The 53500-nt window shown below is 73.5% G+C and carries 60 protein-coding genes and 4 tRNA genes (2 of these 64 only partly in view); 14 read left to right on the forward strand and 50 right to left on the reverse strand.

Annotated features, from left to right (window positions below):
• The 10 genes from ACZDWJ_RS09480 to rplJ all read right to left on the reverse strand — a co-directional run.
• Nucleotides 1-231: the beginning of an MCE family protein gene (locus ACZDWJ_RS09480; RefSeq protein WP_463520706.1), read on the reverse strand. 1233 nt of this gene lie to the left of the window's left edge; 231 of the gene's 1464 nt are visible here — the first part of the coding sequence; its start codon is at nt 229-231; the stop codon falls past the left edge of the window.
• Nucleotides 228-1379, reverse strand: coding sequence for an MCE family protein (locus tag ACZDWJ_RS09485; protein WP_463520707.1), 1152 nt, complete (start codon nt 1377-1379; stop codon nt 228-230). The genes ACZDWJ_RS09480 and ACZDWJ_RS09485 overlap by 4 nt, the downstream gene beginning before the upstream one ends.
• The gene (locus ACZDWJ_RS09490) at nt 1376-2356 is read right to left on the reverse strand and encodes an MCE family protein (RefSeq protein WP_463520708.1); all 981 of its coding nucleotides are present in this window, start codon (nt 2354-2356) and stop codon (nt 1376-1378) included. Before ACZDWJ_RS09490 ends, ACZDWJ_RS09485 begins: the two co-directional genes overlap by 4 nt.
• Complete coding sequence (locus ACZDWJ_RS09495; protein WP_463520709.1) at nt 2353-3396, reverse strand: MCE family protein; 1044 nt, start codon at nt 3394-3396, stop codon at nt 2353-2355. Before ACZDWJ_RS09495 ends, ACZDWJ_RS09490 begins: the two co-directional genes overlap by 4 nt.
• A complete protein-coding gene (locus tag ACZDWJ_RS09500; RefSeq protein ID WP_463520710.1) occupies nt 3393-4688 on the reverse strand; it encodes an MCE family protein in 1296 nt (431 codons plus the stop codon). The genes ACZDWJ_RS09495 and ACZDWJ_RS09500 overlap by 4 nt, the downstream gene beginning before the upstream one ends.
• A gap of 4 nt (nt 4689-4692) precedes the next feature.
• Nucleotides 4693-5520 carry an MlaE family ABC transporter permease gene (locus ACZDWJ_RS09505; RefSeq protein ID WP_463520711.1) on the reverse strand — a complete coding sequence of 276 codons (828 nt, stop codon included), beginning with the start codon at nt 5518-5520 and terminating at the stop codon, nt 4693-4695.
• Nucleotides 5521-5523: 3 nt separating this feature from the next.
• On the reverse strand, nt 5524-6309 hold the full coding sequence (locus tag ACZDWJ_RS09510) for an MlaE family ABC transporter permease (protein ID WP_463520712.1): 786 nt from the start codon (nt 6307-6309) through the stop codon (nt 5524-5526).
• A gap of 10 nt (nt 6310-6319) precedes the next feature.
• Nucleotides 6320-7273, reverse strand: coding sequence for an ABC transporter ATP-binding protein (locus ACZDWJ_RS09515; RefSeq protein ID WP_463520713.1), 954 nt, complete (start codon nt 7271-7273; stop codon nt 6320-6322).
• A 292-nt stretch (nt 7274-7565) separates the two neighbouring features.
• Entirely contained in the window at nt 7566-7955 is a 390-nt protein-coding gene (gene rplL / locus ACZDWJ_RS09520) for a 50S ribosomal protein L7/L12 (RefSeq protein WP_463520714.1), read from the reverse strand.
• Nucleotides 7956-8045: 90 nt separating this feature from the next.
• Complete coding sequence (rplJ, locus tag ACZDWJ_RS09525; protein WP_463520715.1) at nt 8046-8723, reverse strand: 50S ribosomal protein L10; 678 nt, start codon at nt 8721-8723, stop codon at nt 8046-8048.
• 306 nt (nt 8724-9029) lie between these two features.
• Between rplJ and ACZDWJ_RS09530 the strand changes: the two genes are divergently transcribed.
• Nucleotides 9030-10313: an aspartate aminotransferase type Ic gene (locus tag ACZDWJ_RS09530; RefSeq protein WP_463520716.1), complete on the forward strand. Its 1284-nt coding sequence runs from the start codon at nt 9030-9032 to the stop codon at nt 10311-10313.
• Between the two features lie 168 nt (nt 10314-10481).
• Here the strand turns inward: ACZDWJ_RS09530 and rplA are convergent, their stop codons facing one another.
• The 5 genes from rplA to ACZDWJ_RS09555 all read right to left on the reverse strand — a co-directional run bounded on the left by rplA (nt 10482) and on the right by ACZDWJ_RS09555 (nt 13164).
• Complete coding sequence (gene rplA / locus ACZDWJ_RS09535) at nt 10482-11204, reverse strand: 50S ribosomal protein L1 (protein ID WP_463520717.1); 723 nt, start codon at nt 11202-11204, stop codon at nt 10482-10484.
• Nucleotides 11205-11266: 62 nt separating this feature from the next.
• A complete protein-coding gene (gene rplK, locus ACZDWJ_RS09540; protein WP_463520718.1) occupies nt 11267-11695 on the reverse strand; it encodes a 50S ribosomal protein L11 in 429 nt (142 codons plus the stop codon).
• 158 nt (nt 11696-11853) lie between these two features.
• Nucleotides 11854-12669, reverse strand: coding sequence for a transcription termination/antitermination protein NusG (gene nusG, locus ACZDWJ_RS09545; protein ID WP_463520719.1), 816 nt, complete (start codon nt 12667-12669; stop codon nt 11854-11856).
• A gap of 70 nt (nt 12670-12739) precedes the next feature.
• Nucleotides 12740-13000 (reverse strand): preprotein translocase subunit SecE, encoded by a 261-nt coding sequence (gene secE / locus ACZDWJ_RS09550; RefSeq protein ID WP_463520720.1) that lies wholly within the window; start codon nt 12998-13000, stop codon nt 12740-12742.
• 91 nt (nt 13001-13091) lie between these two features.
• Nucleotides 13092-13164, reverse strand: a tRNA-Trp gene (locus ACZDWJ_RS09555).
• Nucleotides 13165-13283: 119 nt separating this feature from the next.
• Between ACZDWJ_RS09555 and ACZDWJ_RS09560 the strand changes: the two genes are divergently transcribed.
• Both ACZDWJ_RS09560 and ACZDWJ_RS09565 read left to right on the forward strand, forming a co-directional pair.
• Nucleotides 13284-14324: an adenosine deaminase gene (locus tag ACZDWJ_RS09560; protein WP_463520721.1), complete on the forward strand. Its 1041-nt coding sequence runs from the start codon at nt 13284-13286 to the stop codon at nt 14322-14324.
• Complete coding sequence (locus ACZDWJ_RS09565; protein ID WP_463520722.1) at nt 14321-14773, forward strand: DUF4190 domain-containing protein; 453 nt, start codon at nt 14321-14323, stop codon at nt 14771-14773. Before ACZDWJ_RS09560 ends, ACZDWJ_RS09565 begins: the two co-directional genes overlap by 4 nt.
• Nucleotides 14774-14804: 31 nt before the next feature.
• On the opposite strand, the gene ACZDWJ_RS09570 is transcribed toward ACZDWJ_RS09565, so the two are convergent.
• The 12 genes from ACZDWJ_RS09570 to ACZDWJ_RS09625 all read right to left on the reverse strand — a co-directional run bounded on the left by ACZDWJ_RS09570 (nt 14805) and on the right by ACZDWJ_RS09625 (nt 24696).
• Complete coding sequence (locus ACZDWJ_RS09570) at nt 14805-15851, reverse strand: UDP-N-acetylmuramate dehydrogenase (RefSeq protein ID WP_463520723.1); 1047 nt, start codon at nt 15849-15851, stop codon at nt 14805-14807.
• Nucleotides 15844-16251, reverse strand: a complete 408-nt coding sequence (locus ACZDWJ_RS09575) for a MaoC/PaaZ C-terminal domain-containing protein (protein WP_463520724.1) — start codon at nt 16249-16251, stop codon at nt 15844-15846. The genes ACZDWJ_RS09570 and ACZDWJ_RS09575 overlap by 8 nt, the downstream gene beginning before the upstream one ends.
• On the reverse strand, nt 16248-16652 hold the full coding sequence (locus tag ACZDWJ_RS09580) for an FAS1-like dehydratase domain-containing protein (RefSeq protein ID WP_463520725.1): 405 nt from the start codon (nt 16650-16652) through the stop codon (nt 16248-16250). Before ACZDWJ_RS09580 ends, ACZDWJ_RS09575 begins: the two co-directional genes overlap by 4 nt.
• A gap of 111 nt (nt 16653-16763) precedes the next feature.
• Nucleotides 16764-16934 carry a 50S ribosomal protein L33 gene (gene rpmG, locus ACZDWJ_RS09585; protein WP_185252483.1) on the reverse strand — a complete coding sequence of 57 codons (171 nt, stop codon included), beginning with the start codon at nt 16932-16934 and terminating at the stop codon, nt 16764-16766.
• Nucleotides 16935-16989: 55 nt separating this feature from the next.
• A tRNA-Met gene (locus ACZDWJ_RS09590) sits at nt 16990-17066 on the reverse strand.
• A 29-nt stretch (nt 17067-17095) separates the two neighbouring features.
• Nucleotides 17096-17168, reverse strand: a tRNA-Thr gene (locus ACZDWJ_RS09595).
• Nucleotides 17169-17251: 83 nt separating this feature from the next.
• A complete protein-coding gene (locus ACZDWJ_RS09600) occupies nt 17252-18667 on the reverse strand; it encodes an amidase (protein WP_463520726.1) in 1416 nt (471 codons plus the stop codon).
• A gap of 29 nt (nt 18668-18696) precedes the next feature.
• Nucleotides 18697-19413, reverse strand: coding sequence for an LrgB family protein (locus ACZDWJ_RS09605; RefSeq protein WP_463520727.1), 717 nt, complete (start codon nt 19411-19413; stop codon nt 18697-18699).
• Nucleotides 19410-19856, reverse strand: a complete 447-nt coding sequence (locus ACZDWJ_RS09610; protein WP_463520728.1) for a CidA/LrgA family protein — start codon at nt 19854-19856, stop codon at nt 19410-19412. The genes ACZDWJ_RS09605 and ACZDWJ_RS09610 overlap by 4 nt, the downstream gene beginning before the upstream one ends.
• Before the next feature lie 180 nt (nt 19857-20036).
• The gene (locus ACZDWJ_RS09615) at nt 20037-21020 is read right to left on the reverse strand and encodes a pirin family protein (RefSeq protein WP_463520729.1); all 984 of its coding nucleotides are present in this window, start codon (nt 21018-21020) and stop codon (nt 20037-20039) included.
• Nucleotides 21021-21042: 22 nt separating this feature from the next.
• Nucleotides 21043-23436 (reverse strand): FdhF/YdeP family oxidoreductase, encoded by a 2394-nt coding sequence (locus tag ACZDWJ_RS09620; protein WP_463520730.1) that lies wholly within the window; start codon nt 23434-23436, stop codon nt 21043-21045.
• Between the two features lie 72 nt (nt 23437-23508).
• Nucleotides 23509-24696, reverse strand: coding sequence for a homogentisate 1,2-dioxygenase (locus tag ACZDWJ_RS09625; protein ID WP_463520731.1), 1188 nt, complete (start codon nt 24694-24696; stop codon nt 23509-23511).
• A 61-nt stretch (nt 24697-24757) separates the two neighbouring features.
• Here ACZDWJ_RS09625 and ACZDWJ_RS09630 point away from each other — a divergent pair, with 61 nt between their 5' ends.
• The 3 genes from ACZDWJ_RS09630 to ACZDWJ_RS09640 all read left to right on the forward strand — a co-directional run bounded on the left by ACZDWJ_RS09630 (nt 24758) and on the right by ACZDWJ_RS09640 (nt 28261).
• The gene (locus ACZDWJ_RS09630) at nt 24758-25999 is read left to right on the forward strand and encodes a fumarylacetoacetate hydrolase family protein (protein WP_463520732.1); all 1242 of its coding nucleotides are present in this window, start codon (nt 24758-24760) and stop codon (nt 25997-25999) included.
• A 122-nt stretch (nt 26000-26121) separates the two neighbouring features.
• Entirely contained in the window at nt 26122-26934 is an 813-nt protein-coding gene (locus ACZDWJ_RS09635; protein ID WP_463520733.1) for a hypothetical protein, read from the forward strand.
• Between the two features lie 163 nt (nt 26935-27097).
• Complete coding sequence (locus ACZDWJ_RS09640; protein ID WP_463520734.1) at nt 27098-28261, forward strand: glycosyltransferase; 1164 nt, start codon at nt 27098-27100, stop codon at nt 28259-28261.
• 31 nt (nt 28262-28292) lie between these two features.
• Here the strand turns inward: ACZDWJ_RS09640 and mptB are convergent, their stop codons facing one another.
• Nucleotides 28293-29780, reverse strand: coding sequence for a polyprenol phosphomannose-dependent alpha 1,6 mannosyltransferase MptB (gene mptB, locus ACZDWJ_RS09645; RefSeq protein ID WP_463520735.1), 1488 nt, complete (start codon nt 29778-29780; stop codon nt 28293-28295).
• Nucleotides 29781-29892: 112 nt separating this feature from the next.
• Between mptB and ACZDWJ_RS09650 the strand changes: the two genes are divergently transcribed.
• A complete protein-coding gene (locus ACZDWJ_RS09650) occupies nt 29893-30363 on the forward strand; it encodes a nitroreductase family deazaflavin-dependent oxidoreductase (protein ID WP_463520736.1) in 471 nt (156 codons plus the stop codon).
• Here the strand turns inward: ACZDWJ_RS09650 and ACZDWJ_RS09655 are convergent.
• From ACZDWJ_RS09655 to ACZDWJ_RS09695, 9 genes are all read right to left on the reverse strand, one after another.
• Complete coding sequence (locus ACZDWJ_RS09655; RefSeq protein ID WP_463520737.1) at nt 30300-31253, reverse strand: hypothetical protein; 954 nt, start codon at nt 31251-31253, stop codon at nt 30300-30302. The two genes, ACZDWJ_RS09650 and ACZDWJ_RS09655, sit on opposite strands and share 64 nt — an antisense overlap.
• A 200-nt stretch (nt 31254-31453) precedes the next feature.
• Nucleotides 31454-31936, reverse strand: coding sequence for a hypothetical protein (locus tag ACZDWJ_RS09660; protein ID WP_463520738.1), 483 nt, complete (start codon nt 31934-31936; stop codon nt 31454-31456).
• Nucleotides 31937-31973: 37 nt separating this feature from the next.
• Nucleotides 31974-33080: an FAD-dependent oxidoreductase gene (locus ACZDWJ_RS09665; RefSeq protein WP_463520739.1), complete on the reverse strand. Its 1107-nt coding sequence runs from the start codon at nt 33078-33080 to the stop codon at nt 31974-31976.
• Nucleotides 33077-34000 (reverse strand): DUF1295 domain-containing protein, encoded by a 924-nt coding sequence (locus ACZDWJ_RS09670; protein WP_463520740.1) that lies wholly within the window; start codon nt 33998-34000, stop codon nt 33077-33079. The genes ACZDWJ_RS09665 and ACZDWJ_RS09670 overlap by 4 nt, the downstream gene beginning before the upstream one ends.
• Before the next feature lie 9 nt (nt 34001-34009).
• On the reverse strand, nt 34010-35005 hold the full coding sequence (locus ACZDWJ_RS09675; protein WP_463520741.1) for a TIGR03557 family F420-dependent LLM class oxidoreductase: 996 nt from the start codon (nt 35003-35005) through the stop codon (nt 34010-34012).
• 62 nt (nt 35006-35067) lie between these two features.
• The gene (locus ACZDWJ_RS09680) at nt 35068-35271 is read right to left on the reverse strand and encodes a hypervirulence associated TUDOR domain-containing protein (protein ID WP_463520742.1); all 204 of its coding nucleotides are present in this window, start codon (nt 35269-35271) and stop codon (nt 35068-35070) included.
• A gap of 101 nt (nt 35272-35372) precedes the next feature.
• The gene (locus ACZDWJ_RS09685) at nt 35373-35564 is read right to left on the reverse strand and encodes a hypothetical protein (protein ID WP_463520743.1); all 192 of its coding nucleotides are present in this window, start codon (nt 35562-35564) and stop codon (nt 35373-35375) included.
• Between the two features lie 27 nt (nt 35565-35591).
• Nucleotides 35592-36446 (reverse strand): SDR family oxidoreductase, encoded by an 855-nt coding sequence (locus ACZDWJ_RS09690; RefSeq protein ID WP_463520744.1) that lies wholly within the window; start codon nt 36444-36446, stop codon nt 35592-35594.
• 21 nt (nt 36447-36467) lie between these two features.
• Nucleotides 36468-37253 (reverse strand): sigma-70 family RNA polymerase sigma factor, encoded by a 786-nt coding sequence (locus ACZDWJ_RS09695; RefSeq protein WP_463520745.1) that lies wholly within the window; start codon nt 37251-37253, stop codon nt 36468-36470.
• Between the two features lie 363 nt (nt 37254-37616).
• On the opposite strand from ACZDWJ_RS09695, the gene ACZDWJ_RS09700 reads away from it, so the two are divergent.
• The 4 genes from ACZDWJ_RS09700 to ACZDWJ_RS09715 all read left to right on the forward strand — a co-directional run bounded on the left by ACZDWJ_RS09700 (nt 37617) and on the right by ACZDWJ_RS09715 (nt 40466).
• Entirely contained in the window at nt 37617-38321 is a 705-nt protein-coding gene (locus tag ACZDWJ_RS09700; protein ID WP_463520746.1) for a GAF and ANTAR domain-containing protein, read from the forward strand.
• Entirely contained in the window at nt 38318-39115 is a 798-nt protein-coding gene (locus tag ACZDWJ_RS09705; RefSeq protein ID WP_463520747.1) for a PAS domain S-box protein, read from the forward strand. The genes ACZDWJ_RS09700 and ACZDWJ_RS09705 overlap by 4 nt, the downstream gene beginning before the upstream one ends.
• A 92-nt stretch (nt 39116-39207) precedes the next feature.
• Nucleotides 39208-40215: an iron-containing redox enzyme family protein gene (locus ACZDWJ_RS09710; protein ID WP_463520748.1), complete on the forward strand. Its 1008-nt coding sequence runs from the start codon at nt 39208-39210 to the stop codon at nt 40213-40215.
• The gene (locus ACZDWJ_RS09715; RefSeq protein WP_463520749.1) at nt 40212-40466 is read left to right on the forward strand and encodes a CDGSH iron-sulfur domain-containing protein; all 255 of its coding nucleotides are present in this window, start codon (nt 40212-40214) and stop codon (nt 40464-40466) included. Before ACZDWJ_RS09710 ends, ACZDWJ_RS09715 begins: the two co-directional genes overlap by 4 nt.
• On the opposite strand, the gene ACZDWJ_RS09720 is transcribed toward ACZDWJ_RS09715, so the two are convergent.
• Together ACZDWJ_RS09720 and ACZDWJ_RS09725 are read right to left on the reverse strand one after the other, a co-directional pair.
• Nucleotides 40418-41071 carry an RsmD family RNA methyltransferase gene (locus ACZDWJ_RS09720; protein ID WP_463520750.1) on the reverse strand — a complete coding sequence of 218 codons (654 nt, stop codon included), beginning with the start codon at nt 41069-41071 and terminating at the stop codon, nt 40418-40420. The two genes, ACZDWJ_RS09715 and ACZDWJ_RS09720, sit on opposite strands and share 49 nt — an antisense overlap.
• Nucleotides 41068-41598 (reverse strand): SRPBCC family protein, encoded by a 531-nt coding sequence (locus ACZDWJ_RS09725; protein ID WP_463520751.1) that lies wholly within the window; start codon nt 41596-41598, stop codon nt 41068-41070. The genes ACZDWJ_RS09720 and ACZDWJ_RS09725 overlap by 4 nt, the downstream gene beginning before the upstream one ends.
• A gap of 121 nt (nt 41599-41719) precedes the next feature.
• On the opposite strand from ACZDWJ_RS09725, the gene ACZDWJ_RS09730 reads away from it, so the two are divergent.
• Entirely contained in the window at nt 41720-42568 is an 849-nt protein-coding gene (locus tag ACZDWJ_RS09730; protein ID WP_463520752.1) for an alcohol dehydrogenase catalytic domain-containing protein, read from the forward strand.
• On the forward strand, nt 42565-42900 hold the full coding sequence (locus ACZDWJ_RS09735) for a hypothetical protein (protein ID WP_463520753.1): 336 nt from the start codon (nt 42565-42567) through the stop codon (nt 42898-42900). The genes ACZDWJ_RS09730 and ACZDWJ_RS09735 overlap by 4 nt, the downstream gene beginning before the upstream one ends.
• A 162-nt stretch (nt 42901-43062) precedes the next feature.
• Here ACZDWJ_RS09735 and ACZDWJ_RS09740 read toward each other — a convergent pair whose 3' ends face one another.
• The 7 genes from ACZDWJ_RS09740 to ACZDWJ_RS09770 all read right to left on the reverse strand — a co-directional run bounded on the left by ACZDWJ_RS09740 (nt 43063) and on the right by ACZDWJ_RS09770 (nt 48896).
• A complete protein-coding gene (locus tag ACZDWJ_RS09740) occupies nt 43063-43560 on the reverse strand; it encodes a hypothetical protein (protein WP_463520754.1) in 498 nt (165 codons plus the stop codon).
• On the reverse strand, nt 43553-44083 hold the full coding sequence (locus ACZDWJ_RS09745; RefSeq protein WP_463520755.1) for a hypothetical protein: 531 nt from the start codon (nt 44081-44083) through the stop codon (nt 43553-43555). Before ACZDWJ_RS09745 ends, ACZDWJ_RS09740 begins: the two co-directional genes overlap by 8 nt.
• Nucleotides 44073-45734, reverse strand: a complete 1662-nt coding sequence (locus tag ACZDWJ_RS09750; protein ID WP_463520756.1) for a hypothetical protein — start codon at nt 45732-45734, stop codon at nt 44073-44075. The genes ACZDWJ_RS09745 and ACZDWJ_RS09750 overlap by 11 nt, the downstream gene beginning before the upstream one ends.
• A complete protein-coding gene (locus ACZDWJ_RS09755; RefSeq protein WP_463520757.1) occupies nt 45731-46039 on the reverse strand; it encodes a hypothetical protein in 309 nt (102 codons plus the stop codon). The genes ACZDWJ_RS09750 and ACZDWJ_RS09755 overlap by 4 nt, the downstream gene beginning before the upstream one ends.
• An 84-nt stretch (nt 46040-46123) precedes the next feature.
• On the reverse strand, nt 46124-46948 hold the full coding sequence (locus ACZDWJ_RS09760; protein WP_463520758.1) for an SDR family oxidoreductase: 825 nt from the start codon (nt 46946-46948) through the stop codon (nt 46124-46126).
• An 81-nt stretch (nt 46949-47029) separates the two neighbouring features.
• The gene (locus ACZDWJ_RS09765) at nt 47030-48010 is read right to left on the reverse strand and encodes an NAD(P)H-dependent flavin oxidoreductase (RefSeq protein WP_463520759.1); all 981 of its coding nucleotides are present in this window, start codon (nt 48008-48010) and stop codon (nt 47030-47032) included.
• Between the two features lie 805 nt (nt 48011-48815).
• Nucleotides 48816-48896: transfer RNA gene (locus ACZDWJ_RS09770), tRNA-Tyr, on the reverse strand.
• Nucleotides 48897-48994: 98 nt separating this feature from the next.
• Here ACZDWJ_RS09770 and ACZDWJ_RS09775 point away from each other — a divergent pair.
• Nucleotides 48995-49486, forward strand: a complete 492-nt coding sequence (locus ACZDWJ_RS09775) for a YajQ family cyclic di-GMP-binding protein (RefSeq protein ID WP_463520760.1) — start codon at nt 48995-48997, stop codon at nt 49484-49486.
• A gap of 123 nt (nt 49487-49609) precedes the next feature.
• Here the strand turns inward: ACZDWJ_RS09775 and ACZDWJ_RS09780 are convergent, their stop codons facing one another.
• The 4 genes from ACZDWJ_RS09780 to cysT form a co-directional block, all read right to left on the reverse strand.
• Nucleotides 49610-50776, reverse strand: a complete 1167-nt coding sequence (locus tag ACZDWJ_RS09780) for a geranylgeranyl reductase family protein (protein ID WP_463520761.1) — start codon at nt 50774-50776, stop codon at nt 49610-49612.
• Between the two features lie 67 nt (nt 50777-50843).
• Complete coding sequence (locus ACZDWJ_RS09785; protein ID WP_463520762.1) at nt 50844-51818, reverse strand: sulfate/molybdate ABC transporter ATP-binding protein; 975 nt, start codon at nt 51816-51818, stop codon at nt 50844-50846.
• A complete protein-coding gene (locus tag ACZDWJ_RS09790) occupies nt 51815-52624 on the reverse strand; it encodes a sulfate ABC transporter permease (RefSeq protein ID WP_463520763.1) in 810 nt (269 codons plus the stop codon). The genes ACZDWJ_RS09785 and ACZDWJ_RS09790 overlap by 4 nt, the downstream gene beginning before the upstream one ends.
• 4 nt (nt 52625-52628) lie before the next feature.
• Nucleotides 52629-53500: the 3' portion of a sulfate ABC transporter permease subunit CysT gene (gene cysT, locus ACZDWJ_RS09795; protein ID WP_463520764.1), read on the reverse strand. 19 nt of this gene lie beyond the right edge of the window; the window shows 872 of its 891 coding nt (coding positions 20-891); its start codon lies beyond the right edge, outside the window — the gene reads right to left on this strand; its stop codon occupies nt 52629-52631.

Consider the following 53500-nt stretch of genomic DNA (forward strand, 5'->3'; position numbering starts at 1 on the left):
GCCGACGGTGACGTCGTCGACCTTCACCGTCGACTTGGGCACCAGGTCGAGGACGTCGCGGAACTCCGCGGTGACCGTGATGGGGTCCGAGCCGGTGTTCGCGCCACCGGGCAGCGGCATCTCGTAGACGTCGAACTGGCAGCTGCTGAGCAGCACCGAGCCGAGCGCGACGACCGCGCCCAGGCGCACGGCGCGACGCAGGCGACCGGGACGGGCGGTGCGGCGGATCATCGGGCCACCTCCACGAGGCCGCCGAGGGAGGGATCGAAGCGATCCCGGCCGTCGGGCACGGTCTGGCCCTTGAGGGCGGCGACGGCGCCGGGCCGCGGCAGGATCCCCTTGAGCAGGTTGCACAGGCTCGCGGGGGCGCCCGCGTCCTCGAGGTAGGTGCACAGGAACAGCGCCGGGTTCTGGGTCAGCTGCTTGCCGAGCAGGCCGACGTTGGCGTTGGTGTCGAGGGTGCCGGCCTGCGGGTTGTAGGTCAGCGCCAGGTTGTTCAGCGCCAGCGGGCCGGCCTTGAGGGACTCGTCGAGCTGGTCGCGACGCTTGACCAGCACCTTGGCGACGCGGTTGAGGCCCTTGATGTCGCGGCCGAGGACGTCGCGGTTGGTCTTCACGAAGTCCGAGACGTCGGTGAGCGCGATGCCGAGGTTGCGCAGCGACGCCGCGAGCTCCTCGCGCTCGCCGGAGAGCTGGGTGCTGACGTCGGCCAGCGACTGGCTGAAGCGGCGCACCGTGGTGTCGTTGTCGGCGAGGGTCTTCACGAACTGGCCCAGCGCCTTGGTGGAGCCGAAGAGCTCCTCCTTGTTGGCGTCGAGGGTCGCGGAGAGCTTGGAGAAGTTCCCGATGGTCTGGTTGAACCGCTCGCCCTGGCCACCGAAGTTCTTGGCGGTGGTCTTGAGCAGGTCGCTCAGCGCGCCGGTGGAGTTGGCGCCCTTCGGGCCCAGGGCGACGGTGAGGTCGTCGAGGCTGGAGTAGATCTGGTCGAGCTCCAGCGGCACCGCGGTGCGGTCCTCGCCGAGGACCTTGCCGCTGGCCAGCACGGCGCCGCCGGTGTAGACGGGCGTGAGCTGGATGTAGCGGTCGCCGACGATCGACGGCGCGATGATCACGGCCTTGGCGTCCGCGGGCACCTTGAGGGAGTCGCGGTAGGTCATCTCGACCTCGACCTTGGTGCCGGCCGGGGTCACCTTCGTGACCTTGCCGACCGGCACGCCCAGCACGCGGACGTCGCTGCCGACGTAGACCGAGACGGTGCGCGGGAACTCGGCGGTGAGCTTCTTGTCTCCGTCGCCGCGCACCATCACGATCGCGGCGGTGACGAGGAGGACGACGAGGACGACGGGCACCGCGGCCCGGCGCAGGACCGAGGCGTTCATCCGACGCCACCTCCGTTTCCGAGGTTCGGGATCGGCAGCAGGTTCTGGATGTAGGTGTCGAACCAGGGGCCGCCGCCGAGGGTGCTGGCGAAGACCCGGTAGAAGGGCGCCAGCAGGCGCAGCGACTCGTCGAGGTTGTCCTCGTTCTTGTTCAGCACCGCCAGCACGCGCTCCACGTTCTGCAGGGCCGGCTTGAGGTCCGCGCGGGTGTCGCGCACCAGCCCGCTGAGCTGGCGCGAGACCTGCGAGGTCGAGACGAGCAGGTTGTGGACGGCGTCGCGGCGAGCCACCAGCGCGCGGAAGAGGACGTCGGCGTCCTTCATCAGCGACACGATGTCCTGGTCGCGGGCGTCCAGGGTGGTGCTGACCCGCTGGAGGTTCTTCAGCAGCGAGTTGATCTGGGTGTTCTTCGCCGCGATGTTCGCCGAGAGCGCCGAGACGCCCTGGAGCGCGGAGCGGAACTCCTCGGGGGTGTTGCGGGTGAGATCGGCCAGCGTGGTCAGCGACTTCGCGAGCTGGTCGGTGTCGATCCGCGACGCGGTGTCGGCGAGGCCGGAGAAGGCGTCGACGACGTCGTAGGGCGAGCTCGTGCGGGCCACCGGGATGCGGGAGCCGTCGTCGAGGCTGCCGGAGCCCGCCGGCGCGAGGTCGACGTACATCGAGCCCAGCAGCGTCGCGACCTTGATGTCGGCGCGCGTGGCGTCGCCGAGGCGGGTCTTGGTGTCGATGCGCAGGGCCACCTTGACGTGACCGCCGTCGAGGTCGATGGAGTCGACCTTGCCGACGCGGACGCCGGCGATGCGGACGGGGTCGTTGGCCTTGAGGCCGCCGGCCTCGGCGAACTCGGCGTAGACGGTGTCGCCGCCGCCGATCAGCGGGAGGTCCTGGGCGCGGAACGCGGCGAGGAACAGGCCGATCAGGACGGCGATGCTCACCGCCCCGACCACCACGGGGTTGCGCTCTCGGAAGGGCTTCATCGCAGCGAGCACCGATCCTGCTTGGACTGATAGTTGACCGGGATGCGGCCGAGGACGGGAAGCACCACCGCCGGCACCTGGCACAGGTAGAAGTTGAACCAGGCGCCGTACGTGGCCGTGCGGCCCACCTTGTTGAGCTTCTGGGGCAGCACCTGCAGCGCGCGGTCGATCTCGCCCTTGTTGCGGTCGAGGTTCGCGCTGAAGCGACGCAGCTGCTTGATGTCCTCGGTGAACGGGCTGCGGATGCCCTTGACGAGGTCGGCGGTCTGCACGGCCAGTGCGGAGATCTGGTCGAGGGAGTCCAGGATCGGCTTGCGGTCGGCCTTGAGGCCGGCCACCAGCGTCCGGAAGTTCACGATCAGGCGGCTGAGCTGGGTGTTGCGGTCGCCGAGGTTGGCGAGCACGTCGTCGAGGTTGGTGATGAGCGCCTTGATGACCTGGTCGCGGTCGGCGAGGGTGTTGGTGACCGACGCCGTGCTGCGCAGGAGGTCCTCGAGCGTGCCGCCCTCGCCCTGGAAGACCTGGACGACCTCGTAGGAGAGCTTGTTGATGTCGTCGGGCGAGAGCGCCTGGAACAGCGGCTTGAAGCCGTTGAACAGCATCGTCAGGTCGAGCGCGGGGCGGGTCTTGTCGACGCCGATCGTGGAGTCGGGCTTGAGCCGGGTGGCGTCGTCGCCCTCCTGGGTCAGCGAGATGTAGCGCTGGCCGACGAGGTTGCGGTAGCGGATCGTCGCGTGCGTGGCGCCGGTGAGCTCGGCGGAGTCCTGCACCGAGAAGGTGACCAGCGCGCGGTCGCCGTCGTCGGCCACCGCGACGTCCTTGACGGTGCCGACCTTGACGCCGGCGATGCGGACGTCGTCGCCCTTGTTGACGCCGGCGGCGTCGGAGAACACCGCGCGGTACTGGCTGGACCGCTGGAAGGTGAAGTTGCCGATCACGATCACCAGCAGGCTGGTGGCCAGGGCGGTGACGAGCATGAAGATGCCGAGCCGGACGAGGTCGCCGGTGGTCTTCTTGTCGAGGAGGCTGCGGGCGCTCATCCGAGGCTCACCTTCGCTCCCCGGGCGAGGGGGCCCACCAGCAGCGGGCCGAGGTCGGGCACGTCGGCGTCGGAGACCCCGAGGCCGGGGGCGAGCAGGCTGCGGAGCAGGGCGTTCTCCTGGGGGCTGGCGATGTAGCCGTCGCCGATCGAGCCGTCACGGAAGTAGTAGCTGGGCGCGACGCGGCTGGTGCCCTTGCCGGTGGGGCGGTTGACGCCGTCGGCGAAGTTGGGCTGCGCGCGGACCGGGTTCTTCTGGTTCCACGGCGGGTTCGGCAGGTGCAGGCAGTTCGGACCGCGGTTCTCGCCGAAGACCGGGGTGTCCCCGGCGTCGTAGGCGCGCGGCTGGTTCGGCAGGGTCTCCAGGACGATGTGCAGCATGTAGTCGCGGAAGGCCTGGGCCAAGGGGCGACCGGCGTTGTAGATGCCCTGGGAGAGGCAGGCGAACTCCGGGGAGTAGCGCGAGAGCACCTCGAACTGACGCTGCCCGATCTTGCCGAGCTGGATCAGGTTGTCGCCGTTGACGTCGAGGAACCCGCGGGTGGTGTTGGAGAACGCGGTGACGTCGGTGAAGAGCTTGCTGAGCTTCTGCTCGCGACCCTCCAGCGTCGTGGTGGTCTTCACGGTGTCGCGCAGGATCTGGCCGACCTGCGGCAGCACCTGGGCGTAGGTGTCGGAGACCTGCGAGGTCAGGCGCAGGTCGTCGACGAGCTTCGGGATCTGCGGGTTGAGCCGCTTGAGGTAGGAGTCGACGGTCTCGAGGTTCTTGCCGATGAGCTCGCCGCGGCCCTCGAGCGCCGTGGCCAGCGCGTTGAGGGTCATGTTGAGCTGGGCCGGCTTCACCGTCGTGAGCAGCGGGTAGAGGTCGGAGAGCACCTGCTCGACCTCGGTGGAGACCTGCGTGCGCTCGATGACCGCGCCGGTGCTGATCGGCTTGGCGGTGTCGCCCTCCGGCACGACGAGGGAGACGTACTTCTCGCCGAAGAGGGTCTTGGGCACGATCGAGCCGGTGACGTTGCTCGGGATGAGGTGCCGGTCGTTCGGGTAGATGCCGAGCGTCACCGTGGCGCCGTCGCCGTCGGTGGTCGCGTCGAGCACCTCGCCGACGATGACGCCGCGGATCTTGACGTCCGCGCGCGAGGGCAGCTGCAGGCCGATCGTCGAGGTCTTGAGGGTGACCTCGTCGTAGCTGCTGAACTGCTTGGTGAAGATCGCGTAGGTCAGCCACACCAGCGCCAGCAGGAGCGCCAGGAAGCCGATGCCGAGGACCTTGAAGCCGCCGAGGAGTCGCATGCCCTCACCCCGCCAATCGCACGGTGGTCGTGGTTCCCCAGATGGCCATCGAGAGGAACAGGTCGATCACGTTGATGGCCACGATGCTCGTGCGCACCGCGCGACCCACGGCCACGCCCACGCCGGCCGGGCCGCCGGAGGCGTTGTAGCCGTGGTAGCAGTGGATGAGGATGACGGTGACCGCGAAGACGAGCACCTTGCCGAAGGACCACAGGACGTCCGCTGGTGGCAGGAACAGCCCGAAGTAGTGGTCGTAGGTGCCTGATGACTGCCCGTAGAACTGGGTGACCACCAGGGCGCTCGCGGTGTAGGAGGCGAGCAGGCCGACGACGTAGAGCGGGATGATCGCGATCAGGCCGCCGATGACGCGGGTGGCCACGAGGAACGGCATCGAGGGGATCGCCATCACCTCGAGGGCGTCGACCTCCTCGGAGATGCGCATGGCGCCGAGCTGGGCGGTGAAGCCGCAGCCGACGGTGGCGGCCAGCGCGATGCCCGCGACCAGCGGCGCGATCTCACGGGTGTTGAAGTAGGCCGAGACGAAGCCGGTGAGCGCGGCGGTGCCGAGCTGGTTGAGCGCGGCGTAGCCCGAGAGGCCCACCTGGGCGCCGGTGAAGAAGGTCATGCCGATGATGACGCCGACCGTGCCGCCGATGACCGCGAGCGCGCCCGAGCCGAGGGTGACCTCGGCCAGGATGCGCAGGATCTCCTTGGGGTAGCGCGCCACCGAGCGGGGCAGCGCCTTGAGGACGCTGAGGTAGAAGGCGACCTGCTCCCCGAGGTTGTCGAGGAAGCCCAGGGGTCGCTGGTAGATGCCGCGGATGCTCGCCATGTCCTAGCCCGTCTTCGGCGGCACGATCTGGAGATAGATCGTGGAGAGGATGAAGTTGACGACGAAGAGGAGGAGGAAGGTGATGACGACGGACTCGTTGACCGCGTCGCCGACGCCCTTCGGGCCGCCTCCGGCGTTCATGCCCTTGTAGGAGGCCACGACGCCGGCGATGAGGCCGAAGATCAGGGCCTTGAGCAGGCCGATCCACAGGTCGGGCAGCTGGGCCAGGGCCGTGAAGCTGGCGAGGTAGGCGCCGGGAGTGCCGTCCTGCAGGATCACGTTGAAGACGTAGCCGCCCGCGACGCCGACGACGCTGACCATGCCGTTGAGGAAGACCGCGACGAGCATGCAGCCGAGCACGCGCGGCACCACGAGGCGCTGGATGGGGTCGATGCCCAGCACCATCATCGCGTCGAGCTCCTCGCGGATCTTGCGCGCGCCGAGGTCGGCGGCGATCGCCGAGCCGCCGGCGCCGGCGATGAGGAGCGCGGTGCCGATGGGCGCCGCCTGCTGGATGACCGCGAGCACCGAGGCGGAGCCGGTGAAGGACTGCGCGCCGAACTGCTTGATGAGGCCGCCGACCTGCAGCGCGATGACCGCGCCGAAGGGGATGGCGACCAGCGCCGTCGGGATGATCGTCACCGAGGCGATGAACCAGGCCTGCTGGATGAACTCCCGCAGCTGGAAGGGGCGGCGGAACAGCCCGCGGCCGACGTCGAGACCGAAGGCGAACAGCTTGCCTGCGGTGCCGATCGGCGCGAGGACGCGCGCGGAGGTCAGAGAGGACACGTGGTGGGCCTCAGGAGCCGATGGTCATGGTCATGTTCTCCTCGAACGAGCCCGGAGGCGGGGTGATGCCGTTGAGGCGGCACCACTCCCCCGGCGGACGCTGGGAGCGGCGGGCGATGCCGTTGGACGGCTCGAGCTGCATCGGGATGGGCGGCAGGGGCGGCAGCTCCTGGCCGGCCTCGGCGGCGAGCTCGTCGGCGTCCTTCTCCTCGGACATGCCGATGGGGCCGACGCGCTGGGCGTTGAGGAACTGACGCACCACCGGCTCCTCGCTCGAGAGGAGCATCTCGCGGGGGCCGAACATCGCCAGGTGGCGGTGGTAGAGCAGCCCGATGTTGTCCGGCACCGTGCGGGCGGTGTTGATGTCGTGGGTGACGATCAGGAACGTCGCGTCGATCTGGGCGTTGAGGTCGACGATCAGCTGGTTGAGGAACGCGGTGCGGACGGGGTCCAGACCCGAGTCGGGCTCGTCGAAGAGCACGATCTCGGGGTCGAGCACCAGGGCGCGCGCCAGGCCGGCGCGCTTGCGCATGCCGCCGGAGATCTCGCCGGGCAGCTTGTCCTCCGCGCCGAGGAGGCCGACGAGGTCCATCTTCTCCATGACGATCCGGCGGACCTCGGACTCGGACTTCTTGGTGTGCTCGCGCAGCGGGAAGGCGACGTTGTCGTAGAGGTTCATCGAGCCGAACATCGCGCCGTCCTGGAAGAGGACGCCGAAGAGCTTGCGGATCTCGTAGAGCTCCTTCTCGCTGCACGAGGCGATGTCGGTGCCCTCGATGATGATCGAGCCGCGGTCGGGCTTGAGGAGGCCGATGAGGGTCTTCAGGAGCACGGACTTGCCCGTGCCGGACGGGCCGAGCATCACGCAGATCTCGCCGGCGGGCACCGTCAGCGTGACGTCGCCCCAGATCAGCTGCTTGCCGAAGCTCTTGGTCAGACCATCGACCTTGATCTCCACGCCCACGGCAGGTACCCCTCAGTTCCAGTCGCCGCGCAGCCCGATGACGCGCGTGAATCGCGCGCGGGTGCACTGGTCAGTAACAACGCTCGGTCGACCGCGAGGTTACGCAGGTTTGTAGTCTCCGTCACTCGGACTCCGGGAAACGAGACATACCTGTGCCCTCCCCCGCGCGGGGGAAGGCACGGACCGGGCCGACGGACGGGCTCCGGGAACGCCACAGGGGCGGCCCGTCCGTGGACGGACCGCCCCTGTGAGCGGTGTGGGCGCGCTGCGCCCGGGGGTCGTCAGACCAGGGTCACTTGAGGGTGACCGAGGCGCCGGCGGCCTCGAGGGCCTCCTTGGCCTTCTCGGCGACGTCCTTGGCGACCTTCTCGAGGATCGGCTTCGGGGCACCCTCGACGAGGTCCTTGGCCTCCTTCAGACCGAGGGAGGTCAGGGCGCGCACCTCCTTGATGACGTTGATCTTCTTGTCACCAGCGGCGTCGAGGATGACGTCGAACTCGTCCTGCTCGGCGGCGGCCTCGCCACCAGCGGCACCACCGGCGGCCGGCGCGGCGGCGACGGCGACGGGGGCGGCGGCGGTGACGCCGAAGGTCTCCTCGAACTGCTTCACGAACTCGGAGAGCTCGATGAGGGTCATCTCCTTGAACGCGTCGAGGAGCTCGTCGGTGCTGAGCTTCGCCATGATGGCGGTTCCTTCCATTCGGTGGCCTGACACCGCGAGGATCGCGGTGGGCCGGGTTTCAGGTGGTGTGGACCGTGGCTGACCGGAGGGTCAGGCCTCGGTGGTGTCGCCCTCGTCGGAGGTCGCGGCCTCGGCGGCCGGGGCCTCGTCGGCGGGGGCCTCGGCGGGCTGCTCGTCGGCAGCAGCCGGGGCCTCCTCGGCGGCGACCGGCTCGGCCGAAGCCGCACCAGCACCACCTGCGAGGATCGAGGGGTCCTCCTGCGCCTTCGCCTCCAGGGCGCCGGCGAGCCGGGCAGCCTGGGCGAGCGGGGCGTTGAGGAGGTAGACGGCCTGGGAGAGCGAGGCGAGCATCGCGCCCGCCAGCTTGCCCAGCAGCACCTCGCGCGACTCCAGATCGGCCAGCTTGGCGATCGCGGAGGCGTCGAGGATGTCGCCGTCAAGAACGCCACCCTTGATGACCAGGGTGGGGTTCGCCTTGGCAAAGTCACGCAGACCCTTGGCCGCCTCGACGACGTCGCCCTTGATGAAGGCGATCGCGGTCGGGCCGGTCAGCAGGTCGTCGAAGCCGGAGATGCCCACCTCGTTGGCGGCGATCTTGGCCAGCGTGTTCTTGACCACGGCGTAGTTGGCGTTCTCACCGAGCGAGCGACGCAGCTCCTGGAGCTGCTTCACGGTGAGACCGCGGTACTCGGTCAGCACGGCACCGGTCGCGTCGTTGAAGGACTCAACGATCTCCGCGACGGCTGCCTGCCTGTCTGCCCGCGCCATGGGTCTCCTTCCGGAACTGGAGAGACCACCCGCGTCAGCCCCGAGAACGACGAACGCCCTGAGCGCAGGCTCAGGGCGTGGGGTCCACCTCGCGGTGGGCTTCAGGCTCTGCTCCCTGCGCAGGTCGTCCGCAGTGCTGCGGAGCCTTCGGTCACCCAGCTGACGCTGAGCGACGACCGGCGGTCTCTGGTAACGAGGAGAACACTACGGGCGGGCCGCGATCGCCACCAAATCGGTGCGCCCCTCCCCCGCCGGAGCGTGGGCAGGGGCCTGCCCGACGCACGCCCGGATGGCAGGATCGTGGCCATGACCTCGCGCGTGCCGCTCCGCACCCTGTCCGCCGACGACCTCGCCGCGTTCCTCGCCGAGAAGCAGACGGCCTACGCCGCCCTGCGGGAGCGCGGCCTGGGCCTGGACCTCACGCGCGGCAAGCCGTCGGCCGAGCAGCTCGACCTCTCCGAGGACCTCCTGCGGCTGCCCAGCGGCCACCGCGACCGCTCGGGCGCCGACGTCCGCAACTACGGCGGCCTCGAGGGCCTCACCGAGCTGCGCGAGATCTTCGCCGAGCTGCTCGGCGTCGAGACCGCCCAGCTGATCTGTCAGGGCAACTCCTCCCTGACCCTCATGCACCAGGCCCTCACCGACCTGCTGCTGTGGGGCGGCCCGGGCTCCCCGCGGCCGTGGAAGGACGAGGAGACGATCAAGTTCGTCTGCCCCGTGCCCGGCTACGACCGCCACTTCTCCATGCTCGCCGACTTCGGCATCGAGATGGTCACCGTGCCGCTGCACGACGACGGCCCCGACGTCGAGGCCGTGCGCGCGCTCGTCGCCGACGACCCGAGCGTCAAGGGCCTGTGGATCGTGCCCACCTACGCCAACCCCACCGGCGCGGTCTGCAGCCACGAGGTGGCCGCCGCCCTCATGGGCATGCCGACCGCCGCCCCGGACTTCCGGGTCTTCTGGGACAACGCCTACGCCGTGCACCACCTCACCGACGACGAGGTGAAGTCGGTCGACCCGCTCAGCCTGGCCGCAGCCTCGGGCCACCCCGACCGCCCGCTGCTGTTCGCCTCCACCTCGAAGATCACCTTCGCCGGCGCCGGCGTCGCGGTGATGGCGATGTCGGAGACCAACAAGGCCTGGTTCCTCCAGCACCTCGGCATGGGCTCCATCGGCCCCGACAAGGTCAACCACCTGCGGCACGTGGAGTTCTTCGGCGACGCCGACGGCGTGCGCGCGCACATGCGCAAGCACCGCGACATCATCGCCCCGAAGTTCGCGGCCGTCGACGACGCCCTCACCGCCGAGCTCGACGGCCTCGAGATCGCCGAGTGGACCCGCCCCATCGGCGGCTACTTCGTCAACCTCGACGTCCTCGACGGCACCGCCACCCGCGTCGTCGAGCTGGCCAAGGCCGCCGGCATCGCGCTCACCCCCGCCGGCGCGTCCTACCCCCACGGCCAGGACCCCCGCGACCGCAACATCCGCCTCGCCCCCACCTTCCCGGCCCTGGCCGAGGTCGAGACCGCCATGGCCGGCGTCGCCACCTGCGTGGCGCTGGCTGCCGCCGAGGCGCTGTCCCGGGGCTGACGCGGGCCTGGCCGCCGATGACCCGGCTGACCGGGTGATCGTCTGCTCGGCACGCGAGATGTCGTGTGCCGAGCAGACACCTCGCGTGCCACGTCGCCGCAGCAACGCCACAGGGCGACGCCCCGGAGGTCGTCGCCCTGTGGCGTTGGTGCAGGTGGAGCGGAGGCGTCAGGCGCCGGCCTGCTCCTCGTCGACCGCGACGTTGCGGGTGCGGTTCGGGTCGACCTGGATGCCCGGGCCCATGGTGGTGGACACGGTGACCTTCTTGACGTAGCGGCCCTTGGAGCTGGCCGGCTTGAGTCGCAGGACCTCCTCGAGCGCCGCGGCGTAGTTCTCCGCGAGCTGGGACTCCGAGAAGGAGGCCTTGCCGATGATGAAGTGCAGGTTCGCGTGCCGGTCGACACGGAACTCGATCTTGCCGCCCTTGATGTCGGAGACGGCCTTGGCGACGTCGGGCGTCACGGTGCCGGTCTTCGGGTTGGGCATGAGGCCACGGGGGCCGAGGACGCGGGCGACCTTGCCGACCTTGCCCATCATGTCCGGGGTGGCGACGGCGGCGTCGAAGTCGGTCCAGCCGCCGGCGATGCGCTCGATGAGCTCGTCGCCACCGACGATGTCGGCACCGGCCGCACGGGCCTCCTCGGCCTTGTCGGCGTTCGCGAACACCAGGACCCGGACGGTCTTGCCGGTGCCGTGGGGCAGGCTGACGGTGCCGCGGACCAGCTGGTCGGCCTTGCGCGGGTCGACGCCCAGGCGCATGACGACGTCGACGGTCTCGTCGAACTTCTTCTTGCTGACGCTCTTGGCGAGCTTGATCGCGGCCAGCGGGCTGTGGATCTCGTTCTTGTCGAACGCCTCAGCCGCGGCGCGGTAGGTCTTGCTGCGCTGCATGGTGGTTCCTTCGGTGATCAGAGGAGATGTGGTCGGCGAGCCAGCGCGGCTCTCCCACGGATTCAGTCGACGGTGACGCCCATCGAGCGGGCAGTGCCCTCGACGATCTTCATCGCGGCGTCGATGTCGTTGGCGTTGAGGTCGGGCAGCTTGGTGCTGGCGATCTCGCGGACCTGGTCGCGGGTGAGCTTGCCGACCTTGTCCTTGTGGGGCACCGAGGAGCCCTTGGCCAGACCGGCCGCCTTCTTGATCAGCTCAGCCGCCGGAGGCGTCTTGGTGATGAAGGTGAAGGTGCGGTCCTCGTAGATGGTGATCTCGACGGGGATCACGTTGCCGCGCATGGCCTCGGTCTGGGCGTTGTACGCCTTGCAGAAGTCCATGATGTTGACGCCGTGCGGACCGAGGGCGGTACCGACGGGCGGGGCCGGGGTCGCGGCACCGGCCTGCAGCTGCACCTTGACCAGCGCAGCGATCTTCTTCTTGGGAGGCATCGAGGCTTCCTCTTCCTGTCTCGTGGTCGTCAGCGAGGACGTCGCGCGTCCTCTGCCACCTGGTGGGCCCGGCGAGCCGGGCAACCGGACTAGTGTGCCGGGCTCGCGCCCGGCGGGGGAAATCGACGTGCACCGGCGACGAGGCGCCGGCGACGACGTCAGACCCGCTGGATCTGGCTGAAGCTCAGCTCGACGGGGGTCTCGCGACCGAAGATCTCCACGAGCGCCTTGACGCGCTGCGACTCGGGGTTGATCTCGGTGATCGTGGCGTGCAGCGTCGCGAACGGGCCGTCGACGACCATGACGGAGTCGCCGGTGGCGAAGTCGGCGACCTCGACGGGCTTCTTCGCGACGGTGGTGCCGGCGGGGACGGTGCCCGCGGCGACGGCCTCGGCCTCGGCGCGCGCGACGACGGCGGGGGCGAGCATGTCCTCGACCTCGGTCATCGTCAGCGGCACGGGCTGGTGGCTGTTGCCGACGAAGCCGGTGACCGACGGCGTGTGCCGCACGGCCGACCAGGACTCGTCGGTGAGGTCCATGCGGACCAGGACGTAGCCGGGGAGCACGGTGCGCTTGACCATCTTGCGCTGGCCGTTCTTGATCTCCGCGACCTCCTCGGTGGGGACCACGATCTCGTGGATGTAGTCCTCCATGTTGAGGGAGATGATGCGGTTCTCGAGGTTCTGCTTCACCCGGTTCTCCATGCCGGAGTAGGTGTGCACCACGAACCAGTCGCCGGGCTTGGCCCACAGCTCGCGGCGGAAGGCCTCGAGCGGGTCGTCAGCGGCGGCCTCGTCGGCCTCGTCGTCGGCCTCGTCAGCGGAGTCCTCAGCGTCCTCGGGGGACTCCTCGACGTCCGCGGGGACCTCGTCGGTCGCCTCGTCGGCGACGTCGGCCTCGGCCGACTCCTCGAGGGACTCCTCGACGGTCTCCTCGACCTCGGGGTCCACGATCTGGTCCTGCTGCTCCGTCACGACTGCTCCATCGGATCACCGGACGCCGGACGGCGCCCGTGGACGGTCGGGAGGACCGTCCGGGGTTGGCTCACTGCTTGCTCTGGCCGCCGAAGACCTCGAGCGCCAGTCGACCGAACCCGAGATCGAGGGCGAAGACCAGCGCCATCACGACCAGCACGAAGACCATCACCACGATGAAGTAGGTGGTCAGCTGGTCGCGGGTCGGGTAGACGACCTTGCGCAGCTCGGCGACGACCTGGCGGTAGAAGGTGGGCAGGCTGGTGCGCTTGTCACTGGGACGCTCCCGCTTGCTGTCGCGGGGTCCCTGGACCGCCTTGCTGTCCGCCACGCCCTCACCTCGTTCCTCGTTCGACGACTGGTTCGTCCTCACCGTACGTCGGCCCGCCCCGGGATCGGAGTCCCGGGGCGGAGCCGCGCTGCAGGGCACGAGGGACTTGAACCCCCAACCTTCGGTTTTGGAGACCGATGCTCTGCCAGTTGAGCTAGTGCCCTCCGACGATCCGTCCCGGCCTCGCGGGCACGCCGAGAGACTGGAGGAAGACCGCCACCGGCACTCTACGGTGCCGACGCGCACGGCGTCCAAACGACTCCCCCGCCCCTACGATGACGCCATGACGGCCGGCCGGGATCTGCGCAGCCTCCCGAAGGCCCACCTGCACCTCCACTTCACCGGCTCGATGCGCCACGCCACGCTGCTGGAGCTGGCCGAGCGCGACGGCATCGCACTGCCGGACTCGCTGGTCTCGGAGTGGCCGCCTCGCCTGAGCGCCGCCGACGAGAAGGGCTGGTTCCGCTTCCAGCGGCTCTACGACCTCGCCCGCTCCGTGCTGCGCACCGAGGACGACGTGCGGCGCCTGGTGCGCGAGAGCGCCGAGGACGACGTCGCCGACGGTGGCCGCTGGCTGGAGATCCAGGTCGATCCCAGCGGCTACGGCGCCCGCTTCGGCGGCATCACCGCCTTCACCGACCTGGTGCTCGACGCCGCCCGCGCGGCCACGGACGCCACCGGACTGGGCATCGGCGTCGTCATCGCGGCCAACCGCACCCGTCACCCGCTCGACGCCCGCACCCTCGCGCGGCTGGCCGCCCAGTACGCCGACCGCGGGGTCGTCGGGTTCGGGCTGTCCAACGACGAGCGCCGCGGCCGCACCGCCGACTTCGCGGGAGCCTTCGCGATCGCCGAGCGCGCCGGGCTGCTGCTCGTGCCGCACGGAGGCGAGCTGCTCGGCCCCGGCTCGGTGCGCACCTGCCTCGACGCGCTCCACGCCGACCGGCTCGGGCACGGCGTCCGCAGCAGCGAGGACCCCCGCCTGCTGGAGGAGATCGCGCGCCGCGGCATCACCCTGGAGGTCTGCCCGACCTCGAACGTGGCGCTGGGCGTCTACACCGACCTCACCTCGGTGCCGCTGCCGACCCTGCTCGACGCCGGCGCGTCGGTGGCCCTCGGCGCGGACGATCCGCTGCTGTTCGGCTCGCGCCTGGCCGGCCAGTACGCCACGATGCGTGCGGCCCACGACCTCGACGACGCCGTCCTGGCCGAGCTGGCCCGGATGTCCCTGCGCGGCAGCCGGGCGCCGAGCGACCTGCGCGACGCCGCGCTGGCCGACGTCGACGCCTGGCTCGCCGCCCCCTCACCTCGGAGCGACCCATGAGCCTGCCCCCGCCGCCCCCGCCGCCCCCGCCGCCCCCGCCGCCCGGCGGCTGGTACCCGCCCCCGCAGGACGGCTCCGGGCAGCCGACCCACGGTCAGACCCCGCCTCCGCCGCCGACCGACGGATGGTCGGGGCCTCTGCCGGGCCAGCCGGGCCAGCCCTGGCCGCCGGCGCGGGAGAACCACCCGCGGGCCATCCCGGCCCTGGCACTGGGCTGCATCGCGCTGTTCGGCGGCTTCGTCTGCGGCCTCCCGTTCCTGCTCGGACCGGTGGCGGTGTTCCTCGGCGCCTCCGCGCGTCGTGGGATCGCCCAGGAGCCGCAGCGCTGGGCCGGCGCCACGGAGGCGCTCATCGGCCTCGTGCTGGGCGTCATCGCCACCGTGCTGGCCGTGATCGCGCTGATCATCGTGGTGGCCGTGATCGGGCTCGCGACCGCCGGATCGGTCTGAGCCCGGGCCTGCCCGGGCCTCGCTGGGCGGGCTACAGCGTGCAGCCGACGAGCACGGGCTCGTTGACCAGGACGATCCCGAAGCGCTCCCGGACGCCGTCGCGCACCTCGCGGGCCAGCGCGAGGAGGTCCTCGCTGCTCGCGCCGCCGCGGTTGGTGAGGGCCAGGGTGTGCTTGGTCGAGAGCCGGGCCGCGCCGCTGCCGTGACCCTTGGCGAAGCCGGCGTGCTCGATGAGCCAGGCGGCACTGGTCTTCACGGTGCCGTCGGGCTGCGGGTAGGCCGGTGCGCCCTCGGGCACCAGGGCCGGGGCGACGACGGGGTTGGTGAAGAACGAGCCGGCCGACCAGGTGTCGTGGTCGGCGTCGTCGAGCACCATGCCCTTGCCGGCGCGCAGCCCGAGCACGGCCTCGCGGACGGCGGCCAGCTCGACGCGCCCGCCCACCTCGACGCCGAGCGTGCGGGCCAGCTCGGCGTAGCGCACGGGCTCGCCGAGGGTGCCGCGGCGCAGCTGGAAGGTGACCGAGAGGACGACGTGCCGGGCGGGGTCGGCCTTGAAGCGGGAGTGGCGGTAGCCGAAGCCGCAGTCGGCGGCGGCGAAGGTGCGCACCGTGCGGGCCTGGCGGTCCCAGGCGCGCACGCTCGCGATGGTGCCGGAGACCTCCTGGCCATAGGCGCCGACGTTCTGCACCGGCGTCGCGCCGACGCTGCCGGGGATGCCCGAGAGCGCCTCGACGCCGATCCAGCCGCGGCGCACCGCCTGCGCGACGAAGGGGTCCCACGGCTCGCCCGCGGCGACCGTGACCAGGACGCCGCCGCAGGAGATCGCCTCGGCGTCGTCGACGTCGGGCACGATCCCGCGGGTGGCGACCTCGACGACGCGGCCCGGGAAGCCGGCGTCGGAGACCACGAGGTTGCTGCCGCCGCCGAGCACGAGCACGGGCGTGCCGGCGTCGTCGGCCTCGCTGACGGCGGCGATGAGCTGCTCCTCGGTGTCGGCGCGCACCCACTCCCGCGCCGGACCGCCGAGGCGGAGGGTGGTGCGCTCGGCCAGCGTGGGGGCGTGGGCCGGCTCAGACACCGACGACGGCCTTCGGCATGCCGAGCACCTTGGCGCCGGCGCAGGTGACCTCGAGGGCGAGGGTGGCGCGGCCGTCGTCGACGGCCTTGACGCTGCCACGCACCTCGACGACCACGCCCTCGTCGTCGTCGGGCACGAGCACGGGCGCGGTGAACTTCGAGCCGAGCTCGAGGACCTCGGCGTCGCCGGTCCAGGAGGCCACGGCGCGCGCGGCCAGGGCGAGGGTGAGCATGCCGTGCGCGATGACGCCCGGCAGGCCGACGGCCACCGCGGTGCGCTCGTTCCAGTGGATGGGGTTGAAGTCGCCGCTGGCGCCGGCGTAGCGCACGAGGTCGGCGCGGGTGACGGGGTAGCGCTGCAGCGGCAGCTCGGCGCCGGGGGTCAGCGTCACGGCGCTCATGCGGCCTCCCCCGCCCGGTGGACCAGGGTGGCCGAGCCGGTGCAGACGAGGGCGCCGTCGGCGTCGCGGATCTCGCTGCGGGTGCCGATGAGGTCGTTGCCGCCGATGGTGCGCAGGGTGGCCACGCCGAGGGTGGCGGTGAGGACGTCGCCGGGGCGGACGGGCCGCTCGTAGGCGAAGCGCTGCTCGCCGTGGACGATGCGGGAGAGCTCGACGCCGACCTCGTCGAGGAAGGCGCTCATCGCGTCGAAGGCGACGACGATCGGGAAGGTGGCCGGCACCGGGCCGCCGTCCCAGGTGCCGCCGGTGGCCGCCGCGAACGCGCGGACGCGCTCCTCGGTGACCAGGTAGGGGGCGGTCGGCTCGAAGGTGCGACCGACCAGGTCCGCGTCCAGTGCCATGGCCTCCACCCTAGTGCCGCGCCGCGCGCCCCCCGAACATGCGCTAGGACATGCGACAGGCCCCCGGGAGGGATCCCGGGGGCCTGTCGGAGAAGACGTCGCGCTGAGGCGTCAGCGGGTCTCGCGGTGCGCGGTGTGGGTGCGGCACCGGGGGCAGAACTTCGCCAGCTCGAGCCGGTCGGGGTCGTTGCGGCGGTTCTTCTTGGTGATGTAGTTGCGCTCCTTGCAGTCCACGCACGCAAGCGTGATCTTGGGGCGAACGTCGCTGCTCTTGCTGGCCACGGGAAGTCCTCGGGATCGTCGGTTGCTCTGGGATGCTCCACCCGGAGCGGCTGGTTGGTAGCGGGGGCGGGACTCGAACCCGCGACACCACGATTATGAGCCGTGTGCTCTAACCACCTGAGCTACCCCGCCACAAGGGTCCGGCCGGGGCCGTCTCCCAGAGCCCCTTTACGGAATCGAACCGTAGACCTTCTCCTTACCATGGAGACGCTCTGCCGACTGAGCTAAAGGGGCAACGAGCGAGAACAGTACACAACCGCTCCGGGATGGAGAAATCGGCACCGCGACCCCGGCGTCGAACCCGGCGGACACCCCGATCAGACCCCCGGGACGGCCCGGATCGAGGCCGGCGGGAGGGCCTCCTCGAGCTCGTAGGCCAGCTCCAGGAGGCGGGCCTCGCGACCCAGTCCGGCGCTCAGCATGACCCCCAGCGGCGCGCCCTCGGCGTCCTGCGCGAGGGGCAGGGAGAGGGCGGGGTCGCCGGTGACGTTGGCCAGCGGCGTGAAGGCCACCCAGCCGAGCAGCCGCTCGACGACGACGTCGTAGGGCTGGGTGGGATCCAGGTGCCCGATCATCGGGGTGGGCGTGGCCAGGGTCGGCGTCAGGAGCACGTCGTGGCGCTCGTAGAAGGCCGCCGAGCGGGCCGGGGCCTGGCGCAGCCGCCGCACGGCGCCCGGGACGCGGTGCAGCCGCCGCCGTGCGTGGGCGGCCAGGCCGCGGGTGAGGGCGTCGGTGCGCGAGGCGTCCCAGGTGCGCCCGAAGGTGAGGCGTCCACCCTGGGTGATCGCCAGCGCCAGCAGGCCCCAGTAGAGGAGGAAGTCGTCGGCGAACCCCGCGTCGACGCCGAGGTCGTCGACCTCCTCGACGTGGTGGCCCAGCGACTCCAGGACGCCGGCGACGCGCCGCACCTCCGCGGCCACCTCCGGCACGGCCGGGTGCAGCAGACCGGCGGTGTTGACGCCGACGAGCAGGCGCGAGCGTCCCGGGCGGGTGATGTCGTCGACGGGCGGCAGGGCCAGCGGCCGGTAGACCTTCTCGGCCTCGCGGAGGAACGCCGCGGTGTCGCGGACGGTGCGGGTGAGCACGCCGTCGGCGACGATGCGCACCGGCATCTGGCGGGTGAGGGCGTCCTGCGGCAGGCGGCCGCGGCTCGGCTTGAGCCCGACGAGGCCGTTGACGGCCGCCGGGATGCGGATCGACCCGCCGCCGTCGTTGCCGTGCGCGATCGGGACGGCGCCGGCCGCGACCAGCGCACCGGAGCCCGCCGAGCTGGCGCCGGCGGTGCGCGCGAGGTCCCACGGCGAGCGCACCGGACCCAGACGCGGGTGCTCGGCGGAGGCGGAGAAGCCGAACTCCGAGAGCTGGGAGGTGCCGATCGGCAGCAGCCCGGTGGCCAGCAGCGCCCGGGCGAGGTCGCCGTCGGCCCTGGCCGGGCGCGCGAGGAAGGCGTCGGTGCCGTGCTGGGCCGGCAGCCCCGCCACCTCGACGTTGTCCTTGACGACGGTGGGCACGCCGGCGAACCAGCCCGGACGCGGGTCGCGCGCCTCGGCCCGGGCGCGGTCGTAGGCGCGGTGGGCCATCGCGCCCAGGGGGCCCGCGACCCGCTCGGTGCGGGCGATCGCGGCCTCCACCACCTCGGGGACGCTCACGCGTCCGGCGTGCAGGGCCTCGACGAGGCCGACGGCGTCGAGGTCGCCGAGGGCGTCGTCGGCGAAGGCGTGCAGGCGCGTCATGGACGCAACCTAGCGACTGGCGTCGCGGTTCACAGGGCGCTGAACAGCAGCCACGCCAGCAGCGGCATCAGCAGGCTGGTGAGCAGCGCCGTCAGCCCCATGCCGAGGCCGGCGAAGGCGCCCTCGACCTCGTCCTCGTGGAGCACCCGGGCGGTGCCGATGCCGTGGGACACCGAGCCCATCGCCAGGCCGCGCGCCCGGCGGTCGCGCACCCGCATCAGGGTCAGGAGCGTCGGGCCGGCGATCGCGCCGAGGATGCCGACGAGGATCGTCAGGGCCGCCGACAGCTCGGGGATGCCGCCCAGGGTGTGCGAGAGGGCCAGCGAGACCGGCGTCGTCGTCGCCTTCGGCGCCATGGTGCGCTGAAGGACGTCCGCTCCCCCGAGCACCCGCACCAGCAGGACGCCGCTGACCACCGACACCACCGCGCCGAGCGCGACGATGCCGAGCATCGGCACCACGAAGCCCTTGAGCCGATGGGCCTGGCGGTGCAGCGGCAGCGCGAGCGCCACCGTCGCCGGGCCGAGCCAGAAGCTGAGCACCGAGACGTCGTCGAGGTAGGCGCGGTAGTCGACGTCGAGCAGCGTCATGACCGGCGCGACGAGGAGCACCGCCACCACCACCGGCTGCGCCAGCGGGTGGCCGTGCGTGGCGTCGCGCAGGCGCACGCCGAGGAGGTAGCCGGCCAGCGTCAGGCCCACCATCGGCAGCGGGGACGTGCGCGCCCACTCCAGCAGGTCGCTCACGACGCCCCCGTCCCGGCCGCGCCGCCCTCGGGGATCGTCCCGGCGTCGCCGACGTCGGCCGGCGCCCCCGCCGCACCGGCGGCGTCGACGTCGTGCCCGCGGTCGAACAGCGAGGTCAGCAGCGCCACCGTCGCCAGTCCGAGCGCCCACGAGCCCACCACCGCGACGCCGATCGGCAGCGCGTCGGCGCGCAGGGTGCCCAGGTAGGCGACGATCCCGACCGCCGGCGGCACGAAGAGCAGCTGCATGTGGCGCAGCAGGACGTCGGCCACCCGGATCGTGCCGACCTCGCTGCGCGGCGAGGCGTCCGGGCGCCGCCACTGGAGCCAGGAGAACAGCAGCAGCATCCCGACGACCGACCCCGGCACGCTGAGCCCGGTGACCGTCACGATCGCCTCGCCCGCGGCCTGGCAGGCCAGCAGCACGACGAGTCCCCACAGCACCTGCGCAGTCTTCCAACCCCGGGGTGCTGGTGGCGGGTGGTTGGGGGTGATGCTGCTCTCAGGGTGGCGCCCAGGAGTTCCCCGGCTGACCGGGGAACTTCTCATTGGTCAGGGGAAGTTGGGGGCCCTGACGGCCAAGTTCCCCTGACCAATCGGCCCGTCGTCCACAGGTCCCACAGGTCACCGACGCTCGCGCAGCCGGACGTGGGGCAGCTCGGGGGCGGGGATGCGCTCCTGCTCGCTCTCGACGACGCCGAAGCGGCCGTCCTCGGCCCGGCCGCCGGCGACCTGACGCTGCCAGTCCTCGCGGGCGGCGGCGACGTCCTCGTGGGTGCGGCCCACGAAGTTCCACCACATCACGATCGAGGACTCGAAGGGCGGACCGCCCAGGAGCAGCAGACGCACGGGCTCGGCTCCCGCCTCCAGTCGCAGCGAGGAGCGGCCGGGGGCGAGGTAGCCGAGCTCGTTGCGGCCCAGGGGCTCGCCGTCGACGGTCAGCGCCGAGGCGCCGTCGCCGAGGTCGACCAGGACGCCGTGCTCGAAGGCGGAGTCGACGTCGAGGTCGAGGACGGCGCCGGGCTCGAGGAGCACCTCCGCGCCGAGCAGCGGCGTGTGGGTGGCCACCGGGGACGTGACGCCGGCCAGGGCGCCGAGGAAGACCCGCAGCTCGTGACCCTCCCCGCGCACGGGCTCGGGGACGTGGTGCTCGAAGGCGGGCGCGACGTCGAGGGCGGCGTCGGGCAGCGCCACCCACAGCTGGGCGCCGTGGAGGACGGTGGTGCCGGGCGTGGAGTTCTCGGAGTGGCTGATGCCGCGTCCGGCGGTCATCAGGTTGACCTCGCCGGGGCGCACCATCGCGCGGTGGCCGGCGCTGTCGCGATGCTCGACCTCGCCGGTGAACAGCCAGCTCACCGTCTGCAGCCCGGTGTGGGGATGCGGGGCGACGACCATGCCGCCGGTGGTCGCGACGTCGTCGGGGCCGTAGTGGTCGACGAAGCACCAGGCGCCGATCAGCGAGCGCTCGCGCTGCGGCAGGGTGCGCCGCACCGTCATGGCCCGCGGACCGCCGAGCGGCACCTGCCGGGGCGTCATGACCTGCAGCGCGGCGGGCGCACCGCCCGCCGCGCAGACGACCTCGTCGGGGTCGGCGTCGAGATTGCTCACGGCGTCGAGCCTAGGCCGTCGGTCAGCTCAGCTGGTCGGGCGAGACCGGACGCTGCTCGCGGTCGTCGTCGCCGGTGTGGGCGGTGTAGGAGCCGGCGTCGCTGGGCACCGGGCCGGTGGTCGTCGAGCGCTCCAGGCGCACGATGATCGACTTGAACGCCGGCTGGTTGCTGCCTTCGGCCTTGTGCTTGAGCGCGATCAGCGGGTTGGTCTCGGGGTAGTACGCCGCCGCGCAGCCGCGGGGCTGCTCGTAGGAGACGACCCGGAAGGCCGGAGCCTGACGCGTGGAGCCGTCGGGCCACTCGCTGATGAGATCGACGAGGTCGCCCTCGGCGAACCCGAGCTCGGCCATGTCGTCGGCGTTCAGGAACACCACCCGACGCCCGTTCTTGATGCCGCGGTAGCGGTCGTCGAGGCCGTAGATCGTGGTGTTGAACTGGTCGTGGGAGCGCATCGTCTGCAGCAGCAGCCGGCCCTCCGGGACCTCCAGGATCGCCAGCGGGGTGCGGGTGAAGACGGCCTTGCCGACCTCGGTGGGGAAGGTGCGGCTGTCGCGCGGCGGGTGCGGCAGGACGAACCCGCCCGGCTGCTCGACGAGCTCGTCGTAGCCCTCGCAGCCCGGTGCGACGCGGGCGATGCGGCGCCGGATCTCGGTGTAGTCGGAGCGGAAGGCGTCCCAGGGCAGGGAGCCGGTGGCGTCGGTGCGCCCGGCGAGGGTGGCCTCGGCCATCGAGCAGACGATGTCGACCTCCGAGCGCAGGTGCTCCGAGGCCGGCTCGAGCGGTCCCTTCGAGGCGTGCACCGCGGACATGGAGTCCTCGACGGTGACCCGCTGCGGGCTGCCGCCGGTGAGGTCCTTCTCGCTGCGACCCAGCGCCGGGAGGATCAGCGCCTCCTGGCCGTGGACGACGTGCGAGCGGTTCAGCTTGGTGGAGACGTGGACGGTGAGCGCGGCCTTGCGCAGCGCCTCCTCGGTGACGGCGGTGTCGGACATCGCCGAGACGAAGTTGCCGCCCATGCCGAAGAAGACCTTCGCCTCGCCGTCGAGCAGCGCCTGGACGGCGGCGACGGCGTCGAGACCGTGCTCGCGGGGCGGCTTGAAGCCGAACTCCTCCTGGAGGTTGTCGAGGAAGTGCGCCGGCGGCTTCTCCCAGATGCCCATGGTGCGGTCGCCCTGGACGTTGGAGTGGCCACGCACCGGGCACAGACCCGCACCGGGCTTGCCGATGTTGCCCTGCAGGAACGCGAGGTTGGCGAGCTCCTTGACGGTGGCGACGCCGTTGTGGTGCTGGGTGATGCCCATCGCCCAGCACAGGACGGTGGCCGAGGAGTCGGCGAACATCCGCGCCGCCTCCTCGATCTGCGCGCGCTCGAGGCCCGTGGACCGCTCGACCAGCGCCCAGTCGAGCTCGCGGACGCCGGCGGCCCAGTCCTCGAAGCCGACGGTGTGCTCGGCGATGAACGCGTGGTCGACGGCGTCCCACTCCAGCAGGAGCGCGCCGATGGCCTGGAAGAGGGCGAGGTCGCCGTTGATGCGCACCGGCAGGTGCAGGTCGGCGATGCCGGTGCCGTTGCCGACGACGCCGCGCACCTTCTGCGGGTTCTTGAACCGCACCAGGCCGGCCTCGCGCAGGGGGTTGATGGCGATGATGCGTCCGCCGTTGCGCTTGGCCTTCTCCAGCGCCGAGAGCATGCGCGGGTGGTTGGTGCCGGGGTTCTGGCCGGCGACGACGATGAGCTCGGCGGTCTCGACGTCGTGCAGGCTCACCGAGCCCTTGCCGATGCCGATGACCTCGGCGAGGCCCACCGAGGTGGACTCGTGGCACATGTTCGAGCAGTCGGGCAGGTTGTTGGTGCCGTAGGCGCGCACGAAGAGCTGGTAGGCGAAGGCGGCCTCGTTGGAGACCTTGCCGGAGGTGTAGAAGATCGCCTCGTCGGGGCTGACGGCGTTGAGGTGGCGCGCGATCGTGGCGTGCGCCTCGTCCCAGGAGACGGGCGTGTAGTGGGTGGCGCCGGGGCGCAGCACCATCGGCTCGGTGATGCGGCCCTGCTGGCCCAGCCAGTAGTCGCTGCGCTCGCGCAGCTCGGCGACGGGGTGCGCGGCGAAGAACTCCGGCCCGATGCGGCGGGTGGTGGCCTCCTCGGCGACGGCCTTCGCGCCGTTCTCGCAGAACTCCGCGGTGTGACGGTGCCCGGCGGGCGGGTCGGGCCAGGCGCAGCCCTGGCAGTCGAAGCCCTCGACCTGGTTGAGCCGCAGCAGCGTCTGCGCCGTGCGCGTGACGCCCATCTGCTCCACCGAGTGCTTCATCGCCACCGCGACGGCGGTGACGCCGGCCGCGGCGTGGGCGGTGCCGCCCGCCTCGACCTTGGACTCGTCGATGTCGTGGACCGGGGGCTTGCGTCGCAGGAGACCCATGCGTCCCATCCTGCATCGGCGTCCCGGATCACCCCACCACCCGCCGGGGGGTCAGGGCCGCCCGGTGGGTGCTCAGAGCCTCCGGCCCGCCCACGACCAGGCGTAGGCGTCGTCCTCGCAGGCGCGGGCGCCCTCGCCGAGCAGCAGCGGCGCGAAGGTGTCGACCATGAAGGCGGTCTCCTCGAACCGCTCGGCGCCCAGCGCGGCCTCCACGGCGGCCGGCTGCGGGCCGTGCGCGTGACCTCCGGGGTGCAGGGACACCGAGCCGACGCCGATGCCCGAGCCCTTGCGGGCCTCGTAGTCGCCGGCCATGTAGAGCATGACCTCGTCGGAGTCGACGTTGGAGTGCGTGTAGGGCGTCGGCACCGCGAGCGGGTGGTAGTCGACCTTGCGGGGCATGAAGGCGCACAGCACGAACCGGTCGCCCTCGAGCACCTGGTGCACCGGCGGCGGCTGGTGGACCTTGCCGGTGATCGGCATGAAGTCCTCGAGGTTGAAGGTGTAGGGGTGCAGGGCGCCGTCCCAGCCGACGACGTCGAAGGGGTGCGTGGCGTGGACGTGACGGGTGCCGAGCAGCTCGCCGCCGACGCGATGCTTGACCAGCACCTCGACGTCGGCGCCCTCGACCAGCAGCGGCTCGGTGGGGCCGTGGAGGTCGCGCTCGCAGTAGGGGGCGTGCTCGAGGAGCTGGCCGTAGCGCGAGAGGTAGCGCCGCGGCGGCGCGATGTGGCCGGTGGCCTCGACGACGTAGAGGCGGCTGACCTCGGCCGGCACCCAGCGATGGGTGGTGCCGCGCGGGATGACGACGAGGTCACCCGGCCGGTAGGGCAGCACGCCGAAGACGGTCTCGACGACGCCGTGGCCCTCCTGGACGACGACGCACTCGTCGCCGATCGCATCGCGGTAGAGCGGCGACGCCGCGCCGGCCAGGACGCTGAGCAGCCGGACGTCGCCGTTGCCGAGCAGCAGCCGGCGTCCGGTGACGGCGTCGATCGTGGCCGCGTCGGCCTCGGACGGGTCGAGCGCCGGGAGCCGCAGGTGGCGCGGCAGCAGCGGGTGGTTGGGCGTCAGCGAGGTGTCGCCGAGCTCCCACACGTCGGCGGCCACGAGCGCCGAGGGGACGCCGCGGTGGTAGAGCAGCGAGGAGGCCGAGGAGAAGCCCTCCTCGCCCATCAGCTCCTCGGAGTAGAGCCGCCCGTCGGGGTCGCGGTGCTGGGTGTGACGATGACGGGGGACGTCCCCCACGCGGCGGTAGTGCACGATGCCTCCCTGTTCGACTATCGGACGCCTCTGTCCGGTAATCACCGCTAGGGTAGGTCAGGTGTCAACCACGCCCGCCCGCACCCCCACCCGCACCTGGGTGCCCGGAGCCGCCGGCTCGGGCTTCGACGTCGACCACCTGCCCTACGGCGCCGGCGGCCCGCCCGGAGGTGCCACCGGACCGCTGACCCGCGTCGGCGAGCACGTCGTCGACCTGCGCGCCCTCGCCGCCGCACCCGGCTCCGGGCTCGAGCACCTCCACGCCACGCTCGACGCGCCGAGCCTCGACGGCCTGCTGGCCGCCGGGCCCGACGCGTGGGCCCGCCTGCGCGCCCGCCTGCAGGAGCTGCTCGCCGACGAGGAGGCCCGAGCGCTCGTCGAGCCGCACCTGCGTCCCCTCGGCGACGTCGCCCTCGTGCTGCCCTTCACCGTGGCCGACTACGTCGACTTCTACGCCTCCGAGCACCACGCCACCACGGTCGGACGCCTCTTCCGCCCCGGCCAGGAGCCGCTGCCGGCGGCCTGGAGGAACCTGCCGATCGGCTACCACGGCCGCGCCGGCACCGTCGTGGTCTCCGGCACGCCCGTGCGGCGTCCGCACGGCCAGCGGCTCGTCGACGGCGCGCCCGCCTTCGGGCCGTCCCTGCGGCTGGACCTCGAGGCGGAGGTCGGGTTCGTCGTCGGCGTCCCCTCCGCCGGTCCGGTGGCCGTCGACGCGCTGGCCGAGCACGTCCTCGGCGTCGTGCTCGTCGACGACTGGTCCGCGCGCGACCTGCAGTCCTTCGAGTACGTGCCGCTCGGGCCCTTCCTCGGCAAGGCGTTCGCGACGTCGATCGCCGCCTGGGTCACGCCCCTGGCCGCGCTCGAGGCCGCCTGGGTGCCGCTGCCCGGCCAGGACCCGCGTCCGCTCCCCCACCTCGACCCCGACGCCGCCCGCGGACTCGACCTCGCCCTCGCCGTCGAGGTCGGCGGCGCCGTCGTCAGCCGGCCGCCGTTCCGCACCACCTACTGGGCGCCGGGCCAGATGCTCGCCCACCTGACCTCCGGCGGAGCCACCCTGCGCACCGGCGACCTGCTCGCCTCGGGCACCGTCAGCGGCCCCGGCGCGGACGAGCGCGGCTGCCTCCTGGAGCTCTCCGAGGGCGGGCGCCGCGCGGTGCTGCCCGTCGACGCGCCCACTCGATCGTGGCTCGCCGACGGCGACGAGGTCGTCGTCACCGCCACCGCTCCGGCCACCGGCGGCGGACGGCTGGAGCTCGGGGAGGTCCGCGGCCGGGTGGCGACCGGCGTCCCGGCCCCTTGATCAGCCCCGTGACCAGCCCCGCTCCACTGCACTAGGTTGCGGTGGATCAGCGCGGGGGCCGGACGACTCGGATCCGGTCACGCGCCATCCGCCGGACCCGCGCCGGACCCTGAGGAGACGACGTGTCGCAGATCCCACCGCCCCCGCCGCCGCCCTACGGAGGCGAGCCCACCCCGCCGTCCGACGGCTCGACGCCGCCGCCTCCACCGCCCCCGCCGGGCGGCTACGGCACCCCGCCGGGCGGCTTCGGCCCGCCGCCGGGCGCCCCCGGCGGCTACGGCGCTCCCCCGTCGGGCTGGGACGCCGGCACCGCCGTGTCCTTCGGCTGGAAGGGCTTCACCGCCAACGTCGGCCCCGTGCTGCTCGCGGGCCTGGTGGCCCTCGTGGTCACCGCCGTGCTCTCCGGCATCGGCGCGGTCATCGTCGCCCTCGGCCCGAGCTCGATCCTCGGCTCGCTGCCCTTCCGCGGCGTGCAGACCGGACTGACGTTCCTGGCCTCCTCGATCATCGCGGCCCAGTTCGCCCGCGCCGCCCTGCCCGTGGCCGACGGGCAGCCGTTCACCCTGGAGCGGTTCTTCGACCTCAGCCGGCTCGGACCGATCCTCGTCGCGGCGCTGCTCGTCGCGGCGGCCGTGCTCGTCGGCACGATCCTGTGCTTCCTGCCCGGCCTGATCGCGGCCTTCCTGCTCAGCTACACGACCTACTTCGTCGTCGACCAGGGCCTCGAGCCGGTCGAGGCGCTGAAGGCCAGTTTCAACCTGTGCAAGGACAACCTGGGCCCGACGCTGCTGTGGTTCGTCATCAGCTACGTGCTGATCCTCGCCGGCGTGTGCCTGTGCGGCGTCGGCCTGATCGTCGCCCTGCCGGTCTCGCTGTTCGGCACCGTCTACACCTACCGCACCCTCACCGGCCGTCCGCCGGTCGTCGCGGCCTGAGCGACTCCTCGCGGGGCGTGTCTCGCAGGTCTGCGCGCCGCAGGACCTGCGAGACACGCCGCGCGGGAGTCAGTTACCCGGTCAGCCGGGTAACTGACCCCCGTCATCCCCGCGACGCGGCGGCGTCGGCGGACGTTCACCGGGGCCCGGGATCCTGCGCCACGTGCGCATCGCCCAGCTGGCCAACTTCGTCGGACCCGCCTCCGGGGGCATGAGGACGGCCGTGGCCGCCCTCGGCCGCGGCTACGTGGAGGCCGGGGCCGAGCGGCTCCTCGTGGTGCCCGGCCCCGTCGACGCCACCCGTGAGACCGAGCACGGCACGGTCGTCGAGGTCCGCGCCCCGCGCGTCGGGGGCGGCTACCGCCTCATCGTCGAGCCGTGGCGCGTCATCGACGTGCTCGAGCGGTTCGCCCCCACCTCGGTGGAGCTGAGCGACAAGCTGACGCTGCTGCCGGTGGCGCGCTGGGCGCGACGCCAGGGCGTGGGCAGCGTGCTGATCTCCCACGAGCGGCTCGACGACATGCTCGCGCTGCGCACCGGCGTCACCCCCGGCACCGGCCTCGACGTCGGCGCCCGCGCGTCCATCGGCCTGCTCAACCGGGTGCTGGTGCGCGCGGTCGACACGGTCGTGGTGACCTCGCGCTACGCCGAGCAGGAGTTCCGCACCGTCGCCGACGCCGTCGGCTGTCCGGTGCGACGGATCCCGCTCGGCGTCGACCTGCAGACCTTCGTCCCGCACCGGGCCCCGGAGCCGACCCCCGACCCGGCGTCTGAGCCGGCTTCTGGGCAGGCCCCGGAGCTGCGCCTCGTGCTCGCCGGCCGCCTCTCGCGGGAGAAGTCGCCCCACCTCGCGGTGGCGACCGCCGTCGAGCTGCACCGGCGCGGGCGGGCGGTGCGCCTGGACGTCTACGGCGACGGCCCGCACCGCGACGAGCTCGAGGAGATCGGCGCCGGGTCGCCCGTGGTCTTCCACGGCCACCTCGACTCCCGCGAGGAGCTGGCCCGGCGCCTCGCCGCGGCCGACGTCGCGCTCTCGGTGTGCCCGGGCGAGACCTTCGGCCTCGCGGTGCTCGAGGCCCTCGCCAGCGGGACGCCGGTGGTCACCGCCGACCGCGGCGGCGCCCGCGAGCTCGTCGACCACGCCTCCGGCGCGTGGGGCGCCCCCGACGCCCGCTCCCTGGCCGACGCCGTCGAGCGGCTGGCCGCGCGGCCGACCGAGCGGCTGCGGGTCGGCGCCCGCGAGCGCGCGGAGCGGTTCCCGTGGGACCTCACCGTCGAGCGGCTGCTCGCGGTGCACGAGGCCACCCGCGCCGCCGCGGCGGCCTGACCCGCGCGAGCCCCGGGCCGGGGTCGGCGGGTCAGGCGGCGTCCGGCTGACGCAGCGGCGCCGGGACCTCGACGGCGTGGGCCTCCTCGAGGCCCCGCAGCCGCAGGCGCGCGCGACGCGTCAGCAGCGTCACGACGACGATGAGCGCCGCCAGCATCGAGGCCAGGACGATCGCCAGGTAGGCGCCGTAGAGCGAGGAGTCCAGGGGCGCGATGAGGCCGCCGAGCACGCTGACGGCCACCAGGCCGATCCACGCCGGACGGGAGAGCCGCATCGCGCACCACAGCGGCACGATCCACAGCAGGTACCAGGGCCGCACCGCCGGGCTCAGCAGCACGAGCAGCCCGATGACGGTGGCGGTGGCCACGAGCGCCCGGTCGCGACGGCCCGTCGGCGCCCGCAGCGCGACGCCGACCGCGACGCCGAGCGCGACGACCGTGCCGACCCGCTGGGTCAGCTGCAGCAGCGCGGCGTCGGGCAGGCCGAGGCCGAGGTGGAGGGCCGTCCAGTCCAGCGCGCCGCCGATGAGCGTGGTGATGCTGAGGACGGTCGGCACCGAGGCCGGGACGGTGAGGGCGTGCACCCAGCCGATGCCGAGGCCGGTGACGACGCCGAGGCCGAGCAGCGTGCCGAGCGAGACCGCGGCGACCCCGACCAGGCGGCGCAGCCGGGCGACCATCGGCGCCGCCACCGGCAGCGTCACGAGGACCACGCCGAGGCAGACCATGCCGGCCGGCGCCTTCACCCCCGCCGCCAGGCCGCCCACGACGGCGCCGGCCACCCAGCCGCGCTCGGCGGCGACCACCAGCGCGCAGGCCAGCAGCCCGACGAGGAGCAGGTCGTTGTGCAGGCCCGCGACGCCGTTGGCGATCATCAGCGGCGAGGCCAGGGCGAGCGCGGAGGCCAGGGCCGGCTGAACGCCGGTCCAGGACGCCAGCCGCGGCACCGCCCAGGCGAGCAGCGCGAGGCCGACGAGGGCGAGCATCCGGTGGGCGATCACGAGGATCCAGGGGTTGCCGGTGTGGGCGGCGGCCAGGGCGCCGAAGCCCAGCGGCAGCGGACCGTAGGGCGTCAGCGTCGTGATCCACATCGGGTCGACGGCCTCGATGATGGGGCCGCTCAGCACGGCCGGGCCGTGCTCGTAGGGCGAGACCCCGAGGTGCACCATCATCCCCTGCGCGGCGTAGGACCAGCCGTCGCGGGAGAACAGCGGCGGCGCGATCACCAGCGGCGCCGACCACACCACGACCGCGTGCCGCACCAGGGCCAGGGCGTCGTCGCGCTCGGCCATCCCGGGCTCGCCGGCGTGGGCGACGTGACGGCACAGGCGCAGCCAGGCGACCGTCAGCAGGCCGATGCCGAGGACCACGACCGACAGCGCGACCATCCGTCCGGCCTGCGAGGCGCGCAGCTCGAGGAGCGCCGTCCAGCCCATGGGCACGGAGGAGGGGGGAAGGGTCGAGATCACCAGGCCGCCCAGGAGCACGAGCGAGCTGCCGATCAGTCCTCTGGTCAGCACTCGGCGAGGCTAGGGACCGCGCCCCCTGACGATCCGACCTCGCCGTGAACGGGCGGCGTCCGCTCAGGGAACACCTGCCGAGCGCCCTCGCCGCGGGCTCTAGCCTGCGGCCATGGGTCTCCTCACGCCGCTGGCGGTGCGCATCGGCGCCCAGCCCTGGATGCCGCGCCTGCTCCCCCAGGTCGTGTGGGTCGACGAGCACCTGCAGGCCGCCACCCGGGGACGGGTGAGCCTGCTCGACGTCGCCGGACTGCCGAACCTGACGCTCACCGTCGCCGGGCGCCGCAGCGGCCTGCCGCGCAGCACTCCGCTGCTGTGCGTGCCGTTCGAGGGCGGGTGGCTCATCGCCGGCTCCTACTTCGGCGGGCCGAGGACGCCGGTGTGGGTCTTCAACCTGCGGGCCGCCGAGACCGCCGAGGTCTCGATCGGGGGCCGCCGCACGACGGTGCGGCCCGAGGAGGTGCCCGCAGGGCCCGAGCGCGAGCGGCTGTGGGCCGCGATGGTCGCGGTGTGGCCGAACTACCGCCTGTACGAGGAGAAGACCGACCGGCTCATCCCGGTCTTCCGACTCTCCCCGGCCTGAGGCGGGTCCTGAGGCGGCTCCGGCGCGTCCCCCCGGGCGATGCCCACGGCGCCGAGGAGCATCAGCGCCGCCGCCCCGCCGATGCCGGCGGCCTGGCCGACGGTCTCGGGTGCGGCCTGGGCGGCCAGCCGGGCGACGAGCAGGCTCGCCAGCGGCGTGACGACGGTGAGCGTCGCCACGGTCCACGGCAGGTGACCGGCGGCCAGGGCCCGCTGCCCGAGGAGCGTCGAGGCGACGACGCTGGCCAGCAGCGCGTAGACCGGCCAGGTCAGCAGCAGGGCCGGCGCCCGCGCGGGGTCGAAGGCGTCCGCGACGACGTCGAGCAGCACCGCGGTGGAGGCGCAGCACAACCCGGTGGCCACGGCGAGCGTGATCGGGCGGCGTCCGGGACGGGCGGCCCGCGCCCGCCGGGCCAGCGGCGCCCAGCGTCCGGGGGCGGGCAGGCCGGAGCCGACGACGCCGAGCGCCATCGCGCCGAGCGCGACGACGGCCAGCAGCACCGGCAGGCGCGGATCCGTGGCCGCCAGCGACGGGCGCGGACCGACGACCGCGACGAGCCCGAAGGCGCCCGCGCACAGCATCGCCGCGGCCGCGAGGGCCACGGTGGAGGGACGACGTCGCAGCCGTCGCGCGGCCAGCAGCAGCGCGACCACCACCTGGAGGCTGACGACCGGCTGCACCACCTCGACCGAGGCGCGTCGCAGCGCCCAGGCCTGCAGGGCGAACCCGGCGAGGTTGAGCCCCCAGCCCAGCCACCAGCGGCGGGTGGTCAGCACGGCGCGCAGGGCGGGGTCGGCGCGGCCGGCCGACTGCTGCAGCGCCGCGGACCCGGCGAACAGCACGGCCGCGGCCGCGGCGCCGAGCACGGCGGCGAGCACCTGCGTGATCACGGGATCGCAGGCTAGGCGGCTCGGGCGAACGCCGCGTGAACCGCAGACCACCCGAGTGGGCGGATCAGGATCGGCGCGACGTGGGAAGAGGAGGAGTGCCGACCGGCGGTCCGGGGGCGAGGGGGTCCTCACGCAGAACCCGGAGCAGCTCGCCCTCCGGACCGCTGGTCGGCGCCACTGTCGCTGCCGGCCCCCGACGCTCAGTCCTCGTGGGGGCCGGCCGGGCGGGCCGTGTGGGCCGGATGGCCGTGCGTGCGCCGGTCCTCCTTCATCTCCGCCTCGAAGAGGTGCCGCCGGCCTCCGACGAGCCGCTCGCGGGCCTGCTGCTCGAGCTCGCGGAAGGTCGCGTGGTAGCCGTCGTCGTACTCCTCGACGATCTGGAAGGTCCAGCGGCCCTCGAGGACGTTGCGGCCGACGAGCTCGCGCTCGATCAGGTCGGCGAGGTCGGCGTGGCCGGCCTCGCGCAGCTGATCGACGGCCTTGCCGACGGTGAGGTCGGTGGTGCCGCTCATCCGGTGGAAGGCGTAGAGGTGGCCGCGTGCGACCTCCGCCGCCTCGAGGGCCTCGCTCAGCGTGCCGAGCGCCTCGACCGTGGCGTCGTCGACGCCCTCGGGACGCCGGTGCTCGGGGCCGGGCTGGTCGGTGGTGGTGTCGGAGGGATCGGATCGGGGGGCGTCGCTCATGTCGATCGACGCTAGGGGCGCGGCACCGCGGACGGCCTCACCCGGGCGGCCGCACGCCGCCGTAGATGCCGCGCCTGACCACCAGCGGCTGCAGCACGCGGCGCACCACCGGGGCCGGGATGCGCACGCCGCGTCCGCCGGGGGTGTAGACGGTCAGGCCGTCCTCCTGGACGCCGAGCACCGAGCCCCAGCGCCGACGGGCCGGTCGGTAGGCCCGCAGCGGACGGCCGGCGAGGGAGGCGTGGAGGTTGCGCGCGAGGAGCAGGTCGGCGCGGTTGCGGGCCGAGCCGCGCAGCGGGTCGGTGGCGGCGAGGTCGCCGACGGCCCACACGCCGTCGGCGCCGGGCACCCGCAGGTGGGGGTCGACCACGACGAAGCCGTGCTCGTCGAGCAGCGCGGCGGGCAGCCAGCCGGTGTTCGGCCGGACCCGTCCGACCGCCCACAGCACGGCCTCGGCGGCGGCGTCGGGCTGCCCGGTGACGAACCGCACCGGCCCGGTGCCGAGCGCGTCGAGGCGCTCGGGCAGGACGGCACGGTGGCCCGGATGGAGGCCGACGCCGCGGCGCGCGAGCAGCTCGGCGAGGTGCGCCCAGACCCGCGGATGGTGCTGCGGCAGGGCGCGCTCGCCGGGGAACCAGAGGTCGATGCGGGTGGCCGGCAGGGCGGCGGCGAGGTTGGCGGCGGCGCTCACGGCCGCGGCTCCCCCGCCGACCACCGCGATGCTCGCGGCGGCGGCGAGCCGGCGGTGCGGCTCGGCGAGGTCGGCGTCGACGGCCGCGTCGTCCTGCAGGTCGGGGCGGCGCCAGAGTCCGTTGCTGACGCCGGTGGCGACGACGAGGTGGTCGAAGCGCTCCTCGGTCGACGCGCCGTCGGGCATCCGCACCGCCACCGTGCGGGCGCCGACGTCGAGGCCGGTGACCTCGCCGTGGACGACCCGCACCCGGTCGAGCCGGCGCAGCCGCTCGTGGGCCAGCCGGTAGTAGCGCGCCCACTCCTGCGGCCGCGCCAGCCGGACGCCGAGCTCCTGGCCGCTGACGAGGCCGGGCTTGGTGCCGATCCCGACGACGTCGTGACCGCGGCGGGCCAGGTGGCCTGCCACGAGCACGCCGGTGTCGCCCAGCCCGGCGACGACGATCCGCGTCACGCCCGGGCCCGCGGGGCGCTCCGACGCCGGCCGGGGAGCGGGAGGAGCATCGGCACGCGGTCGACGACCTGCTGGTAGTCGGGTCGGCGCTCCAGGCTGCGTCGCTCCATCATCGGGATCGAGGCGCCGAGGAACATCGCGAGCATCGCCAGGAGCCCCACCGGCTGCCACCAGGCGCCCGGGTCGGCGGCGAGCCCGAAGAGCGCCAGCGAGGCCCAGAACAGCAGCTCGCCGAGGTAGTTGGGGTGCCGCGAGAGGCCCCACAGCCCGGCGTCCATGACCTGCCCGGGACGACGGGTGCGCACGAAGCGGTGCATCTGGACGTCGGCCACGAGCTCGAGCAGGACGGCGCCGAGGCCGACGACCACCGCGAGCACGTCGAGCGGGCCGAGGCCGTCGGCGTCGCGGGTGAGGACGTAGAGCGGCAGGCAGCCGAGGAAGACCTGCAGGGTCGGGACGAGGTGGATGGCGAGGAGGTCGACCACCGCCTCCGCGCCACCGGCGCGCTCGCGCAGCAGCGGGTAGCGCCAGTCCTCGTGGTGCAGGCCCGGGAACGCGTAGGCCCAGTTGCCGGTCAGGCGCACCGCCCAGGCCACGACGACCACGGCCGCCAGCGCGATCCGCGCGTCGTCCGCGCCGGGCTCGGCGGTGGCCCACCACCAGCCCAGCAGCAGCGGCGGCGCGACGCTCCAGTAGGCGTCGTAGAGGCTGGAGTTGCGGTGCAGCCGGCTGGCGACGAAGACCACCAGGGTCGCGACGACGTCGGCGAGGAGCGCGTCGAGCCAGCGGCGCCCGGTGTCGGGGCCGAGCGCGAGCCAGGCGGACGCCGCGGCGATCGCGACGACGTAGACCAGCGTCACCCGGACGAGGGCCGCGCGCTTCCCGCGCTCCGGCGGAAACGAGAACGTGTTCCAGTTCACCCGGCGAGACTAGCCGGTGGGGGCCGCCTCCCGCAGCCGCTCGAGCAGCGGGCCGGCCGCCTCGTCGAGGAACCGCTCCTGGCCCTCCTCGCCCACCTGCACCAGCGCGACGTCGGTGAACCCGGCCTCCCAGAACGCGCCCACGGCCTCGACGATCGCGTCGAGGTCCGGACCGCACGGGATGGAGTCGGCGACGTCGTCCTCGGTGACGAACTGGCTCGCCCCGGCGAACCCGGCCGTGGTCGGCAGGTCGGCGTTGACGCGCCAGCCGCCGGCGAACCAGCGGAACTGCTCGTGCGCGCGACGCCGGGCCGCGGCCTCGTCGGGGTCCCAGCAGATCGGGAGCTGGCCGATGGCCCGTGCGCCGCCCGCGCCGATGGCGGTGGCGCCCGGGGTGGCGTCCCAGGCCCGCAGGAGGTCGGCCGACGGCTCGGTGGCGACGAGGTCGTCGGCCAGCGGGGCGAACCGCTCGACGGCCCTCTCGCCGCCCACCGCGAGGGCCAGCCGGACGGGCTCCTCGGGCAGGTCCCACACGCGGGCGGCGTCGACGGAGAAGTGCTCGCCGCGGTAGGTGAGCAGGTCGCCGGCGTGCAGGGCCCGGATGATCGTGACGGCCTCCTCGAGCATCTCCTGCCGGGTCTCGACCGCGGGCCAGCCGCGGCCGACCGTGTGCTCGTTGAGGTTCTCGCCGCTGCCCAGTCCCAGGGTGAACCGGCCCTCGGAGAGCAGCGCCAGCGTCGCCGCCTTCTGGGCCACGACCGCCGGGTGGTAGCGCATCGTCGGGCAGGTCACGTAGGTCATCAGCTCCACACGGGAGGTGACCTGGGTGATCGCGCCGAGCACCGCCCACGCGTAGGGCGAGTGGCCCTGCTCGGTGAGCCACGGGGAGTAGTGGTCGCTGGAGACCTCGAAGTCGAAGCCGACCTCCTCCGCGCGACGGGCGTGCTCGACGAGGGCCCGCGGGCCGCTCTGCTCGGTCATGAGGGTGTAGCCGATGCGGGCCACGACGGGCTCCTTCTGCTCGGGCGCTGACGTGCGGGACGGGGATGGGAGGGGGGACGGGGCCGTCAGGAGAGGGAGAGGCTGGACTCCTTGTGGGCGGCCCTCGCGCCGGTCTTCTCCGACTCGACGATCCAGTACGGCTCGTCGTCGCTGGCCCGGAACTGCTGCTTGTCGAACTGGAAGTCCTTCGTCCGCCGCTCCACTGCGGTGCCGGTGGTGCGTCCCTGGGAGGTGTTCCAGTGGACGGTGTCGCCCTTGCTGATGCTCATGTCGGCGCTCCTGGGTCGGGGGTCGGTCGGCGGACTCCCCTGATCTGCCCGGCCCGCCACCGGCCCATCCCTCGTCCCCCCGGAGGGGCGAGGGAGGCCCCTCACCCCTCCTCGGTCGCCGTGGCGGGACCCTCGCGGGTGGCACCGCCCTCGGAGGACCAGTCCGAGGACGTGCCCTCGTCGGGCTCCTCGTCGGGGTCGAGCGGGTCGTCGAGGTGGGGGTTGGACTGCACGTCGGGCTCGACCTCGGGCTCGACGGGGTCGGGCGTGGGGCCCGGACGGATCTCGGTCATGGTGACTCCTTCGGTGGAGGGGATGCGTCAGAAGACGCCGCGGCCGCCGGTCACGCCGAGCACGGTGCCGGAGACGTAGGACGCCTCCGCGTGGGAGGCCAGGAACACGAAGGCCGGCGCGACCTCGGCGGGCTGCCCGGCCCGCCCCAGGGGCGTGTTCTCGCCGAACCGCTCGACCTTCTCCGCGAGCTGGGTCGCGGGCTGCAGGGGCGTCCAGATCGGCCCGGGGGCCACGCAGTTGACGCGGATGCCGTGCGGCCCCAGGAGGCCGGCGAGGCTGACGGTGAGGTTGGCGATGCCGGCCTTCGTCGCCGCGTAGTCCAGCAGCGTGCTCGAGGGCTCGTAGGCCTGGATCGAGCCGCAGTTGACGACGCAGCCCGGACGCCGCCGCAGGTGGGGCAGCGCCTCGCGGGTCAGCCGCAGCGTGGCGCCGAGGTTGGTGTCGAGGGTGCGGGCGATGCGCTCGTCGTCGACCTCCTCGAGACCGGTGGCGCGCGCCCACTGGTAGCCGGCGTTGTTGACCAGGACGTCGAGCGCGCCGAGCTCGTCGACCGTCGCCTCGACGACGGCGGCGCACGCCCCCGACTCCCGCAGGTCGACCGGCAGGGCCAGGCCGCGCCGCCCGACGCTCTCGATCCACCGCAGCGTCTCGAGGGCGTCGTCACGCTCCTCGGGCAGGTGGACGATCGCGACGTCGGCGCCCTCGCGGGCGTAGGCGATCGCGACCGCCCGTCCGATGCCGGAGTCGCCGCCGGTGATCAGCGCGACCTGCCCGGTCAGCCGCGCGGAGCCGACGTAGGTCGCCTCGCCGTGGTCGGGGCGCGGCGTCATGGCCTCGGTGCTGCCGGGATGGTCCTGCTGCTGGGCTGGGAAGGCGCTCATCGACCCCGGTTCCCCCGGCCCCTACGTCGCATGCGCCTCGTCGTCGAGCTGGAGCCGCAGCCGGCGCAGGATCCCGGAGAGCAGCCGGCTGACCTGCATCTGGGTGACGCCGATCCGCTCGCCGATCTCGGCCTGGGTGAGGTCCTGGCCGAACCGCAGCGCGACGATCAGCCGATCCCGGTCCGACAGGGTCGCGAGCAGCTGGGTCACCAGCACCCGCGCCTCGCCCGGCTCCCCGCCGCCGTCGGCGGGCAGCAGGTCGCCGAGCGAGGACGAGGAGTCGTCGTGCACCTGCTGGTCCAGCGAGGCCGGACGATGACAGCCCTGGACCTGCTGGCACTCGTCGTAGTCGGTGCCGCTGATGCCGAGGTGCTCGACGATCTCGGAGCGCGACGGCTCGTGGCCGAGGTCCTGGGTCAGCTCGTCCACGCAGGCGCCGATCTCGTAGCGCAGCCGCTGCAGGCGTCGCGGCGGACGCACGACCCAGCCGAGGTCGCGGAAGTAGCGCTGGAGCTCCCCGCGGATGGTCGGGACGGCGAAGGTGAGGAGGTCCTCGCTGCGCTCGGGGTCGAAGCGCCGCACGGCCTTGAGCAGCGCCTCGTAGGCGGTCTGCTCGAGGTCCTCCTGGGCCACGCCGCGGTCGCGGAAGTGGGAGGCCACCGCCTGGGCGACGCCCTGGTTGACGACGACGACCTGGTTGAGCAGCGCCTCCCGGCCGGGGCCGGGCGGGGTGGTGCGGGCCTCGTCGAGGAGCGCGGTCGTGGCGCCCTGACGGCGGCGGCGCTCCTCCTGGTGGGAGGCCCGCACGGGGGGACGGGTGGGGGACGGGGACAGCATGGTGGGTCACATCCGAGAGGTCGGTGCGTGACTTGCCGTGGTCTTCAGCAAGCAGGAGCCCACCTCGGACGCTAGGCGCAGCCCGTCGTGGCGTCCTCGCCTAGGGGGAGGGTCGGCCCCGGAGGCCGGTCCCGCGCGCATGATCCGACCCGCACGGGGACACCGAGCGGACCGGGGCCGTCCTTCGGCCCCGAACGCCCGGCCCGGGCGCCGTCTCGACGGGGGACGGCGACCGGGTCGGGTCCCCCGTCCGGGTCCCCCGTCTGGGCGAGGACACGACCCGCGCGCCTCTTCCTAGGGTGATCGTCGAGGCATCGGGAGGAGGCGCGGGACATGGGCGGCGAGGAGCGACGGGTCGACGACGTGCTGCAGCCCGCCCTGACGCCGGTCTCCCAGGTGCGCGAGCTCGAGGTGCTGCTCCAGCACCTGGCCGACGGCGCTCACGCGATCCTCGACGAGAGCCGCGGCGCGGCGATCCTGGCGGGCGTCGGCGACGACGAGCTGTGCCGCGTGGCGACCGACGACGCGGTCGCCGCGCTCGTGGCTGCCGAGCTGCGCCACGGCGAGGGGCCGAGTCTCGAGGCCATGGCACGAGGCGAGCCCGCCTGGACCGGCAGGGACGTGCTCGAGCGACGATGGCCCGAGCTCGCCGCGCTCGCGGCGGTCGAGCGCGTGCGGGGCTGGCACGCGGTCCCGCTGTGCGTGAACCAGCAGGCCCTCGGGGTCCTCGTCCACCTCAGCCACCACGATCGCCCCTCGGAGGACGAGCTCCGCACCGCCCGCACCTTGAGCGGGGCCGCGCTCCTCGCCGTCGAGCGAGCCCGACACGAGCACCACACGCGGCGGGCGCTGGAGTCGCGCTCGGTCATCGGCAGCGCGCTGGGCATCCTCATGGAGCGCTACGACCTCACCGCCGAGGTCGCCTTCGACCACCTCCGACGCCTGGCGAGCTCGCAGGAGCGCAAGCTGCGCGACGTCGCCGCCGACCTCGTCGCCGACCGTGGCTCCCGCCGCGGCGATCCCTCCCCGACCGCATGAGCCGCGCGCCGCGTCCGTCCCTCTCCGAGGCCGTCCTGGCCGACGGGTCCGACGCGGTCATCGCGATCGACCTCGACGGACGCATCACCGCGTGGAACGACGCCTCCCGCGTCCTGCTGGGCTGGACGAGCGAGGAGGCGCTCGGCCGGCTGCTCGCGGAGCTGGTCGTCCCACCCGAGCTGCGCGAGGCCCATCTCCTGGGTCTGGCCCGGGTCCGCTCCGGCGCCCCCTCCCGTCTCGCCAGCCGATCGCTCCCGCTCCTGGCTCTGCACCGTGACGGGGCCCGCGTCCCCGTGGAGATGGTGCTCGCCACCCACGAGACCGTCGAGGGACGTGCCTTCCACGCACTCCTCCGCGCGGCGGGACCTCGACTCGAGCAGGACCTCCGGCTGCGCGACGCGGAGACGCGGTTCGCCCGCTACGCGGCCCTGCTGCCGGGCGCCGCCCTCGAGCTCCGCGGCCGGCAGGGCGACTATCGATGCACCTTCTGCTCCGAGGGCTGGCGCCAGCGGCTGGAGCCGCCCGGGACCGACCCGTCCGCGCCGCCGCACGACCCGCGCGAGGACATCGACCCGCTGCTGAGGACGCTCGGTCCGCCTGCCGACGGCGGCGCGCTCCTCGAGGAGCTGGCGGACGCCGAGACCGACATGCGCCGCGTCGACCTCGTCCTCCACCTGGGCGGCGATCCGACGAGACCGGCGCGATTCGCGGCGACGCCGCGCAGACGGGACGGGGAGGTGGTCTGGGAGGCGCTGGTGGTGCGGCTCGACGCGGGCCCCGGCGACGTCCCCTGATCCGGCCGTGCCGGCGTCGTCCCCACTTCGCCGAACCGGGTGGTCCTCGGGCGCTCGGGCATGCGGCGCGGCACCGAGGGACACCGGGGACCATGCACTCCCCCGACCTGCCCGGTCGCCTCGCCGCGACCGTCCGCTCCGCGCTGCGCGAGGACCCCGACGCGCTGCCCGCCCCCGACTCCCCCGTCCTCCGCCCCCTGCTGCAGGCCGCCGACCGCCGCGAGCGCCTCGGCGTCCTCTGGACGCTGCAGGAGCTGCACCGCGGCGGCTTCGAGGACGTCGACGACGCGGCCGAGTGCGCCCCGCCGGTGCTCGCCCTGCGTCGTCACCTCGAGCGGGAGCTGGAGCTGCGCCTGCGCTCGCGCTGGGACGCCGGGTGCGAGCCGCTCATGGAGCGGGTGTGCGCAGCGGTGCCGGATCCGCGCCGCGACGTCGGTGCGGCGATCTCCGCGATGGTCGACCTGCACGAGGGGCTGTCCCTGGCCCGGGCGGTGCAGCGCGACGCCGACCGCTCCCAGGCGTGCGAGCTGCTCCGGCTGCGCTCGATCTACCACCTGCAGGAGTCCGATCCGGTCGCGTGGATCGTCCCCCGGGTGCCCGTGCGGGCCAAGGCCGCGCTCATGGCGCTGCAGTTCGACGAGTACGGCGCGGGCGATCCGAGCCGCCTGCACCACCATCTCTTCGCGCTCGGACTGGCCGAGTCCGGGCTCGACGACTCCTACGGCGCCTACCTCGCCCAGGCCCCGACCGCGGTCCTCGAGCAGGTCACCACCGTGACGATGCTCGGCCTGCAGCGTCGCCTCCGCGGCGTCGCGCTGGGTCATCTCGCGGCCTTCGAGGCCACCAGCGCGGTGCCGTCGCGCCAGATGGCGCAGGGGCTCGAGCGGCTCGGCTTCGGGCCGGCGATGGTCGACTACTACCGCGAGCACGTGGTCGCCGACGCCGTCCACGAGCAGCTGGCCGCCCGCACGATCTGCGGGTCCCTCGTCGAGGACGAGCCCCGCCTGGCCTGCGACGTGCTGCTCGGGGTCTGGACCTGCCTGGACCTCGAGGACCGGCTCGCCCGCTGGCTGCTCCCCCGCTGGGGCCTGGCCGCATGAGCGTCGAGCCCCCGCCCGTCGTGGAGGCCTGCCCCGCCGGCCCGCTGCTCCTGCGCGGCGTCTCCGCGGTCACCGACGCGGACGGCGTCGAGCACCCGGCCGGTCGTCCGGTCGTCGCCGTGTGCCGCTGCGCCCGCTCGGCCGAGCTCCCCTGGTGCGACGGCACGCACCGGCTCCTGCCGCCCGCGCGCCGCCCCGGCGCTCACGACGTCGGGCGGCCCCAGACGGCGAGGACACCCCGCTCCTCCTGACGCATCGCCCGCAGGCCGAGGGCGTGGTGCGTCACGGCGTGGGCCTCGAGCACCCCCACCTGCGCGACGTCGCCCAGCTGCAGCACCAGCAGGCCGTCGTCGAGCAGGTGACGATCGGCGACGGCCAGGCAGCGACGGGCGAGGTCGAGCCCGTCGGTGCCGCCGTCGATGGCGAGCACCGGATCCGCGGGGTAGCGGCCGATGTCGGCCGTGGTGACCCACGGCGGGTCGGCGACGACGAGCGGCACCCGCTCGTCGGCGTGCAGGGCCTCGTCGAGGTCGGCCTTCCGCACCTCGACGCGGTCGCCGAGCCCGAGGGCGTCGGCGTTGTACCGGGTCCAGGCGCAGGCCGCGGGGCTGACGTCGACGCACACCAGGCGTCGACCGCTCCACCGGGCGGCGAGCAGCCCGATGTGCCCGGCGCCGCTGCAGAGCTCGACGAGCGGCCCGTCCGGCAGGTCGTGCGCCAGATCGGCCGCCCACCGGGCCTGCGCGGCGGTCCACGGCCGTGGCTCGAGGACCCGCTCGTCGTGGGCGATGGGGACGCCGCCGACCTCGACGATCCGATGGCGCGCCGCGGGCCCGGCCGGCTGGACGGCGCTCACGCCCCGGCCCTCCGGCCCTCGGCGATCAGCGCGAGCCGACGCAGCGTCTCGGTGTTGCGCCAGTGGAGCTGGGCGCGGCGCAGGACGCCCGGCAGGAGCCGGCCCGGTCCCCGCACAGCGTCCTCCTCGATCGCCAGACGCGTGCCGTCGCCGTCGGCCTCCAGGGTGATCAGCACCTCGGCCTCGCCGCCGGGCCAGGCCCGGGCACGCAGCCGCAGGGCACGTCCGGTCTCGATCTCCACGACCTCGGTGGTGTCGTCCACCAGCAGCGGCCAGGTGCCGACGGAGTGGTGCAGGCACGCGCCGCGCTCGGGCCAGGCGCCGTCGACCTCGCGCATCCGCGACGCCCCGACGACGAAGAGCGGGTAGAGCCAGCCGTCGGCGAGCACCTGCCACACGGCGTCGACCCCCGCGTCGGTGCGCCGCTCGACCCGGGACGCCGGCCTCGCGTCGCGGTGCAGCGTCGGGAGCCCCCGCCGCGAGGGCGATGGCCGGGAGCGGTCGGGCCGGGAGGAGGTGCGATCCATGGGCCCCGGTGTCCCGGAGCGCCCCGGGACATGCCCTCGCGGCCGGGACGCATGGCAGGCCGACCGCGGGGCACCGGAGACGGATCCCGTGCCCGACGCACCCCACCACCGGAGGAACCCGATGAGAGCAGTGACCTGGCAGGGCCGCACCGACATGCAGGTCGTCGACGTCCCCGATCCCGTCCTCGAGGCGCCGACCGACGTGATCGTGCGGATCACGTCGACCGGTCTGTGCGGCTCCGACCTGCACCTCTACGACCCGCTCACCCCGTTCATGACCGCAGGCGACGTCGTCGGCCACGAGCCGATGGGCGTGGTGGTGGAGGTCGGGCCGGACGTGCGGACCGTCAAGGTCGGCGACCGCGTCGTCGTGCCGTTCAACGTCAGCTGCGGCACCTGCTGGACCTGCCGGCGCGGGCTGCACAGCCAGTGCGAGACCACCCAGAACCACGAGCACGGCACGGGCGCCAGCCTGTTCGGCTACAGCGAGCTCTACGGTCGCGTGCCGGGCGGCCAGGCGGAGTACCTGCGCGTGCCGTTCGGCGACACCCTGCCGATCGTCGTGCCCGACGGGCCGCCCGACGACCGCTTCCTCTACCTCTCCGACGTGCTCCCGACCGCGTGGCAGGGCGTCGAGTACGCCGACGTGCCCGACGGCGGCAGCCTGCTCGTCCTCGGCGCCGGCCCGATCGGCGACATGGCAGCCCGCATCGGGCTGATGCGGGGCCTCGACGTCACCGTCGTCGACCGCGTCACCGAGCGCCTGGCGCGCGTCGCCGCCCGGGGCGCTCGCGTGCTCGACCTCGGCGTGGTGGACGACGTCGGCGCCGCCGTCCGCGAGGTCACTGACGGCCGCGGGGCCGACGGCGTGCTCGACGCCGTCGGCATGGAGGCACACGGCTCCCCGCTGGCCGAGGCCGCCCAGAGGCGCTGCGCGCCCTGCCCAAGCGACTCCAGGGAGCCGTCATGACCGAGGCGGGCGTCGACCGCCTCGACGCCCTGCTCACCGGCATCGACGCGGTGCGGCGTGGCGGCACCATCTCCATCTCCGGCGTCTACGGAGGCGCTGCCGACCCGCTGCCGCTCATGCAGATGTTCGACAAGCAGCTGCAGGTCCGCATGGGCCAGGCGAACGTCCGCCGCTGGAGCGACGACATCCTGGCGCTGCTCTCCGAGGACGAGGACCACCTCGGCGTCGAGGACTTCGCCACCCACCGCCTGCCCCTGGAGGACGCCCCCGAGGCCTACCGGCGCTTCCGCGACAAGGAGGACGGCATGGTGAAGGTGGTCTTCCAGCCCTGAGCCGCTGTCGGCTTCTCGTCGGGAGCGGCTCCGGTGGTCGAGCCGAGCCTCGGTGGTCGAGCCGGGCCGCGGTGGTCGAGCCTGTCGAGACCCCGCACCCTGACATCAGTCGACTCACCGGATCTCGACAGGCTCGATCGCCGTCAGCGCGCGATATGGGCGTCAGGAGACGCACTCCCGCACCCGCTCGCCGACGTCGGAGTCCGACGCCTTCGCCGCCCACGCCGTCCAGCCGGACTCGGCGGGCGCGGCGACGGAGAAGAGGGTGCGGGCGGTGTCGCTGACCGGGCCGAGCACGGTGCCGTCGTCGCCGAGGGCGAAGACCGCGGTGGTGCGCACCGACGGGATGGAGGTGGCGGCGTCGTCGGCGAGGGTGGCCTCGACGGCGACCGCGAGGAGCCGCTCGGCCCCGTGCTCGCGCAGGTCGTCCGGCAGGTCGGCGACCCGTGCACCGGTGACCTCGACGGCGCCGACGCGGCGGTCGCCGACGGCGGAGTCGCTGCGTGCCGCGGCCCGGACGTCGGCGACGGCGGCCTTCGGGGCGCCCGTGCAGCCGCGGGTCGCGCCGATCGCGGCGGAGCCGTCCTCGCCGCAGGCGGCCAGACCGGCCAGCAGGGGCACCGCGGCGAGCGCGAGGACGATGGCGCGAGGCTCAGGCATCGGGCTCCTTCCAGGTCAGGCGGGCGGCGAGGGCGTCGTAGAGCTGCGCCTCGCTGTCGGTGAGCACGCCCTCGGCCCGCCGCACCGAGAGCGAGAGCAGCCGGCCCGTGCGCGGGTCGGCGCACCAGTAGAGGACCCCCGCGCCGGGGGGCGCGTCGGCCTGCGGGACGCGCAGCAGCGGCCAGCCCTCGACGTGCTCGAGCGGCTGAGCGGCGGCGCGGTCGTCCGGGCCGAGCAGACCTGCGATGGCGTCGGCGTCGGCCGCGCGCTCCGCGGGCCAGGCGAGCGCGAGGATCGACTCGCGGCCGGGGTCGATCCGGGAGAAGACCGCGGCGACGCCGGCCGCGCGGGCCTGGGGCAGGAGCCGCAGCGCGTCGGCGACGGCGGCGGACTCCTCGAGCGTGGCGACGCTGCTGGACTCCACGGCCTCGAGCGTGCGCCGCGTCTCGGGGTCGTCCAGACGCAGCCAGCTGCCCGGCAGGGCGAGGGACACCTCCGGCGCGGCGGACACCTCAGTGGACATGGGCGGGCCCCTTCTTCCAGTCGAAGCCGCCCATGCCGTGCGCCGATCCGGGGTTGCCGGTGGTGGAGGCGATGGTGACCTGGGCTCCGGCCGCAGCGTAGACCGGCCCGTGCTCCTGCAGCCCGGTGAGGATGTCGTTGGTGGTGTGGAAGTTGGTGATCTGGGACTCCGGGTCCTTCCGGCCGCCCCCGGCGGCGTGGACGAGCCCGTAGTTGCCCGCGCCGATCCCGGCGGAGTTGAAGGTGGTGGCGGGGATGCCCGTCGCCACGCTCGCGCTGGCGGCCAGCGAGCCGCCGAGGGAGTGGCCGGTGATCGACACGTTCGTGCCGGGATGGTCGTGGCGGAACTGCTGGGCGACCTTGACCGCCCACAGGCCCTGGGCGGTCGGGAGGTCGCCGGCGTTGAGGAGGTCCTGCGCCCAGTCGGAGGAGTCGAAGTCGCCACCCGGCGGCTGGCTGCCGCGGAAGGCCAGCACGTGCTCGCCCGTTCTCGGGTTGACGTAGTCCACCGCGTAGAAGCCCTCCGGCCCCGACATCGTGCCCGCCCGCGCCCAGCCCTTCGGAGCGCCGTCGTACTGGTAGGAGTCCTTCGCGAGGGCGGCGAGGTCCTGCACGTGCTGGGCGTAGGCCCGGTCGGTGAGGAACCTCAGCGTCGCCTTCTCGTCCGCGGTGGCGGGATCGTCGATGCGCCGCTCCCCGATCCGGAGGAACACGAAGGGGTCGTTGAACCGGCTGAGGATCAGCGCGAGTCCGAAGAGGGCCGCCTGCAGGTCGCTCAGGAGGCCGATCAGCCCCGTCAGGCCGCGCCAGGCGGCCAGGAAGCCCTGGATCGCGGCCTGGAGCGCGTCGAGGCCGAGGCGTCCGGCGAAGAGCGCGAGGTCGACGGCGAGGTCCTTCAGCGCCGCGGCGGCCCGACGTCCCCAGTCCCACAGCGTCTCGAGCGCGGAGCGGACGCCGCGCAGGATGCGTCCGACGGCGTCGAGGAACCACTCCTCGGCCGAGCGCAGCGCGTCAAGGGCGGCCTTCGCCGCCCCGCCGATGGCGTCGAGCACGTGGTGGAAGCCGTCGACGAGGTGGGAGACGCCCCAGCCGACGGCGTCGCCGATGCCCCCGAGCACCTTCTCGACCGACACCGCGACGACGGCCTTCTCCGAGCGGGCGACGACCACGGGGTCGATGCGCGGCGGCTCCCAGGAGAGCAGGCGATCGCGCAGGGCGTCGACGCCCGGGACGACGTGGCCGAGGAGGTCGGTGACGGGGTTGTCGAGCGCCTGGCCGAGGTGGTGGACGAGATCGCCGACGCCGTCACGGAGCCTCGCGACGTAGCCGTCGCAGGCCGACGCGAGCTCGTCGCGGGCCCGCTCGGAGCCGCGCTGCGCGGTGCGCCACTCCTCGGCGTACTGCGACAGCACGCTGGTGGCCCGCTCCTGGGTGCTGCCGACGGCTGCGACCCCGGTGAGGATGCTGGCCTGGGTGCCGGCGAAGGCCGTGCCCGCCTGACCCTGCCAGGCGCCGATCACGTGACGGCCGGCGGCGTCGAGGTCGGTGTGGACGGCCGTGGTCTCGCGGGCCAGCGCGGTGAGCGCGTGGAGGGCGTCGTCGAGCACGGCGACGTCGCCGTCGGGGCCGGGGACCTCCCACCAGGCGCTCATGAGGCGCCGCTGGGGTCGGGCACGTCACCGGCCAGACCGGCGTCGGTGCGCTCGTAGGAGTGCGCCGAGACGGCGACGTGGCGGGCCTGGGCCTGCACGGAGGCCACGACCGTGCGCCGCGCTGCGGCGATCTGCTCCCCCAGGCTGCGCAGGGCGGCCTGGAGGTCGTCGCTGCCCGTGGCCTCGGCGGCGGCGGAGAGGTGGGTGACGGCGGAGGCGAGCACGCCGTCCCACCGCACGGCTGCTGCGTCGATGCGCCCGGCGCCGTGGACGAGGGCGCGGGTGTCGACCCCGAGATCGGTCACGGTGGGGGTCTACCCGCCTGCACGTGACCTGACACACACCCGACCAGGACGCGACGTCGCGCGCCCTGGCCGGGTGGCCGGGGCTCAGCCCTGCGCGAGCTCGGCGACGTCCTGCCAGGCGCGCCAGGTCTCCAGCCGCGAGGCGTAGTCGCGCTCGGCGATGCTCAGCGGCGTGGCGCCGAAGAAGCAGCGCAGCGGCGGCTCGTCGGCGTCGACGAGCCGGAGCACGGCGGCCGCACTGGCGGCGGGGTCGCCCGGCTCGGCGTTGCGCTGCGCGCGCTGCTCGAGGATGCGCTCGTGCACCTCGGCGTAGTCGTCGAGCTGCTCCGAGCGCTGCGCCGACGGCCCGGCCCAGTCGGTGGAGAAGCCGCCGGGCTCGATGAGCGTCACCTTGACGCCGAAGGACGCCACCTCCTGCGCCAGCGACTGGCTCAAGCCCTCCAGCGCCCACTTCGAGGCGTGGTACATGCCGACGAGCGGGAAGGCGGAGATGCCGCCGATGGAGGAGACCTGCAGGATGTGGCCGCTGCGCTGGGCGCGCAGGATCGGCAGCGCCGCCTGGGTGACCCACAGGGCGCCGAAGAGGTTGGTCTCCATCTGCGCGCGGGCCTCGTCCTCGGTGAGCTCCTCGACGAGCCCGAAGTGGCCGTACCCGGCGTTGTTGACCACGACGTCGAGCCGGCCGAACCGCTCGTGGGCCTGCGCGACGGCAGCGAAGTCGGCGTCGCGGTCGGTGACGTCGAGCTCGATCGGCAGCAGCCGCTCGCCGAAGCGCTCCACGAGGTCGTCGAGGGTGCTGGTGTCGCGGGCGGTGGCGGCCACGGAGTCGCCGCGCTCGAGGGCGGCGATCGTCCACTCCCGGCCGAAGCCGCGGGAGGCGCCGGTGATGAACCAGGTCTTGGTGCTCATGCCTCCGGCCTACCCGGCGCGACGACGCCCGAGGCCACCTCTCCGGGGGGGCCTGCGGGCCGTCGTCCGCTGCGCCGTCCCTCAGGCCCGGACGAGCCCGGCGAGGCGCTCGGCGATGATCGCCTCCGCCTCGGCCACGGTGCCGCCGACGATCTCCGCGCAGGTCTGCACCGACTCGATGAGGCCCTGGGTCTGCCCGGCCCACCACAGGCCGTCGTCCATGCGGCCCTCGGCGAGCACGTTCGCGCGGCCCCGAGCGCCCGAGGCCAGCGGCGCGATGTCGTCGAAGGTGGCGTCCTCGCGCGCGGAGATCTCGAGGATCTCCTCGGAGACGGCGTTGCGCGCCACGCGCGCGGTGTTGTGGAAGCGACGGAAGACCAGCACGGTGTCGCGCTCGTCGTTGGCGACGATCTGCTGCTTGACGTTCTCGTGCACCGGCGCCTCTGCGGAGGCCACGAAGCGGGTGCCCATGTTGACGGCGTCGGCGCCGAGCGCGAGCGCCGCCACGAGGCCCTGCGCGGTGGCGATGCCGCCCGAGGCGATCACCGGGATGCTCAGCCGACGCGTCGCGGCCGGGATGAGGATCAGCCCGGGGACGTCGTCCTCGCCGGGGTGCCCCGCGCACTCGAAGCCGTCGATGCTGATCGCGTCGACGCCCTTGCGCTCCGCCGACAGCGCGTGCCGCACGCTGGTGGCCTTGTGGATCACCTTGACGCCCGCGGCCTTGAAGTCGGGCAGGTGGTCGGCCGGGCTGGAGCCGGCCGTCTCCACCACCGTGATGCCGGCCTCGACGATCGCCGCGCGGTACTCCGCGTACGGCACCGGGTTCAGCGTCGGCAGGATCGTGAGGTTCACCCCGAACGGCTTGTCGGTGAGGTCGCGCGTGCGCCCGATCTCGCGGACGAGATCCTCCGGGGTCGGCTGGGTGAGCGCGGTCAGGAAGCCGAGGCCACCGGCGTTCGCGACCGCCGAGATCAGCGGCGCGGTGCCCAGGCCCGTCATGCCGCCGCAGACGATGGGGTGCTCGACGCCGAAGGTCTCGGTGAAGCGGGTGCGGATCATGGGAGTCCCTCCTGCGGCCGCGGCCGCGGCGTCGGCGAGGGCGGCGCCCTCGGAGGGCACGCTAGCGGCTCGGTACCGTCGCGAGTACCGGAGATCTCTATGTGGTACTCCCGCGCCGACGCCGCCACGACGGGCGCCCAGTGCCGGCGGGTCGATGTCGATCACGGTCGCTCTGCTCGCATGGCATCACGACCATCGCTCTGCCGTGTGATCACCGATGCCGTCTCCCAGGCCTGCCGCCGCGCCTCGGCCGATCAGGCCTGTGCCGAACCTCCCGCTCACGCTGGCCCTGCCGAAGACGGCGCTCGCGGCGGCGCAGCCTGACCACCCCTGGATAGTCACGACACGCGGGAGGCAGGCAGGACCTCGGGCGGCCGGTCAGGTAGATCACGACAGCGAAGGCCAGCACCACCACCCCCAGCACGAGGATCACCGTGGCGATCCTCCACGCGGGCCGCCCCGGAGCGGACTGGGACGCCAGGACGGCGGAGAGGAACAGGAGTGAGCAGGCGAGGACCCGCGGCATGAGCCACGCGTTGTGGGCCTGCGCCCGCGCTCTGCTCACCCAGGGGAGCGCGACGCTGGGGTCGGCACGGCCCTGCCAGAGGCGGACGACGGCGAACCAGGCCAACGACAGGAGGACCGGTCCGAGGACGAAGGGGACGAGGACGTCCGTCACGCTCGCTCCTCGAGGACGTCGTCCGTGATGGCGGACGTCGAGGGCAGCACGCCGCGGATCCTAGGGCCACTCTCCTGCCCGGAGAAGCAGCAAGGCCCCGCGACCAGTGGTCCGGGGCCTCGTCTGTGGCAGGTGCAGGATTCGAACCTGCGAAGCTTTCGCGACGGATTTACAGTCCGCTCCCATTGGCCGCTCGGGCAACCTGCCGGGCGTCAGACCGGGGCCTCGTTTGGCCTCGGCGCGACGAGGCGAAACAATAGCGCAGCCCGTCCGCACGTCCCGAATCAGCGCTAGGAGCCCTCACCGTGGCCGACTCGTCCTTCGACATCGTCAGCAAGTACGACCGCCAGGAGGTGGACAACGCGCTCGGCCAGACCGCTCGCGAGATCGCCACCCGCTTCGACTTCAAGGGCACCGGCGCCACCATCGAGTGGAAGGGCGACGCCGCCATCGAGATCACCGCCTCGGCCGACGACCGCGCCAGCGCCGTCCTCGACGTCTTCAAGGGCAAGCTGATCAAGCGCGACGTCAGCCTCAAGGTGCTCGAGCCCTCCGAGCCGCGTCCCTCGGGCCAGGTCTCGAAGATCGACGTCGCGCTCAAGGAGGGCATCACCTCGGAGAACGCCAAGAAGATCGCCAAGCTGATCCGCGACGAGGGCCCCAAGGCCGTCAAGGCGCAGATCCAGGGCGACGAGCTGCGCGTCTCCTCCAAGAGCCGCGACGACCTCCAGCAGGTCATCGCGCTGGTCAAGGGCCAGGACTACGACTTCGCGGTGCAGTTCCAGAACTACCGCTGACGCCGTCCTCGCACGACACGACCTTTCGGTGGGCGTTCGAACCTTCGGACGCCCACCGTGCGTTTCGGCGGCCAACCGCTGAAGCTTCAGCGGTTGGCCGCCGAATCTTTCAACCCCCCGCCCTCACCACCCGCCCAGCACCCCCAGCCCGAGGCGGACGCTGCGGTGGGCCAGGGCCCGGTCGAGGGTGGTCTCGCCGGCGGCGAGGCGGCGGAAGCCCTCCCAGCCCGGACGGGTGTGGCCGATGAGGCGGTGGAAGGCGCCGGGGCGGCGCTCGAAGGCGCGCAGGCAGCGGGCGCCGGCGGCCATCTCGGACAGCAGCTCCTCGGAGAGCGCGGCGCGGTAGGCGGCGTCGAGGGCCGCGGCGTCGTCGGGGCGGGTCGAGGCGAGGTGGGCGGCGGCGACCTCGCCGGCCAGGCGTCCGGAGCGCAGGGCGAAGGAGATGCCCTCGCGGGTCCACGGCTCCAGCAGGCCGGCTGCGTCGCCGACGGCGAGCACCCGGCCGGCCGAGAGCGGGGAGTCGGGGGTGCGGCAGCGGGTCAGGTGACCCGAGTCGTGCAGCACGCGCTGGTCCTCCAGGCCGCGCTGGGCGAGGTAGGAGCGCAGGTAGGCGCGGGTCTCCTCGGGGCGTCCACGGCGGGCGATGACGCCGACCGTCAGGCTGTCGGCCTTGGGGAAGACCCAGGCGTAGGAGCCGGGGATCGGGCCCCAGTCGAGGTGGATCGACTCCTGGTCGAACCCGGAGCCGGCGGCGTCGACCTCCAGCTCCAGGCCGAGGTCGACCTGCGCGAGGCGCACCCCGACGGCCTTCGACGCCCGGCCCGAGGTGCCGTCGGCGGCCACCACGACGCCGGCCGCGAGGTCGCCGGCGGCCGTGCGCACGACGACGTCCTGCCCCGGCTCCCCCGGCTCGGTGGCCGGCTCCACCGCGCGCACCGCCAGCGGCGCGCGCAGCTCGGCGCCGGCCGCGACGGCGGCGTCGAGCAGCCACGCGTCGAGCTCGGGGCGGGCCACGCAGCGGATCACCCGCTCCCCCGCGTCGCGCTCGACGGGCCGCTCGCCGCGCAGGGTGAACGCCGCGCGCCGCACGGTGGTGCGCACCGGCGGCGTGCCGGGACGACGGTCGAGCTCGGCGAGGCTGGGGCCGATCAGCCCGCCGCCGCAGGTCTTGTAGCGCGGGTGCTCGACGCGGTCGAGCACGAGCACGCGCAGCCCCCGGGAGGCCGCGGCCCAGGCGGCCGAGGACCCGGCCGGGCCGGCCCCCACCACGACGACGTCGAACCGCTCCACGCGCGGAACGGTAGCCGCCGACGCTGCGAGCGGTGGGGGCCGCCCGGTCTGATCGGGTCGGACCGGGTCAGACCAGAGCGGACCCCGCCGCCGGCACCGTCGTCGCACCCGGCTCGGGGCGCAGCCACACGGTGGCGTCGACGTCGAGGCCCAGCGAGCGGGCGTGCGTGCGGGTCATGACGACGAGCGTCTCGCCCGCGGCGGTCTCGACGGTGACCCGCACCTCGAAGCCCACCCGCAGCACGCGCGTCACCCGGCCCTGGACGGCGTCCGGCGTCGGCGAGGCCGCCAGCGCGACGTCGTGCGGGCGCAGCAGCACGTCGCCGAGCCGGGTGATCTCGCCGAGGAAGCCCATGACGAAGTCGTTGGCCGGCTCGTCGTAGAGCGTGTCGGGCGAGCCGACCTGCTCGACGCGACCCTCGTTGATCACCACGATCTCGTCGGCGACCTCGAGGGCCTCCTCCTGGTCGTGGGTGACGAACACGGTGGTCACGTGCACCTCGTCGTGCAGGCGTCGCAGCCAGTCGCGCAGCTCCTTGCGCACCTTGGCGTCCAGCGCGCCGAACGGCTCGTCGAGGAGCAGGACGGTGGGCTCGACGGCGAGCGCGCGGGCCAGGGCCATGCGCTGACGCTGGCCGCCGGAGAGCTGGGCGGGCAGGCGGTGCGCGAACTGCGAGAGGTGCACCAGCTTCAGCAGCTCGTCGACCTTCTCGGCGATCTCGGCCTTGGGGCGCTTGCGGATCTCCAGGCCGAAGGCGACGTTCTTGGCCACCGTCATGTGCTTGAAGACCGCGTAGTGCTGGAAGACGAAGCCGACGTTGCGCTTCTGCGGCGGCAGGTGCGTGGCCTCGACGCCCTCGATCGTCACGGTGCCGGAGTCGGCGGTGTCGAGCCCGGCGATGATGCGCAGCAGCGTCGACTTGCCTCCGCCCGAGGGGCCGAGCAGCGCGGTGAGCTGCCCCGTCGGGAGGCTGACGTTGACGTCGCTGAGGGCGACGAAGTCGCCGAAGGACTTGTTGAGCCCCTTGACCTCGATGCTCATGACTTCTCCTTGCTGGGTCGGAGCACGGCGACGACCACCAGGCACGCCACGCCGACGAGGATGAGCAGGAACGCGATCGCGTACGCGGTGTCCTGGTTGAAGTTCTGGTACTCGGCCTCGACGGCCAGGGTCGCGGTCTGGCTCTGCCCCGCGACGTTGCTGGAGACGACCTTCACGGCGCCGAACTCGCCGACCGCCCGGCCCAGGCTGAGCACGACGCCGTAGGCCACGGCCCACTTGATGCTCGGCAGCGTGATCCGCCAGAAGGTCTGCCGGGCGTTGGCGCCGAGACTGCGCGCGGCCTGCTCCTGGTCGTCGCCGATCTCGGTGAGCACCGGGACGACCTCGCGCACCACCAGGGGCAGCGCCACGAAGCAGGTGGCCATGATCATGCCGGGCACGGTGAAGATGATCTTCACGCCGAGGTCGCCCAGGAACGGCCCGACGACGCCGTCGCGGCTGTTGTAGGCCAGCACGAGCGCAAGGCCGACGACGACCGGCGACACCGACAGCGGCAGGTCGATGAGCGCCGAGAGCGCCCGCTTGCCGGGGAACTCGTAGCGCACCAGCAGCACCGAGATCGTCACGCCGAAGACCAGGTTGATCACCGTGGCCCAGAAGGCGATGACGCCGCTGAGCTGCAGGGCGTGCACGGTCTCGGGGTCCGAGAGCGCGTCGGTCAGGTTGGGCAGGCCGTTGGCGAAGGTGCGCTGCACCAGCAGGCCCACCGGCCAGGCGACGAGCAGGAAGACGTAGCCGATCGCGACGACGCGCAGCAGCCACGACGTCGGACGCGAGGTCTGCACGGCCCTAGCCACGACGCGCCACCCGTCGCTGGACGACGTCGAGCAGCACGATCACCACGAGCGCGACGAGGAGCATCACCGAGGCGAGCGCCGCGGCGGAGGCGTTGTTGCCGTTCTCGATGAAGGAGAGCACCCGCACCGAGACCACCTCGGTGGCGAACGGCTTGTTGCCGCTGAGCAGCACCAGCGAGCCGTACTCGGAGATCGCGCGGGCGAAGGAGAGCGCGGCGCCGGCGGCGATCGCGGGGGCCAGCGCCGGCAGGATGATCCGCCGGAAGATGACGCCCCGGCTGGCGCCGAGCGAGGCGGCGGCCTCCTCGACGTCGGCGTCGAGCTCCTCGAGCACCGGCTGCACCGTGCGCACGACGAACGGCAGGGTCACGAACGCCAGGGCCAGGAACACCGCCGCCTTCGTGAACGCCCAGTGCACCCCCAGCGGGCTGTTCGGGCCGTAGAGGGAGAGCAGCACCAGGCCCGCGACGATCGTCGGCAGGGCGAAGGGGATGTCGATGATGACGTTGAGCAGCGACTTGCCCCAGAAGGAGTCGCGCACGAGCACCCAGGCGATCACCGTGCCGAGCACGATGTTGGCCACGGTGACCAGCGCGGCCTGGCCGACGGTGAGCGTCACCGCGGCCCAGGTCTGGTCGTTGCGCAGGACGTCGAGGTAGCGGCTCAGACCGTTCTCGCCGGCCGTGGCGACGATCGCGGCCAGCGGCAGCAGCACCAGGATGCTGAACCAGGTCATCGCCAGGCCCAGGCCGAGGCCGGCGCCGGGCGTCAGGGTGTTGCGCGGGGTGGTGCGTGGAACGCGCCGGAGCCGGCGTCCCCGATGGGACGCCGGCTCGGCCGGGGCTTCACGCTCGACCCCGGCGA

This window comes from Nocardioides sp. B129/18 (assembly GCF_055282735.1).

What these genes read in the sequence shown, in the direction of transcription:
- ACZDWJ_RS09495 (WP_463520709.1), bottom strand. Translation starts at nt 3,396, where the DNA reads ATGAGCGCCCGCAGCCTCCTCGACAAGAAGACCACCGGCGACCTCGTC.
- ACZDWJ_RS09690 (WP_463520744.1), bottom strand. Translation starts at nt 36,446, where the DNA reads ATGAGCGCCTTCCCAGCCCAGCAGCAGGACCATCCCGGCAGCACCGAG.
- ACZDWJ_RS09725 (WP_463520751.1), bottom strand. Translation starts at nt 41,598, where the DNA reads ATGGATCGCACCTCCTCCCGGCCCGACCGCTCCCGGCCATCGCCCTCG.
- ACZDWJ_RS09710 (WP_463520748.1), top strand. Translation starts at nt 39,208, where the DNA reads ATGCACTCCCCCGACCTGCCCGGTCGCCTCGCCGCGACCGTCCGCTCC.
- rplL (WP_463520714.1), bottom strand. Translation starts at nt 7,955, where the DNA reads ATGGCGAAGCTCAGCACCGACGAGCTCCTCGACGCGTTCAAGGAGATG.
- ACZDWJ_RS09705 (WP_463520747.1), top strand. Translation starts at nt 38,318, where the DNA reads ATGAGCCGCGCGCCGCGTCCGTCCCTCTCCGAGGCCGTCCTGGCCGAC.
- ACZDWJ_RS09700 (WP_463520746.1), top strand. Translation starts at nt 37,617, where the DNA reads ATGGGCGGCGAGGAGCGACGGGTCGACGACGTGCTGCAGCCCGCCCTG.
- ACZDWJ_RS09565 (WP_463520722.1), top strand. Translation starts at nt 14,321, where the DNA reads ATGAGCCTGCCCCCGCCGCCCCCGCCGCCCCCGCCGCCCCCGCCGCCC.
- rplK (WP_463520718.1), bottom strand. Translation starts at nt 11,695, where the DNA reads ATGCCTCCCAAGAAGAAGATCGCTGCGCTGGTCAAGGTGCAGCTGCAG.
- ACZDWJ_RS09735 (WP_463520753.1), top strand. Translation starts at nt 42,565, where the DNA reads ATGACCGAGGCGGGCGTCGACCGCCTCGACGCCCTGCTCACCGGCATC.
- ACZDWJ_RS09530 (WP_463520716.1), top strand. Translation starts at nt 9,030, where the DNA reads ATGACCTCGCGCGTGCCGCTCCGCACCCTGTCCGCCGACGACCTCGCC.
- ACZDWJ_RS09680 (WP_463520742.1), bottom strand. Translation starts at nt 35,271, where the DNA reads ATGAGCATCAGCAAGGGCGACACCGTCCACTGGAACACCTCCCAGGGA.
- ACZDWJ_RS09740 (WP_463520754.1), bottom strand. Translation starts at nt 43,560, where the DNA reads ATGCCTGAGCCTCGCGCCATCGTCCTCGCGCTCGCCGCGGTGCCCCTG.
- ACZDWJ_RS09580 (WP_463520725.1), bottom strand. Translation starts at nt 16,652, where the DNA reads ATGGCACTGGACGCGGACCTGGTCGGTCGCACCTTCGAGCCGACCGCC.
- ACZDWJ_RS09715 (WP_463520749.1), top strand. Translation starts at nt 40,212, where the DNA reads ATGAGCGTCGAGCCCCCGCCCGTCGTGGAGGCCTGCCCCGCCGGCCCG.
- ACZDWJ_RS09660 (WP_463520738.1), bottom strand. Translation starts at nt 31,936, where the DNA reads ATGAGCGACGCCCCCCGATCCGATCCCTCCGACACCACCACCGACCAG.
- ACZDWJ_RS09730 (WP_463520752.1), top strand. Translation starts at nt 41,720, where the DNA reads ATGAGAGCAGTGACCTGGCAGGGCCGCACCGACATGCAGGTCGTCGAC.
- ACZDWJ_RS09685 (WP_463520743.1), bottom strand. Translation starts at nt 35,564, where the DNA reads ATGACCGAGATCCGTCCGGGCCCCACGCCCGACCCCGTCGAGCCCGAG.
- ACZDWJ_RS09600 (WP_463520726.1), bottom strand. Translation starts at nt 18,667, where the DNA reads ATGACGCGCCTGCACGCCTTCGCCGACGACGCCCTCGGCGACCTCGAC.
- ACZDWJ_RS09490 (WP_463520708.1), bottom strand. Translation starts at nt 2,356, where the DNA reads ATGAAGCCCTTCCGAGAGCGCAACCCCGTGGTGGTCGGGGCGGTGAGC.
- ACZDWJ_RS09620 (WP_463520730.1), bottom strand. Translation starts at nt 23,436, where the DNA reads ATGGGTCTCCTGCGACGCAAGCCCCCGGTCCACGACATCGACGAGTCC.
- ACZDWJ_RS09785 (WP_463520762.1), bottom strand. Translation starts at nt 51,818, where the DNA reads ATGAGCATCGAGGTCAAGGGGCTCAACAAGTCCTTCGGCGACTTCGTC.
- ACZDWJ_RS09745 (WP_463520755.1), bottom strand. Translation starts at nt 44,083, where the DNA reads ATGTCCACTGAGGTGTCCGCCGCGCCGGAGGTGTCCCTCGCCCTGCCG.
- ACZDWJ_RS09505 (WP_463520711.1), bottom strand. Translation starts at nt 5,520, where the DNA reads ATGGCGAGCATCCGCGGCATCTACCAGCGACCCCTGGGCTTCCTCGAC.
- ACZDWJ_RS09750 (WP_463520756.1), bottom strand. Translation starts at nt 45,734, where the DNA reads ATGAGCGCCTGGTGGGAGGTCCCCGGCCCCGACGGCGACGTCGCCGTG.
- ACZDWJ_RS09650 (WP_463520736.1), top strand. Translation starts at nt 29,893, where the DNA reads ATGGGTCTCCTCACGCCGCTGGCGGTGCGCATCGGCGCCCAGCCCTGG.
- rplJ (WP_463520715.1), bottom strand. Translation starts at nt 8,723, where the DNA reads ATGGCGCGGGCAGACAGGCAGGCAGCCGTCGCGGAGATCGTTGAGTCC.
- ACZDWJ_RS09575 (WP_463520724.1), bottom strand. Translation starts at nt 16,251, where the DNA reads ATGAGCGCCGTGACGCTGACCCCCGGCGCCGAGCTGCCGCTGCAGCGC.
- ACZDWJ_RS09485 (WP_463520707.1), bottom strand. Translation starts at nt 1,379, where the DNA reads ATGAACGCCTCGGTCCTGCGCCGGGCCGCGGTGCCCGTCGTCCTCGTC.
- ACZDWJ_RS09560 (WP_463520721.1), top strand. Translation starts at nt 13,284, where the DNA reads ATGACGGCCGGCCGGGATCTGCGCAGCCTCCCGAAGGCCCACCTGCAC.
- ACZDWJ_RS09500 (WP_463520710.1), bottom strand. Translation starts at nt 4,688, where the DNA reads ATGCGACTCCTCGGCGGCTTCAAGGTCCTCGGCATCGGCTTCCTGGCG.
- ACZDWJ_RS09765 (WP_463520759.1), bottom strand. Translation starts at nt 48,010, where the DNA reads ATGATCCGCACCCGCTTCACCGAGACCTTCGGCGTCGAGCACCCCATC.
- rplA (WP_463520717.1), bottom strand. Translation starts at nt 11,204, where the DNA reads ATGCAGCGCAGCAAGACCTACCGCGCCGCGGCTGAGGCGTTCGACAAG.
- ACZDWJ_RS09760 (WP_463520758.1), bottom strand. Translation starts at nt 46,948, where the DNA reads ATGAGCACCAAGACCTGGTTCATCACCGGCGCCTCCCGCGGCTTCGGC.